This window comes from Amphritea balenae, from assembly GCF_003858655.1.
Classification (GTDB): Bacteria; Pseudomonadota; Gammaproteobacteria; order Pseudomonadales; family Balneatricaceae; genus Amphritea; species Amphritea balenae.
In genome coordinates this window covers 114,010-171,680 of record NZ_RQXV01000001.1, presented here as the reverse complement: position 1 = coordinate 171,680, position 57,671 = coordinate 114,010, and the positions used below count along the sequence as shown (strand labels likewise).

General features: G+C 47.3%; 47 protein-coding genes (1 of these 47 running past the window's edge). 27 read left to right on the top strand and 20 right to left on the bottom strand.

What is annotated here, in order from left to right:
* Positions 1-51: 51 nt before the first annotated feature.
* The 12 genes from EHS89_RS00830 to EHS89_RS00775 form a co-directional block, all read right to left on the bottom strand.
* On the bottom strand, positions 52-396 hold the full coding sequence (locus EHS89_RS00830; protein ID WP_124924212.1) for a HopJ type III effector protein: 345 nt from the start codon (positions 394-396) through the stop codon (positions 52-54).
* A 56-nt stretch (positions 397-452) separates the two neighbouring features.
* Positions 453-1,397 carry a ketopantoate reductase family protein gene (locus EHS89_RS00825; protein WP_124924211.1) on the bottom strand — a complete coding sequence of 315 codons (945 nt, stop codon included), beginning with the start codon at positions 1,395-1,397 and terminating at the stop codon, positions 453-455.
* Between the two features lie 116 nt (positions 1,398-1,513).
* The gene (locus EHS89_RS00820) at positions 1,514-3,028 is read right to left on the bottom strand and encodes a DEAD/DEAH box helicase (protein ID WP_124924210.1); all 1,515 of its coding nucleotides are present in this window, start codon (positions 3,026-3,028) and stop codon (positions 1,514-1,516) included.
* Positions 3,029-3,110: 82 nt separating this feature from the next.
* Positions 3,111-3,929, bottom strand: coding sequence for a class I SAM-dependent methyltransferase (locus tag EHS89_RS00815; RefSeq protein ID WP_124924209.1), 819 nt, complete (start codon positions 3,927-3,929; stop codon positions 3,111-3,113).
* 134 nt (positions 3,930-4,063) lie between these two features.
* On the bottom strand, positions 4,064-5,755 hold the full coding sequence (locus tag EHS89_RS00810) for an AMP-binding protein (protein ID WP_124924208.1): 1,692 nt from the start codon (positions 5,753-5,755) through the stop codon (positions 4,064-4,066).
* Between the two features lie 117 nt (positions 5,756-5,872).
* Entirely contained in the window at positions 5,873-6,451 is a 579-nt protein-coding gene (locus EHS89_RS00805) for a peroxidase-related enzyme (RefSeq protein WP_124924207.1), read from the bottom strand.
* 117 nt (positions 6,452-6,568) lie between these two features.
* Positions 6,569-7,471 carry a hydroxymethylglutaryl-CoA lyase gene (locus EHS89_RS00800; protein ID WP_124924206.1) on the bottom strand — a complete coding sequence of 301 codons (903 nt, stop codon included), beginning with the start codon at positions 7,469-7,471 and terminating at the stop codon, positions 6,569-6,571.
* 2 nt (positions 7,472-7,473) lie between these two features.
* Positions 7,474-9,459: an acetyl/propionyl/methylcrotonyl-CoA carboxylase subunit alpha gene (locus EHS89_RS00795; protein WP_124924205.1), complete on the bottom strand. Its 1,986-nt coding sequence runs from the start codon at positions 9,457-9,459 to the stop codon at positions 7,474-7,476.
* Positions 9,460-9,464: 5 nt separating this feature from the next.
* On the bottom strand, positions 9,465-10,283 hold the full coding sequence (locus EHS89_RS00790; protein WP_124924204.1) for an enoyl-CoA hydratase/isomerase family protein: 819 nt from the start codon (positions 10,281-10,283) through the stop codon (positions 9,465-9,467).
* 15 nt (positions 10,284-10,298) lie between these two features.
* On the bottom strand, positions 10,299-11,906 hold the full coding sequence (locus tag EHS89_RS00785) for a carboxyl transferase domain-containing protein (protein ID WP_124924203.1): 1,608 nt from the start codon (positions 11,904-11,906) through the stop codon (positions 10,299-10,301).
* 170 nt (positions 11,907-12,076) lie between these two features.
* Positions 12,077-13,243: an isovaleryl-CoA dehydrogenase gene (locus tag EHS89_RS00780; RefSeq protein WP_124924202.1), complete on the bottom strand. Its 1,167-nt coding sequence runs from the start codon at positions 13,241-13,243 to the stop codon at positions 12,077-12,079.
* Between the two features lie 112 nt (positions 13,244-13,355).
* Positions 13,356-13,751, bottom strand: a complete 396-nt coding sequence (locus tag EHS89_RS00775; protein ID WP_124924201.1) for a MerR family transcriptional regulator — start codon at positions 13,749-13,751, stop codon at positions 13,356-13,358.
* Positions 13,752-14,039: 288 nt separating this feature from the next.
* Between EHS89_RS00775 and EHS89_RS00770 the strand changes: the two genes are divergently transcribed.
* From EHS89_RS00770 to EHS89_RS00745, 6 genes are all read left to right on the top strand, one after another.
* Positions 14,040-14,864, top strand: a complete 825-nt coding sequence (locus tag EHS89_RS00770) for an ABC transporter ATP-binding protein (RefSeq protein ID WP_124924200.1) — start codon at positions 14,040-14,042, stop codon at positions 14,862-14,864.
* Positions 14,861-15,571, top strand: coding sequence for an ABC transporter ATP-binding protein (locus tag EHS89_RS00765; RefSeq protein ID WP_124924199.1), 711 nt, complete (start codon positions 14,861-14,863; stop codon positions 15,569-15,571). The genes EHS89_RS00770 and EHS89_RS00765 overlap by 4 nt, the downstream gene beginning before the upstream one ends.
* 82 nt (positions 15,572-15,653) lie before the next feature.
* Complete coding sequence (locus EHS89_RS00760; RefSeq protein WP_124924198.1) at positions 15,654-16,856, top strand: ABC transporter substrate-binding protein; 1,203 nt, start codon at positions 15,654-15,656, stop codon at positions 16,854-16,856.
* Between the two features lie 113 nt (positions 16,857-16,969).
* Entirely contained in the window at positions 16,970-17,857 is an 888-nt protein-coding gene (locus EHS89_RS00755; protein WP_124924197.1) for a branched-chain amino acid ABC transporter permease, read from the top strand.
* 10 nt (positions 17,858-17,867) lie between these two features.
* A complete protein-coding gene (locus tag EHS89_RS00750; protein ID WP_124924196.1) occupies positions 17,868-18,794 on the top strand; it encodes a branched-chain amino acid ABC transporter permease in 927 nt (308 codons plus the stop codon).
* Between the two features lie 119 nt (positions 18,795-18,913).
* Positions 18,914-20,095, top strand: a complete 1,182-nt coding sequence (locus tag EHS89_RS00745; protein WP_124924195.1) for a thiolase family protein — start codon at positions 18,914-18,916, stop codon at positions 20,093-20,095.
* A 121-nt stretch (positions 20,096-20,216) separates the two neighbouring features.
* Here the strand turns inward: EHS89_RS00745 and EHS89_RS00740 are convergent, their stop codons facing one another.
* Positions 20,217-22,715 carry an Ig-like domain-containing protein gene (locus tag EHS89_RS00740; RefSeq protein ID WP_170167373.1) on the bottom strand — a complete coding sequence of 833 codons (2,499 nt, stop codon included), beginning with the start codon at positions 22,713-22,715 and terminating at the stop codon, positions 20,217-20,219.
* A gap of 619 nt (positions 22,716-23,334) precedes the next feature.
* On the opposite strand from EHS89_RS00740, the gene EHS89_RS00735 reads away from it, so the two are divergent.
* The gene (locus EHS89_RS00735; protein WP_124924193.1) at positions 23,335-24,963 is read left to right on the top strand and encodes an EAL domain-containing protein; all 1,629 of its coding nucleotides are present in this window, start codon (positions 23,335-23,337) and stop codon (positions 24,961-24,963) included.
* A 59-nt stretch (positions 24,964-25,022) separates the two neighbouring features.
* On the opposite strand, the gene EHS89_RS00730 is transcribed toward EHS89_RS00735, so the two are convergent.
* On the bottom strand, positions 25,023-26,657 hold the full coding sequence (locus tag EHS89_RS00730; protein ID WP_124924192.1) for a diguanylate cyclase domain-containing protein: 1,635 nt from the start codon (positions 26,655-26,657) through the stop codon (positions 25,023-25,025).
* Positions 26,658-26,976: 319 nt separating this feature from the next.
* Between EHS89_RS00730 and EHS89_RS00725 the strand changes: the two genes are divergently transcribed.
* Positions 26,977-28,083, top strand: coding sequence for an adenosylhomocysteinase (locus EHS89_RS00725; RefSeq protein ID WP_124924191.1), 1,107 nt, complete (start codon positions 26,977-26,979; stop codon positions 28,081-28,083).
* Positions 28,084-28,141: 58 nt separating this feature from the next.
* Here EHS89_RS00725 and EHS89_RS00720 read toward each other — a convergent pair whose 3' ends face one another.
* On the bottom strand, positions 28,142-29,059 hold the full coding sequence (locus EHS89_RS00720) for an AraC family transcriptional regulator (RefSeq protein WP_170167372.1): 918 nt from the start codon (positions 29,057-29,059) through the stop codon (positions 28,142-28,144).
* A gap of 247 nt (positions 29,060-29,306) precedes the next feature.
* Here EHS89_RS00720 and EHS89_RS00715 point away from each other — a divergent pair, with 247 nt between their 5' ends.
* From EHS89_RS00715 to EHS89_RS00665, 11 genes are all read left to right on the top strand, one after another.
* Positions 29,307-31,049, top strand: coding sequence for a PHA/PHB synthase family protein (locus EHS89_RS00715; RefSeq protein ID WP_124924190.1), 1,743 nt, complete (start codon positions 29,307-29,309; stop codon positions 31,047-31,049).
* A 72-nt stretch (positions 31,050-31,121) separates the two neighbouring features.
* Complete coding sequence (locus tag EHS89_RS00710) at positions 31,122-32,030, top strand: alpha/beta fold hydrolase (protein WP_211340266.1); 909 nt, start codon at positions 31,122-31,124, stop codon at positions 32,028-32,030.
* 245 nt (positions 32,031-32,275) lie between these two features.
* Entirely contained in the window at positions 32,276-33,769 is a 1,494-nt protein-coding gene (locus tag EHS89_RS00705) for a CoA-acylating methylmalonate-semialdehyde dehydrogenase (RefSeq protein ID WP_124924189.1), read from the top strand.
* Between the two features lie 235 nt (positions 33,770-34,004).
* Positions 34,005-35,162 (top strand): acyl-CoA dehydrogenase family protein, encoded by a 1,158-nt coding sequence (locus tag EHS89_RS00700; protein ID WP_124924188.1) that lies wholly within the window; start codon positions 34,005-34,007, stop codon positions 35,160-35,162.
* An 80-nt stretch (positions 35,163-35,242) separates the two neighbouring features.
* Positions 35,243-36,019 carry an enoyl-CoA hydratase gene (locus tag EHS89_RS00695; protein WP_124924187.1) on the top strand — a complete coding sequence of 259 codons (777 nt, stop codon included), beginning with the start codon at positions 35,243-35,245 and terminating at the stop codon, positions 36,017-36,019.
* A 27-nt stretch (positions 36,020-36,046) separates the two neighbouring features.
* On the top strand, positions 36,047-37,144 hold the full coding sequence (locus EHS89_RS00690; protein ID WP_124924186.1) for an enoyl-CoA hydratase/isomerase family protein: 1,098 nt from the start codon (positions 36,047-36,049) through the stop codon (positions 37,142-37,144).
* Between the two features lie 33 nt (positions 37,145-37,177).
* Complete coding sequence (gene mmsB / locus EHS89_RS00685) at positions 37,178-38,083, top strand: 3-hydroxyisobutyrate dehydrogenase (protein ID WP_268239388.1); 906 nt, start codon at positions 37,178-37,180, stop codon at positions 38,081-38,083.
* Between the two features lie 81 nt (positions 38,084-38,164).
* Positions 38,165-40,060, top strand: coding sequence for a propionyl-CoA synthetase (locus tag EHS89_RS00680; RefSeq protein ID WP_124924184.1), 1,896 nt, complete (start codon positions 38,165-38,167; stop codon positions 40,058-40,060).
* 52 nt (positions 40,061-40,112) lie between these two features.
* Entirely contained in the window at positions 40,113-40,874 is a 762-nt protein-coding gene (locus tag EHS89_RS00675) for an SDR family oxidoreductase (protein WP_124924183.1), read from the top strand.
* Positions 40,875-41,171: 297 nt separating this feature from the next.
* The gene (locus EHS89_RS00670) at positions 41,172-41,612 is read left to right on the top strand and encodes a MaoC family dehydratase (RefSeq protein WP_124924182.1); all 441 of its coding nucleotides are present in this window, start codon (positions 41,172-41,174) and stop codon (positions 41,610-41,612) included.
* A 131-nt stretch (positions 41,613-41,743) separates the two neighbouring features.
* On the top strand, positions 41,744-43,717 hold the full coding sequence (locus EHS89_RS00665; protein WP_170167371.1) for a TonB-dependent receptor plug domain-containing protein: 1,974 nt from the start codon (positions 41,744-41,746) through the stop codon (positions 43,715-43,717).
* A 69-nt stretch (positions 43,718-43,786) separates the two neighbouring features.
* Here the strand turns inward: EHS89_RS00665 and mnmL are convergent, their stop codons facing one another.
* The 3 genes from mnmL to EHS89_RS00650 form a co-directional block, all read right to left on the bottom strand.
* A complete protein-coding gene (gene mnmL / locus EHS89_RS00660; RefSeq protein WP_229753523.1) occupies positions 43,787-44,797 on the bottom strand; it encodes a tRNA modification radical SAM protein MnmL/YtqA in 1,011 nt (336 codons plus the stop codon).
* Positions 44,787-45,428: a TatD family nuclease-associated radical SAM protein gene (locus EHS89_RS00655; RefSeq protein ID WP_124924180.1), complete on the bottom strand. Its 642-nt coding sequence runs from the start codon at positions 45,426-45,428 to the stop codon at positions 44,787-44,789. Before EHS89_RS00655 ends, mnmL begins: the two co-directional genes overlap by 11 nt.
* A 191-nt stretch (positions 45,429-45,619) precedes the next feature.
* The gene (locus EHS89_RS00650; protein WP_124924879.1) at positions 45,620-47,254 is read right to left on the bottom strand and encodes an electron transfer flavoprotein-ubiquinone oxidoreductase; all 1,635 of its coding nucleotides are present in this window, start codon (positions 47,252-47,254) and stop codon (positions 45,620-45,622) included.
* A gap of 284 nt (positions 47,255-47,538) precedes the next feature.
* Here EHS89_RS00650 and EHS89_RS00645 point away from each other — a divergent pair, with 284 nt between their 5' ends.
* The 8 genes from EHS89_RS00645 (at position 47,539) to EHS89_RS00610 (ending at position 57,003) form a co-directional block, all read left to right on the top strand.
* Positions 47,539-48,288, top strand: coding sequence for an electron transfer flavoprotein subunit beta/FixA family protein (locus EHS89_RS00645; RefSeq protein WP_124924878.1), 750 nt, complete (start codon positions 47,539-47,541; stop codon positions 48,286-48,288).
* A gap of 12 nt (positions 48,289-48,300) precedes the next feature.
* Positions 48,301-49,230, top strand: coding sequence for an electron transfer flavoprotein subunit alpha/FixB family protein (locus EHS89_RS00640; protein WP_124924179.1), 930 nt, complete (start codon positions 48,301-48,303; stop codon positions 49,228-49,230).
* A gap of 254 nt (positions 49,231-49,484) precedes the next feature.
* Positions 49,485-50,678: an enoyl-ACP reductase FabV gene (gene fabV / locus EHS89_RS00635; protein WP_124924178.1), complete on the top strand. Its 1,194-nt coding sequence runs from the start codon at positions 49,485-49,487 to the stop codon at positions 50,676-50,678.
* 153 nt (positions 50,679-50,831) lie between these two features.
* Positions 50,832-52,499: a methyl-accepting chemotaxis protein gene (locus tag EHS89_RS00630; protein ID WP_124924177.1), complete on the top strand. Its 1,668-nt coding sequence runs from the start codon at positions 50,832-50,834 to the stop codon at positions 52,497-52,499.
* Positions 52,500-52,942: 443 nt separating this feature from the next.
* The gene (mqo, locus tag EHS89_RS00625; RefSeq protein ID WP_124924176.1) at positions 52,943-54,439 is read left to right on the top strand and encodes a malate dehydrogenase (quinone); all 1,497 of its coding nucleotides are present in this window, start codon (positions 52,943-52,945) and stop codon (positions 54,437-54,439) included.
* A 159-nt stretch (positions 54,440-54,598) separates the two neighbouring features.
* Positions 54,599-55,183 (top strand): rhodanese-like domain-containing protein, encoded by a 585-nt coding sequence (locus EHS89_RS00620; protein ID WP_124924175.1) that lies wholly within the window; start codon positions 54,599-54,601, stop codon positions 55,181-55,183.
* A 13-nt stretch (positions 55,184-55,196) separates the two neighbouring features.
* A complete protein-coding gene (locus EHS89_RS00615; RefSeq protein ID WP_124924174.1) occupies positions 55,197-55,628 on the top strand; it encodes a DsrE family protein in 432 nt (143 codons plus the stop codon).
* Between the two features lie 376 nt (positions 55,629-56,004).
* Complete coding sequence (locus EHS89_RS00610) at positions 56,005-57,003, top strand: class I SAM-dependent rRNA methyltransferase (RefSeq protein ID WP_124924173.1); 999 nt, start codon at positions 56,005-56,007, stop codon at positions 57,001-57,003.
* A gap of 108 nt (positions 57,004-57,111) precedes the next feature.
* Here the strand turns inward: EHS89_RS00610 and EHS89_RS00605 are convergent, their stop codons facing one another.
* Both EHS89_RS00605 and EHS89_RS00600 read right to left on the bottom strand, forming a co-directional pair.
* Entirely contained in the window at positions 57,112-57,429 is a 318-nt protein-coding gene (locus EHS89_RS00605) for a DUF3301 domain-containing protein (RefSeq protein WP_124924172.1), read from the bottom strand.
* Between the two features lie 2 nt (positions 57,430-57,431).
* Positions 57,432-57,671, bottom strand: partial view of a DMT family transporter gene (locus EHS89_RS00600; protein ID WP_229753525.1) — the end only. Its footprint extends 624 nt past the window's final position; 240 of the gene's 864 nt are visible here — the last part of the coding sequence; its start codon lies beyond the right edge, outside the window; it ends in the stop codon at positions 57,432-57,434.

Below are 57,671 nucleotides of genomic sequence, written 5' to 3'. Positions count from 1 at the left end.
CTAATCATGCCGTTTTTTAGATATAGGAAAAAGTCCTATATTATCTTTAACTTACGACTTTTTTGTTAGGGGGGCTTGGTCAAAGCTAACGCTTCCCCAGCCATGTACCATGAAGTTACGGATATTGCCGTGATCAGTTGCTTCAGGATGCTCCAAAACGTCCTGACGGTAGAAGCGGCCAAAGCAGTTTAATGTTTGTTCTTCTGACAGGCTGTTCATTCGGGCAAAGGCGAAAATTTTACATGAGCCTTCATTGGTGCCGGCAGCGTTGATCAGATCACCATTACTAAAGCGGGCGGGAGAGTAATCATAGTTAGCTTCGATAACCGCCATTGTATCTTCAAAATCCGGCTTGTTATCTTGTTTGAGGTTCTGGATAAATTGTTGCAGATCCATTCATGACTCCTGTTGTAAAAGTGTTTATAGCTATGAGTAAAATTATGAGAACTCAGTTAGTCTGATTCTTGTTGTAATAACAGCGCCTGTACCAGTTCGGTATTAGGTACTTCTGTTTTTAATTGTGCTGCGCGTTTTATCACAGCACCACTGATGCCGTCCAGTTCCAGGGGGCGGCCTTTCTCTTTATCAACCAGCATTGACGTTTTTATCGCATCAAAGTTACTGATCAGGTTAAACATCTCATCTATATCCTGGGTTGATAAAATGACATTGTCTGCGATAGACACCGCTGCGACTTCTTGCATCATCCGGTAAACGGTTTTGCCGAAAACCGGGTGAGAGGTAAGGCTTCTGGTATCTAGGCGGGTCAGGGCTGATAGTGGGTTTACGCCATTATTAATCAATAATTTTCGCCATAACTCATAGCGAATATCTGCGGAGATGGTAGTTGGGATACCTGCTTCGTTAAAGGTTTCTGCATATACCTTTAGTGCATCGGGACTGAAAACTCTTGGTTCAGAATGATTGGGCCAACTACCCATAATGACCTGGGCAGGGCCTTTGGCTTCAACTTCGCCGGGGCTGAGAATATGGCCTCCAATACGGACAGCGAGGCCTCCAATGGTGCGGTATTGCCCCAGAATATCTGCTATCAGAGGTTCGTTATCAACACCGTTTTGCAGTGATAGAACCGGGGTGTCTGAATGCTTTAGCCAGGCTTGTAACTGACTAAGAATCGATTCCGTAGCACCGGTTTTGAGACAGAGAAGAATCATATCGAATTCTTTGCAACTTCGATGCTGCAAGAGTTCGTTCAGGTCGGTTGCATCGACCTTTTCATGAAAGTTTAGATTTTCGTGCTGAACTTTAAGACCAGATATTCGCATCGCGTTAAGATGCTCACCTCTGGCAAGAAAACAAACCTGGTGCCCTTTTTGTTGTAACCGTGCACCGTAGTAACAGCCGATACCACCGGCGCCAATAATCAAAAAACGCATAATTATCTCTCTGAGAAGTTATCGTGATTTTTCTCAGAGCATAGCACTAATTTCCAGTGAGTCAGGTTTAGCGCAATTGGGATCAATGATTGCGCTAAACCAGTCTCTGGTTTTCTTTAACGTCCAGCTGTGCCGGGCTTGCTACGATTCGCCTGGTTACGTCCCGTTGATGAACTGTTGCCACCGGCTCTGTTGCCTGATGCTTTTGCTGCAGGCTTGCTACGTCGGTTTCCCTGTGGGCTACTGCTATTACCAGTGGGCTTTTGTCCACCTGAAGGTTTTTTAGCGTTATTCTGGGAGCGACCGCTGTTGTTGCCTTTGGCTGAATCCTGGGTATTCCCGTTAGCTCGATGGCGCTTGTTTTTGCCAGCGGGTTTATGGCCTCGTGCGATATCTCCTGAGCGCTGTCCATCTTTATGCTCCGAATGATGCTGTTTAGGCTTTTTCGGTTTTTTAGGTTTACGGGAGCGTGTATTAAGTCGGGACTCCGGTAGGTTGTGCTGAGGTAGAAAGCCCGGTACTTCATCGCGTTCTAGCAGGCTACCGATCAGATTTTCGATTGCTGAAAGTTGATCGAATTCATCGGCAGCCACCAGAGAAATTGCCTGGCCAGTGGCGCCAGCGCGGCCGGTACGGCCAATACGGTGAACATAATCTTCAGCCACATTCGGTAGATCAAAGTTAACTACCTGAGGTAGCTGATCAATATCCAAACCCCGAGCGGCAATATCAGTCGCAACCAGAACCTGTACTTTGCCAGCTTTAAAGTCTGTCAGGGCTTTGGTACGGGCCGATTGGCTCTTATTTCCATGGATGGCTGAGGCTCTTACATTTTCCCCCTCCAGATGACGAGCCAGCTGATTGGCGCCACGTTTAGTGCGGGTGAAAACTAATACCTGATGCCATTGATGTTCTTTAAGCAGGGACGTAAACAGTGCCGCTTTACGTTTTTTATCAACCGGACAGATCCATTGCTTAACCGTTGTTGCAGTTGTATTGCGAGGGGTAACTGAGATTTCGACTGGGTTATTAACCAGCCCTTTGGCCAGGGTGCGAATAGAGTCTGAAAAAGTGGCAGAGAACATCAGGTTCTGGCGTTTGGTCGGCAGTAGCTTAATGATTCGCTTGATATCATGGATAAAACCCATGTCCAGCATACGGTCAGCTTCATCCAGTACCAGTACTTCCAGACGATCAAATCTAACCGCATTCTGGCTGTATAGATCTAACAGTCGACCGGGTGTCGCTATCAGGATATCCACGCCTTTGCGTAGCTTCATCATCTGGGGATTGATGCCCACGCCGCCGAAAACAACAGCTGAGCGCATAGGCAGGTTCTGCCCGTAAGTCTCTACGCTGTCTGCAACCTGCGCTGCCAGCTCCCGGGTAGGGGTCAGAATCAAGGCGCGTATCTGGGTGCCTTTGGCTCTTTCACCTTTGCTTAACAATTCGAGCAGCGGCAAAGTGAAGCCCGCCGTTTTTCCGGTTCCGGTCTGAGCTGCAGCCATCAGGTCCTTACCCTCCAGTACGGCAGGAATTGCCTGCGCCTGAATGGGGGAAGGAGTCTCGTAACCTTTATCGGCAATTGCTTTAAGTACAGGTGCCGATAGGCCCAGATCGGTAAATTTCATGCAGTTTCTCTATGGCTGAGGTGTCGATATGACAGAAGCGCGAAGGATACAGCAAAGGGGCGTGGAATGGCAGTTTTTAGCCTTAATCCCTGCGACAGACAAGCTCCCGGACTTCAACGGCGCCGGCGTTAAGGTTCGCCATGACGTTAGGGCCCATCTTTTTGAATTCCTGCCCCAGAACTAAGGCCGGAGAGATAGTATCAACAGGCTGGGTCGTTTTCTCTTTACCTGCCTGCCGTTGGCGCCACTGCAGGGCTTCTTCGGACCAGTTTTTATTGCTGTAAAGCAAGAAACCTGATGCTGACAGTCGTTGTTCAAGCGTGGTTAAAGGAATCAGGTGTGAATGTTTTTGTTCTCTGGCCCAGGGAACCGGGTAGCGCATCTGTTCTGGGTTGCTTCCTTCAAGTACTTCGTGGAGTAGCAAAGTGCCTTCGCTGCTGAGTACGCGATGACACTCGGCTAAGCAGGCCTTGGTATCCGGGATATTCAGTAAACTATGTTGAAAGATGATGCAATCAAAGTGGTTATCGGCAAATGGCATCTGCTGAGCATCGCAGGTGATGGTCTGGACAGGTTTATTGGTTGGGTTTAGCGAAGTCAGAGCGTTATTGAACAGATTGAAACGGTGGGTAATATCGATACCGATAAGTTCTGTATGCTTGAAATTGTCTGAGATCAGGCGCATTAATCCACCTAGTCCGGAACCGATTTCTAAAATGCGTGTTGGGTTGATCTGTTCTAACCGTTTAAGTAGCTTTTCAGATGATTTAATACCACCTATATGCAGCTGATCAACAGGCGCTAATTGGTAGACGTTCGGGCCATCCGGATAGCGGGTTTTAATCTGTTTTAGCAGGCTGTCAGTATCCAGGTGATCGCTGTAATGCTGTTCTAAATCCATACCGGGATTCCTTTCAGGCTAACTCAGTTAAATCAGGCTTCTGAATAGAAACAGATACGGGGTCCGAAGACCCCGTATTAACCTGCTACTGATAGTTTAAGTAAAGAGTTTATCAGTGCTTAAGTATCAATGGCTTAGATATCATCCAGTCCTAGCTCTTTGATAGATACTTCACGCATCTTGAACTTCTGAATCTTACCGGTCACAGTCATTGGGAACTCGTCAACGAACTTAAAGTAGCGCGGTACTTTAAAGTGCGTGATCTTGCCCTTACAGAAGGCCCGTAACTGATCTTCAGTCACGCTGTCAGCGTCAGCATTGAGTTTAACCCAGGCAATCAGTTCTTCACCGTACTTTTTGTCTGGTACACCGGTAACCTGAACATCGCTGATACCGGGGTGGGTGTACAGAAATTCCTCGATCTCTTTCGGGTAGACGTTCTCACCGCCACGGATAACCATATCTTTAATACGACCGACAATCTGGATATAACCCTCTTCATCCATAGTGGCCAGATCTTCGGTGTGCATCCAGCCGTTCTCATCGATAGAACCCTTGGTGGCCTCTTCGTTGTTCCAGTATTTGAGCATGACACTGTAACCACGGGTACAAAGCTCACCAATCTCACCACGGGCAACAATACGTCCGGTGGCTGCGTTAACAATCTTGGTTTCCAGATGTGGCTGAGTACGGCCTACTGTTGTTACCCGCTTCTCGAATGGATCGTCAGCTGCAGTCTGGGTGGATACAGGGCTGGTTTCAGTCATACCATAGGCGATCTGAACCTCTTCCATATTCATCTTGGAGTTAACCGCTTTCATTACCTCAGCCGGACAGATAGAACCGGCCATGATACCTGTGCGCAAGGATGACAGGTCGTATTTTTCAAAGTCCGAATCTTCCAGTTCGGCGATGAACATAGTAGGCACGCCGTAAAGGGCTGTAGCCTTTTCTTTTTCAACCGCTTCCAGCACCGCTTTAGGTTCGAAACCGTCGGTAGGGTAGATCATAGTTGCGCCGTGGGTCATGCAACCCAGGTTGCCCATTACCATACCGAAGCAGTGGTAGAGGGGCACCGGAATGATCAGACGATCTTTGTCTGTAAAGTTCTGACTCTCACCAACGAAGTAACCGTTATTGAGGATATTGTGATGACTCAGGGTTGCACCCTTAGGGAAACCGGTGGTGCCAGAGGTGTACTGAATGTTGATGGCATCATCAAATTGCAGGGTAGCCTGAATGGCTTCAACTTCCGACAGTTCGGTTTTACTGGCCTCTTCAATGAAATCGTTCCAGCGCCACATTCCCGAATGCTGCTCTTCAGACAAGTTAATAATGCACTCTAGTGTCTTCAGTTTTTCTGATTTCAGCTGACCTTTTTCACAGTTGTTCAACTCTGGAGCAAGATCAAATAGCATCTGGGTGTAGTTAGATGACTTGAAACTATCAGCGGTAACAAGATACTTGGCACCGGACTGATTCAGGGCATATTCCAGCTCGTGCAGACGGTACGCAGGGTTAATGTTAACCAGAATGGCACCAATTTTGGCGGTTGCGAACTGTGTAACTGTCCACTGGGCATTGTTGGGGGACCACATAGCAACCCGATCACCTGCTTTGGCTCCTACAGCCAGAAGGGCTCGTGCACAGTGTTCAACTTGTTCTTTAAGGTCTGCGTAGCTCCAGCGGATGTCCTGATAATGTACAATCAGGGCATCGTTGTCAGGGTAGGTCGCACAGATCTCATCGAACTTGTCGCCGATGGTCATGCCGAGTAGTGGTTGACTGCTGGTCCCGCTGGTATAACTGGGTTTTGCATTGCTCATTGCTATGTCCCTTCTTTTATTCTAATTCGCAGAGAACTTCGTTGTCCGGTCTGTCAGCCACACTCTTTATAGGAGTCGCAGATCGAACTCTCGCTTTAATTTTTAGTGTTAATTCGGTTAACGGGCCTGTGCGTGATATTCAGGGTTTGGCTGCATATCTACTGCACTGGCAATTCGGTTAGTCATATTGTAAAAACCGGCTACGTTGGCGATATCCCAGATGTCCTGATCTGAGAAGCCTGCATCGCGCAGGGCCTGGCGATCTGTTTCTTCGATTGAATCTGATGCAACAGTCATCTTTACAGCAAAATCAAGCATCGAACGATGTCGCAGTGACAGGTTCGCAGCACGATAGTTGATGGCAATCAACTCGCCCAGAGCCGGGTCTTCAGAATAAGCGCGTACCGCAGCACCGTGGGCGACGATGCAGTAAAAGCAGTGATTCTGTGAAGAGACTGCAACGGCGATCATCTCGCGTTCCAGTTCACTCAGATTACTTTCACCAAACATAAGCTCATTATAAAACTTGGAGAATACCTCTAACTGCGCAGGGTTCTGGCTATAGGCGGTCAGTACATTAGGTACCATGCCCAGCTTTTCATCACAGACATCAAAGTATTTTTTGAAATCCGGCGACAGTTCGTCCCGTGCCGGGTATTTCAGATCTAAGGCGGTAACATGATCCGGTTGAGACATGCTGGTACTCCGTTTTATTGTTATGTCAGAGCGGTTTTTATATCGTCTTATATTAGGGTAAACCCTTATCTGGTTTCAAGGGTTTCAGATCAGGGTTTGCCCTTTTTGCTACAACACTTAATTACAGCCTAAAGCCAAAGCTACTTTAGAGCCGCTGGTGCGGCCTAATTGCGCTGTAATCCAGTGGCCGATTTGGGCCAGTTTTTGAAGATCGACACCGGTCTCAATGCCCAGTCCGTTCAACATATAAAGCACATCTTCGGTCGCAACATTGCCTGAGGCGCCCTTAGCATATGGGCAGCCACCCAGGCCTGCGACTGAAGCGTCGATAACCGCAACGCCTTCTTCAACAACGGCATACAGGTTGGCCAGCGCCTGACCATATGTGTCGTGGAAGTGGGCCGCAAGTAGTTCAATGGGTACCTGTTTTGCTACAGCCTCAAGCATGCGCTTGGCTTTTAGCGGGGTACCTACGCCGATCGTGTCACCCAGCGATATCTCGTAGCAGCCCATGTCCATCAGGTCACGACTGACAGCGGCAACCTGGGCTGGATCGATATCACCATCATAAGGACAGCCCATCACGGTGGAGACATAGCCCCGCACCCGGATGTTGTGCTCTTTGGCCATTTCGATCACTGGCGCGAAGCGCTCCAGGCTTTCCTTGATAGAGCAGTTGATGTTTTTACGGGTAAAGGCTTCAGATGCCGCACCAAACACAGCAACTTCATCAACACCTGCAGCAATAGCGCCTTCAAGGCCTTTCAGGTTAGGCGTCAGGGCCGAATAGGTAACGCCGGCTTTGCGGGTGATGTTGCTCATCACTTCGCTGGCATCGCCCATCTGTGGCACCCATTTTGGCGAAACAAAGCTGGCTGCTTCGATATGGGTCAGGCCGGTATCGCTGAGCTGATTAATCAGCTCAACTTTAACGGCAGTATCGATTATCGGGCCGGATTCATTTTGTAATCCATCCCGGGCACCCATCTCAAATAACCGAACATGCGTAGGGAAAGCCATGTTTAGTCCTCCGAAGTGTTAAGCGAAATCAGCTCAGCACCATCTTCAACCAGATCACCTTCAGCAAAATAGATCTCGGACACAGTGCCATCATGCGGTGCCTTCAGGCTGTGTTCCATCTTCATTGCTTCCATGATTACCAGTGTTTGGCCCTCTTTAACTTCCTGGCCTGCTTCAACAAGAACCGCTACGACAGCTCCGTTCATTGGTGCGGTCAGGCTGTTGTCGCCGGCATGGTCGTCACCACCAAAGTTTTCGCGATGTTGTTCGCAAGTGAATTGCTCACCTTCGTGGAACAGGGTCAGGGCATCGCCATCGTTATACAGATGCATGCTGAGGCGATGGCCGTTAACGATGACATTAAGTTTGTCATCATTTAACTGGGCCGCTACCTGATAGCTGGCATCGCCAACCTGAACCTGGTACTGACCGTTCTGCTCAAGAATGCTCAGATCATATTCAGTTTCGTTATGAATCAGCTTGAGGGGACGGGCGTACTCAGAGTTAACCCGCCAGCTGTTCTGAATGCCAAACGGTGAGTATGGATCATCCGGGTTGGTGGTTTGTTGTTTAGTCTTTTCACTAAAGAAGCAGGCAGCCATTACCAGACAGTACTGGGTATCCAGATTGCTGGCCGGGAATAGCAGTTGCTCATGCTTTTCAATGAAACCTGTATCAAGATCAAGCGCTTTGAACGGCGCACTACCCGCCAGATTGCGCAGGAACCGCAGGTTGGTTTTCAGGCCGCTGATGCGATATTCCTCAAGTGCCTGTTCCATACGGGCAATGGCACGATCACGGTCATCATCCCAGACAATCAGTTTAGCGATCATCGGATCATAGAATACGCTGACCTCGTCACCTTCAATTACACCGGTATCAACCCGAACATGCTGACTTTCCTCCGGAGTACGCAGGTAATGCAGCGTACCGGTAGCCGGCAGGAACTCATTATCCGGATCTTCGGCATAAACACGGGCTTCCAGTGCGTGGCCGTGGATACGAATCTCATCCTGCTGTTGCGGCAGTGGTTCACCGCTGGCGATACGTAGCTGCCATTCAACCAGATCCTGACCGGTGATTAACTCTGTAACCGGGTGCTCTACCTGCAGGCGGGTATTCATCTCCATGAAGTAGAAAGAACCATCGACGTCATATAGAAATTCGACAGTACCGGCACCGACATAGTCGATCGCCTGGGCTGCACGTACAGCAGCTTCACCCATCGCTTTGCGGGTTTCATCGGCAAGATTTGGTGCCGGTGCTTCTTCAATAACTTTCTGGTGACGACGCTGTACTGAACAATCACGTTCAGCCAGATAGACGCCGTTACCCTGCTTATCACAGAACACCTGAATCTCAACGTGACGTGGTTGTGTCAGGTAACGTTCGATCAACATGTCAGGGTTACCAAAAGCATTTTTAGCTTCACGGCAGGCTGACTCCAGTGCTTCATCGAATTCATCGATAGAGTTAACCACGCGCATCCCTTTACCACCACCACCGGCAACGGCTTTAAGTAGTTGTGGGAAACCACACTTTAGCGACTCTTCCTTGAGCAGAGCAGGGGTCTGGTCATCACCGTGATAGCCCGGTACCAGTGGTACCGATGCGTGAGACATGATCTCTTTAGCAGCAGACTTAGAGCCCATCGCTTCGATGGCGCCAGTAGGAGGTCCGATAAACTCAATACCGTTATCAGCACATGCCTGAGCGAATTGCGCATTTTCAGACAGGAAACCATAACCCGGGTGAACTGCCTGGGCGCCGGATTGCTTAGCGATTTCCAGTATTTTATCTGCTCTAAGGTAACTTTCACTGCTGGGCGCTGGTCCTAACAGAAAGGCTTCGTCGGCCATCGCAACATGACGGGCGTTACGGTCAGCTTCAGAATAGACTGCAACACAACGGATACCCATGCGGTGGGCAGTCTGAATAACACGGCAGGCAATCTCACCGCGGTTAGCTATAAGAATTTTGTTAAACATGCCGCTTACTCCTGAATCCAGTTCGGTTTACGCTTTTGCAGAAAAGAACCTAGTCCTTCCTGGCCTTCGTCGCTGACACGAATGTCCGCAATGCGACGGGCGGTATCGTCGATCACATCTGCTGTGATCTCCTTCTGGCTGACTGCGTAGATAAGATCTTTGGCAGCTTTCATTGCCTGAGGGCTGTTTTTACGCAGGGTAGCGATAAAACGGTCACAGGCTTCGTCAAGTTGTTCTACGCTATCGACAACTTCATGCACCAGACCAAACTCTTGTGCCGTACGGGCATTAAAGAGCTCAGCGGTAACAAAGTAGCGACGTGACTGACGTTCGCCGATAGCTCGTACAACATAAGGGCTGATAACAGCAGGAATCAGACCGATCTTTACTTCAGACAGGCAGAAACCACTGCTTTCAGCGGCAATAACAATATCGCAACAGGCGGCAAGGCCCACGGCTCCGCCGTAAGCGGCACCTTGTACCAGAGCGATAGTTGGCTTGGAGTGGCTGTTTAACACTTCCATCAGGCGAGCCAGACGGCCCGCATCGACCATGTTTTCTTCATGGCTGTTCTGAGCCATGCGTTTCATCCAGGCCAGATCGGCCCCCGCGGAGAAGTTCTTACCCCGTGAGCGCAATACCAGCACCCGGACTTCGGGGTCTTCGTTGGTCGCTTCAAGATTGGCAATTAGCTGTTCAATTACATCGTCATCAAAAGCGTTGTGTACTTCAGGACGATTGATGATCAGTTGGGCTACACCGTTGCTGCTCTTTTCCAGTAACACCAACTGTTTAAGCTCTTGTGATTGGTTCTCAGTAGTCATAGTCAGAGTCCCCAATTACATGCGGAATACGCCGAAGCGGGTTTCACCCACCGGCTTATTCAGTGCTGCTGACAGGCTCATGCCGATTACGTCGCGGGTCTGAGTCGGGTCGATAACGCCATCATCCCACAGACGGGCTGATGCATAATAAGGGTGACCCTGGTGCTCATAGGTATCGATGATTGGCTGCTTGAATTCAGCTTCCTCATCGGCAGTCCATTCCTGGCCGACGCGATCCATGTTGTCACGCTTAACGGTAGCCAGTACACCGGCCGCCTGCTCGCCACCCATGACCGAGATACGGGCATTTGGCCACATGAACATCATGTTAGGGCTGTAAGCACGACCACACATACCGTAGTTACCGGCACCAAAGCTACCGCCGATCAGTACTGTGAATTTAGGTACGTCGGCACAGGCAACCGCCGTTACCATCTTGGCACCGTGCTTCGCGATACCTTCGGATTCGTATTTCTGGCCGACCATGAAGCCGGTGATGTTTTGCAGGAACAACAGTGGGATCTTGCGCTGACAACAAAGCTCGATGAAGTGTGCGCCTTTTTGCGCAGACTCACCGAACAGAATACCGTTGTTGGCAACGATACCTACCGGGTAACCATGGATATGGGCAAAGCCCGTAACTAATGTTGTTCCGTAAAGCTTTTTGAATTCATCGAATTCAGAGCCGTCGACGATGCGCGCGATAACTTCACGTACATCGAAAGGCTTTCTCAGGTCGGTACCGACAATGCCATACAGGTCATCAGCCGGGTAGAGTGGTGCTTTAGTTGGCTGAGTCTTGATGTTGATATCTTTACGGCGATTCAGATTTGCCACACAGGTACGGGCAATTTCCAGTGCGTGGTGGTCGTTTTCGGCATAGTGGTCGGCAACACCGGATACTTTACAGTGGACATCAGCACCACCCAGGTCTTCAGCACTAACAACTTCACCGGTTGCAGCTTTTACCAGAGGAGGACCGGCCAGAAAGATTGTTCCCTGTTCGCGAACAATAATTGATTCGTCTGCCATGGCAGGAACATAGGCACCACCGGCAGTACAAAGGCCCATTACCACGGCGATCTGCGGAATACCTTTTGATGACATGCGTGCCTGGTTGTAGAAGATCCGGCCGAAATGATCCCGATCCGGGAAAACATCATCCTGTTGAGGCAGGTTAGCACCGCCAGAATCAACCAGGTAGATACAAGGCAGGTGGTTCTGTTCAGCAATCTCTTGTGCGCGCAGATGCTTTTTTACTGTCAGAGGGAAATAAGTACCGCCTTTAACCGTTGCATCGTTTGCAATGATCATACATTCCTGACCGCTAACACGGCCAATACCGGTAATGATGCCAGCAGCTGGAATGTCGTCGTCATAGACACCGTAAGCCGCTAATTGAGAGAGTTCTAGCAGTGGTGAACCTTCGTCAAGAAGAGTGTTAATACGTTCACGTGGTAGTAATTTGCCGCGGGACAGGTGACGTTCCTGATACTTGGCACCGCCACCCTGATGAATTTGTGTAGTCTTTTCGCGCAGGTCGGTTACCGCTTCTGCCATTGAATCATAGTTGGCGCGGAAATCTTCAGCCCGGGAATTGATTTTAGTATTTATAATGCTCATCAATTTTCCTCTCGGAAGTTTTGTAATAGCAACGCTCACAACGCTATTACTCAATTCCTGTCTTATTGTTCTTTTGTCAGTGTTAAAAAATAAGGGGGGACTTCACTTATGAAGAGAAGGTTGCCCCCTTTAAACCTTCTAACGAAGGTGTCCACTTACTTAAAACAGTCTTACTTGTTCAGGAACAGCTCACGGCCGATCAGCATACGACGGATTTCAGATGTACCCGCGCCGATCTCATACAGCTTGGCATCACGCAACAGGCGACCTGTTGGGAATTCGTTGATATAGCCGTTACCACCTAATAGCTGAATCGCATCCAGGGCAATCTTGGTTGCCATCTCAGCGGTGTACAGGATTACCGCAGCACAGTCTTTACGTGAAGTTTCACCACGCATTGCTGCTTGAGCTACAGTGTAAGCGTAAGATTTAGATGCATTCATCAGGGTATACATGTCGGCAACTTTACCCTGTACCAGTTCGAACTCGCCGATCGCTTTACCAAACTGAACACGGTCACGGGTGTATGGTACGGAGATATCCATTGCTGCCTGCATGATACCCAGAGGGCCGCCAGCCAGCACCAGGCGTTCATAGTCCAAACCGGACATCAGTACTTTTACACCACCGTTCAGTTCACCCAGGATATTCTCTTTAGGTACAACGCAATCTTCAAAAACCAGTTCACAAGTGTTAGATCCGCGCATGCCCATCTTGTCCAGCTTCTGGTGACGGGAAAATCCAGGTGCATCACGTTCAACGATGAATGCGGTGATACCTTTAGGGCCTGCATTTACATCGGTCTTGGCATAGATAACGTAAGTGTTGGCGTCAGGACCGTTAGTGATCCACATCTTGTTGCCGTTCAGCAGGTAATGGTCACCGTTATCACGGGCAGACAGTTTCATCGATACAACATCAGAGCCAGCATTTGGCTCGGACATTGCCAATGCACCGATATGCTCACCGCTGATCAGTTTTGGCAGGTACTTAAGTTTCTGCTCGTGGGTACCGTTACGGTTGATCTGGTTAACACAGAGGTTTGAATGAGCACCGTAAGACAGGCCTACAGAGGCTGATGCGCGGCTGATCTCTTCCATGGCAATCATATGTGCCAGGTAACCCATGCCTACACCGCCGTATTCTTCACTTACGGTAATACCCAGTAGACCCATATCGCCGAACTTCTGCCACAGATCATTTGGAAACTCGTTGTCGTGGTCAATCTGTTCTGCGCGGGGAGCTATTTCAGCTGCTGCGAAACTGTTTACATGTTCGCGAAGCATATCCAGAGTTTCACCCAGGCCAAAGTTTAGTGAGCTGTACTGTGCAATCATTTCCTGTCCACCTGTTTTCATAATTAGTATTTTATTGTTGTGCTTTTTCTTACGTTCAGAGTTTTACGTTTCGAATTTTTAAGTTCCGAATCAGAGCAAAAGCATTGTTGCTCTATACGGGGTTGTTTTTTAGTTCATTCATTGCGTCCTGGCAGCGGCTTTCGGCACTATCCAGTTCGAGTTGAAGCATGGCTATATCTTTAAGCTGTTGCTCAAGAGCTGCCTTCTTCTCCTGAATCTTGGTCATTAACAGTTCAAGCTGTTTCATACTGCCTGTTGTACTTTCATCCCACAGCTCGAAAAGCTCGCGGGTCTCTGCCAGAGAAAATCCTAGCCGCTTGCCTCTGAGGATCAGTTTAAGTCGCACCCGGTCAGGACCACTATAAATACGTGTCTGACCTTTACGTGTTGGAAACAGCAACTTCTGATCTTCATAAAAGCGAATGCTGCGGGTAGTGACATCAAACTCACTGGCCAGATCGCTGATTGAATATGTTGATGGGCTCATAACGTGCTTCTTGTTTTTAGTGATGTTCTAAATTTAGCGGAAGTTTACGTAAACGTAAAGCCAAAATACAATTCGTAATAATTTGATTATATTAACTATATTTATTCTAACTATTTGTTTTATAGGATAAATATAGTGGATTTGAAAATGTAAGGGTATTCCCTTAGACTAAAGTAGTACTTGTTAACCAGTAAGGGAAATTGCTAACTTCAGTTCAAGGTTGACAGGGGCATGTGTAGTTTTTGCCCATTTGATAATAAAAACAAATAAGAGACAGGATGGTTCTGCATGAGTGCCGACTACGTTCTCGAGACCAGAAACCTGGTTAAGGAATTCAAGGGTTTTACCGCCGTTGATGATGTGAATTTAAAGGTTAAGCGAGGAACAATACACGCGCTGATCGGTCCTAATGGTGCCGGTAAGACAACTGTATTTAACTTGCTGACTAAATTTTTAACCCCAACCACCGGAACGATTCTGTTTAACGGTGAAGACATTACGTCTATGAAATCAGCAGCGATTGCCCGCAAGGGTATTGTTCGCTCATTTCAGATCTCTGCTGTATTCCCGCACCTGACTCTGCTTGAAAATGTCCGGATTGCGCTACAGCGTAAAGAAGGCAATAGCTTTCATTTCTGGAAATCTGAGAAAGTGTTGGACAAGCTCAATGACCGTGCTATCGAGTTGCTCGATGAAGTTGGTCTTAAAAGTTATGCCAATACAGTCACTGTAGACCTTCCTTACGGCCGTAAACGGGCGTTAGAGATTGCGACTACTCTGGCGCTTGATCCTGAAATGCTTCTGCTGGACGAGCCAACCCAGGGTATGGGTCATGAGGATGTTGGTGTGGTTGCAGACCTTATTAAGAAGGTCTCGAAAAATCGTACCATTCTGATGGTCGAGCACAACCTCCACGTAGTTGCTCAGCTGGCAGATACTATTACCGTACTGCAGCGTGGTGCCATTCTTACCGAAGGCAATTACGAAACGGTATCGAAAGACCCTCAGGTGCGTGAAGCCTATATGGGTGTTGAAGCTGATGATGAAGTTGCTAATGCGATTGCTGCTGAAAATGCCGCGGCCAGCGCTGCACAGAAGGAGTCAGTAGAATGAGCAGTACCGGTGAAAAAATACGCATTGTAGACCTGCATTCATATTACGGCGAGTCGCATATTCTGCATGGTATCGATATGACCATCATGCAGGGCGAACTGGTGACTCTGCTGGGCCGTAACGGTTCCGGTCGATCCACTACGCTGAAATCCATTATGAATATGGTAGGGCGCCGTACCGGTGTTATCAATATCAATGGTAATGAAACCATCGAGATGCCGGCGCATAAAATTGCTCATCTGGGGGTAGGTTACTGCCCGGAAGAGCGGGGCATTTTCTCAAGTCTTAATGTAGAAGAGAATCTGATGCTGCCGCCAAATGTTCGTTCCGACGGCATGAGCATTGAAGAGATTTATGACATTTTCCCTAACCTGGCTGAGCGTCGTTACAGTCAGGGCACCCGCCTGTCAGGCGGAGAGCAGCAGATGCTGGCGATGGCCCGTATCCTGCGAACTGGTGCAAACATTCTATTACTCGATGAGATAACAGAAGGTCTGGCACCGGTAATAGTGCAAAAACTGGCTGAAGTTCTGGTCATGCTTAAAGAGCGTGGACTGACAATTTTGCTGGTTGAGCAGAACTTTCGTTTTGCAGCTCCAATTGCTGACCGCCATTACGTTATGGAACATGGCCATATCGTAGAGCAGGTTCGTAAGGATGAGTTGGAAGCTAAAACGGAACTGTTGAATACCTATTTGGGTGTATAAGCCTGGATGATAATCATCTGAGTGGACACCCGATACCCTTGAAGTTCGATAACAATAAAAATTCTCAAGCAGGAGTGACAACATGAAACTAATGAAAAAAACCGTACTGGCTGCAGCAATGAGTCTGGCAGCGGCAACTGGTGTACAGGCTGCCGGTGTATCTGATGATGTAGTTAAGATCGGTGTACTGGCTGATATGGGCGGTGTATACGCTGATATCTGTGGTACAGGCTGTGTAACTGCCGTTGAGATGGCAGTTGAAGATTTCGGTGGTACCGTACTAGGTAAGCCAATTGAGATCGTTAGCGCAGACGACCAGAACAAGCCAGATGTAGGTTCTGCTAAAGTACGTCAGTGGATTGAAGATGAGAACGTAGATGCGGTAAACGGTCTGGTTGCTTCCTCTGTAACTGGTGCTGTAACTAAAGTACTGACCGATGCTAAGAAAATCGCTCTGATCTCTACCTCTGCAAGCCACGCTTTCACAACTAAGGCATGTTCACCTTATAACGTTCATTGGACGTATAACGTAGCAGCACTGGCAAACGGTACTGTTAAGCCGATGGTTGATGCGGGTAAGAAGAAGTGGTTCTTCATTACAGCGGATTACGCATTCGGTCACGCACTGGAAGGTATTGCTTCTAAAGTAATCGAGACCAGCGGTGGTGAAGTTGTAGGTGCAGTTCGTGCACCACTAGGAACAACTGACTTCTCTTCTTACGTACTGCAGGCTCAGGCATCTGGCGCTGACGTAGTAGGTCTGGCTAACGCTGGTGCTGACTTTGTAAACGCCCTGAAAACCTCTGCTGAATTCGGTCTGACTGAGACTGCTGATGTAGCAGGTCTGCTGGTATTCACCCATAACGCTAAGGCGCTGGACCCTGCAATCGCAGCAGGCATGAAGGCGACTACCGGTTTCTATTGGGATATGGATGATCAGACTCGCGAATGGTCTGCTCGCTTTAAAGAGCGTCATGGTTCTATCCCTGCAATGGGTCAGGCCGGAGCTTACTCTATGACTATGCACTACCTGAATGCGATTAAAGCGGCCGGTACTGATGAGTCTGATGCAGTAATGAAACAGATGAAGAAGACCAAGCCTAATGACTTCTTCGCACGTAATGCATACCTGCGTAACGATGGTCGTATGGTTCACGATATGCTGCTGGTAAGCATCAAAGATGCTGCAAGCCGTAAGTCTGAAGATGATATCTACAACATCGAAGCAACTATTCCGGGTGATGTAGCATTCAACCCAATGATGCCAGCGTGTGACTTCAAGTAATCCTGCTTGACCTTCGGGGGGTGCCTTAATCGGGTACACACCCCCCAGCTTTATCTGAAAGGAGCTGTGTGATCACAGCTTCACACAACTCCTTTGTTTCTCTAGGTGATGTTATGGCGACGATATTTGGTATTAATCTGTTTGCGCTGTCGGGACAGTTGCTGGTGGGCCTGATTAATGGTTCATTTTATGCGCTTCTGAGTCTCGGTCTGGCGATTATTTTTGGTCTGTTAAAAATTATTAACTTCGCGCAGGGCGCGATGTATATGCTCGGCGCTTTCTTTGCCTGGATGGCCCTGAATTACATGGGTATCAACTACTGGGCAGCATTAATACTAGTGCCGATCGCGATAGGTATTATTGCCATTCTGATTGAGCGCTTTTTGGTGCGTCCGATCGCTAATGAAGATCACCTTTACAGTCTGCTGCTGACCTTTGGTATAGCGCTGATTCTACAAGGTATGTTTACTCATATTTATGGTTCTTCTGGTCTGCCTTATTCGATTCCGGATGAGCTGAAAGGCGGCACTAAGCTACCGTTTATGTACCTGCCAAACTACCGTGCCTGGATTATCGTGATCTCGCTGATCGTCTGTGGCAGTACCTGGTGGGTTATTGAAAAAACTAAGCTGGGTGCATATCTGCGGGCCGGTACTGAAAATCCACAGCTAATGCAGGGATTTGGTATCAACGTTCCGCTGATCACAACCCTGACCTTTGGTTTTGGTGTTGGACTGGCAGGTTTTGCCGGAGTATTGGCTGCCCCTGTTTACTCTGTTAGCCCTGAGATGGGATCTAACATACTGATTGTGGTGTTTGCTATCGTTGTTATCGGTGGTATGGGTTCCATTGGTGGTGCCATTCTTACCGGCTTGCTGATGGGGGTTGTTGAGGGACTAACTAAGTTCTTTTATCCTGAGGCCTCAACCACTGTAATCTTCCTGTTCATGGTGATCGTGCTGCTGATTAAGCCTGCCGGTCTGTTTGGTAAAGAAGCTTAGGAGTACAGCCATGAAAATTAATAAACTTTATCTGTTTCTGATTGCCCTGGCGTTGGTGGCTCCAACCTTTATCTATCCAGTATTCCTGATGAAGGTTTTATGTTTTGCGCTGTTTGCCTGCGCATTTAACCTGCTACTGGGTTTTGTTGGCTTGCTGTCTTTTGGACATGCCGTGTTCCTGGGTACCGGTGGTTATGTTACCGGCTACCTGATGATTGAAACCGGTATTAGTCCAGAGCTGGGAGTTCTGGCAGGTACTGCAGCAGCAGCGGTTATCGGCGCTGTTTACGGTAAACTGGCTGTTAAGCGTGAAGGTATCTATTTTGCGATGGTTACCCTGGCGCTGGCTCAGCTGGCCTTCTTCTTTTACCTGCAGGCGCCGTTTACTGGTGGTGAGGATGGATTACAGGGCGTACCTCGTGGATCACTGTTCGGTATTATCGATCTGTCTGATAACTCGGCTATGTACTACTTCGTACTGGCGATCTTCCTGTTTGGATTCTGGTTGGTGCACCGTACTATCCATTCTCCATTCGGTCAGATTCTTAAAGCGATTCGTGAAAATGAACCGCGTGCAATCTCACTGGGTTACAACGTAAACGACTATAAGTGGGCTGCATTTGTTATCTCATCTGCTCTGGCGGGTATGGCTGGCTCAACTAAGACGCTGGTTTTCCAGCTGGCATCCCTGACCGATGTGCACTGGCACATGTCCGGTGAGGTGGTTCTGATGACCTTGCTAGGTGGTATGGGTACTATCTTTGGTCCTGTTGTTGGTGCTGGTGTAGTGGTAACTATTCAGAACTATATGTCCGGTGGTGAGCTGGGTAACTATATCCATATCATCATGGGTGTGATCTTTATTGTCTGTGTACTGGCATTCCGCAGTGGTATTGTGGGTGAGTTCCAGAAACTGATGAAGAAAAACTTTGGCTGAAGCTGAACAGCTTCACCCTTGAAAGCGATAAAAGGGACGTAAAAGTCCCTTTTTTATTGTCCAGATGTTATCGGTGTGCTGCTTCAGCAGGCCGTTATGATTTTGTTGGAGAGAGTAAAATGAGCCAGGATTCTGTTGTTATTGTAAGTGCCGCCCGTACCCCTATGGGTGGCATGATGGGCTGCTTTAGTGATGTTCGGGCACCTGATTTGTGCGCTACGGCGATTAAGTCAGCTGTTGAGCGAGCCGGTATCCAGGGTAGTGATGTCGATGAAGTGGTAATGGGTTGTGTGCTGCCTGCGGGTTTGGGGCAGGCGCCAGCACGCCAGGCATCTCGTGGCGCAGGTATACCTGATGCAGCGGGCGCCACAACAATCAACAAAATGTGTGGTTCAGGTATGAAGGCTGTCATGCTGGCGCATGATCAGATTGCTGCAGGACAGGTTGATGTTATGGTTGCCGGTGGTATGGAAAATATGAGTCAGGCACCATATTTGTTACCAAAAGCCCGCGCGGGTATGCGTATGGGGCATCAGCAGGTTATTGATCATATGTTCTTTGATGGCCTTGAAGATGCCTATGAAGGTGGCTTGATGGGCACCTTTGCGCAGAAGAGCGCTGATGATTACAACATTACCCGCGAAGCAATGGATGATTTTGCTATCGGCTCCCTCGAAAAGGCGCTTAAGGCAATTGAAACAGGTGCGTTTAAAGACGAAATTGCTCCGGTAACGGTTAAATCACGCCGTGGTGATACGGTTGTCGATACTGATGAGCAGCCTGGCAATGCGCGTATAGATAAGATTCGTCAGCTGAAACCTGCATTTAAGAAAGATGGTACAGTGACGGCAGCTAACTCCAGTTCTATTTCCGATGGTGGTTCGGCGCTGGTGTTGATGAAAGAGTCTGAAGCTAAGAAACGTGGTCTGACGCCTTTGGCGCGTATTGCTGCGCATTCTACCCATGCTCAGCTGCCTGCTGAATTTACAATTGCACCTATCGGTGCGATTGATAAAGTGCTAGCGCGTGCAGGCTGGAGTAAAGAGGACGTGGATCTGTTTGAGATCAACGAAGCATTTGCGGTGGTTAGTTTGCTGGCTATCAATGAGATGGGGCTGGATGCAGATAAGGTCAACATTAATGGCGGTGCCTGTGCGCTTGGGCATCCGATCGGCTCGTCTGGTTCTCGTATTCTGGTTACTTTGTTATACGCGTTGAAGAATCAGGGCAAGAGCAAAGGTGTTGCATCATTATGTATCGGTGGTGGTGAAGCGACAGCGGTTGCGGTTGAAATGCTGTAGCTACAGCGACAGTGTTTAACTGATATTAAACCGGCCAACTAGGTCGGTTTTTTTATGACCGCTCATGGCATAGGAAAACCAGTATTTTGAATTGGCCGAATTGAGAGTGGATCCTTTCGTATTAGAAAGGGATGGTGAGTGAGAGCGTTCTGATTGCTGCGTCAAAACGATTAAGGGTGTCATCTCCTGTCAGTGAATAACTGCCCTGAAGTGTCGCGCCAGGGGGTAAATAATCGCTATTGAGGTTCATATTAAAAATAACTTCGATAGCCTGGGCTTTGTAGTTATCAACACCAATACCGTCGTAGGAGTACCCCCCTTGGAATGTAAAGCCGTTGGATAAAATGATTTGAGTGCCAAGTTTAATCTGAGCACTTAATTCATTGGTCTGAGCTGCGATACCACTAAGGTCTTCGAAGGCGGGTTCATCAAAGTGCCAGATCCCCTTAATACCTAACATTGGTTTGATTGTTGTGCCATCAGAGCTATGCCAAGAATAGCTCAGCAGCGGACCAAAATTCAGGCTTCCTGAGTTTATAGTCTGGGTTCCAATCGTAAAGTTATTCGAGTCGATATAGCTATGCTGCTTTTCCTGAAAATAATTGATACCCAGTGATGGGGTTAGGTGCCAGTTCTGGTAGTCGTAATTTCCGGTCAAATGGCTTTCTACCTGCCAGCGTTCGGTGCGATAGTCATCCCATGTTGTGGTTTGTGTCTTAATTCTGTTGTCGGATCGTCCCCAGGCCAATCGTAGGTCAAAAATAAGATCCTCGTTTAATCGGCTAACCATATATGGACCAAGCATCCAGCCTTGTCCTTCCGCATCAATGGCGAGGCTATCAGATTCCTGATCCATCCAGTCTAACTGTCCAATAAATCCTAGCAGCACATCGTTTGAATAGCGGTAATCAGCGCCAATATAAAGAATACTGAAGCGGCTCGTTTCCTTCATTTCCGGGTGCGAGCTTTTGGATTCGGTCCAGTTACCTTTTAACCAGAGATTGGTTTTTGCTGATGCAACGGGTTTAGTCTTACCAAGTGTATCCGTGTTGAACGGATCATAGTTATGGGGGCTTTGAGGAACTGCTGTACGAGTAAACTGGCGCAGGCTGGTTGAAATGGATGCTTGTTGAAAATGATCCTGACTTGTCAGGTTTAAATTGACAGGGCCCTCGCCGAAGCCATTGAGTCCACCGCGTGCTATTTCATTGTTGAGTAGTCCGGCGAGCCCGATATCCTGCGATGATATATTCAATATTCGCTTTAAAGAGAAGTTACGAATAGCCCGTTGGGTTGTTGCAATGGTTTGTTCTGAATTACAGCCATGGCCGCAGTTAATTATGATAGTGGTCGCGGCTGAATTTGGGTTTCCCGCTGCATCTAGTGCAATGTTGGCGTTAATGCTGAGAGTTGTATCGCCTTTGCCGTCTGGGTGTATGTCGGTTGTGTAGGTATCATCATCCACTGCAATAAAATTATCAGCATAGCCATTGCCGACATTTAAATCAGATAGATTAAAACCGCTGACGGGTTCGCTGAACTGAACGGTTATCTCAAAGGGCTCCATAGTACTCAGGCTATTCGGCGCATTGTTTATCTGCACGGTGGGGCTAGAGGTATCATTAGCGATGATAAAGCTGTTGTTATTGGTACCGGTTGCGGCGGTGTTAGTCAGGGCGTTGCCGCTAGAGTCCTGAATATTTTGTGATCCGGTGATGCTCAGGGTAATAGTATCGTTAAGGTTAGCTAAATCGCCCCCGCTCAGGCTTATTGTGTAAATCGATGTATTGGTACTGCTAAGAGATGAGGTAGCTGAAGTGCCGGTTACAGCAAAATCGGTTATATCGACATTATTAACGGCTTCAGAAAAAGTAATACGCCAGCTAACGGAATCGGCATCGGTCGGCGATGTGGCTGGGGTTCGTCTTTCAATGGATGTAATAGTGGGGGCTGAGGTGTCATTTTCGATGATAAAGCTGTTGTTATTAGTGCCGGTTGCTGCGGTATTAGTCAGAGGGTTGCCGCTAGAGTCCTGAATATTTTGTGATCCGGAGATGCTCAGGGTAACAGTATCGTTAAGGTTGGTTAAATCGCCCCCGCTCAGGCTAATCGTGTAAACCGACGTATTGCTACTACTAAGAGATGGGGTAGCTGAAGTACCAGCTACAGCAAAATCGGTCACATCTACGTTGCTAACGGCCTCAGAAAATGTAATACGCCAGCTTACCGTGTCAGCATCCGTTGGGGATGTGGCAGGAGCCTGTCTTTCAATCGTTGTAATTGTAGGGGCAAGGGTATCTGCAGGAACAATGCCGGCGCTGTTGAAAGGTTGATTAATGCCGTTCCAGTCAACCCAGTAGTAGCTGTTAACCGCACCTGGGGAAGTGTTTTTGAAGTAAAGCCTGCCGATGCTTAATGGTTCTGAAAAAGGTACAGCGCAGACTGTGTCATTGATACCAGAGCATCTAAGTACATTCAGGCTGTCAGTTCTTAGCTTGTCTTGAGTGGGACTGAGTTTAGCAATTGAGACGTTAGTGGTTCCTGATTTGCAATTTACCGGTGCGTAATATGCAGCATAATTCCCAGTTACAGCACTATCACAGTTGTCTGCAAGTACCATTGAGCTTTGCTGAACTAAACAAAAAGTAAGCAGGCATCTGTAGATAAAATTAAATGGGAGGGGTGATGAAAATCGCTGTAATAGTTGTAGTCGAATTGAGTTAAGCAGCACCATATCAAATCTCATATCCAGGCATGATCAGTGAACAACAAAGGAGCATCTAAACAGATATCAGACTATTCTCCGCCTGCAAGTTTAAGTACAGGCTTAAAGGCGAATTGTCGGATCTCTATGATGTAATTTAAACCTAATTAGTCGGCGGCTTTTTTGTAGCACATTACCACTAACCAAGCATAATACGCTTTTTTATAACACGAAACTCAATTAGAGCCTATTAGACATTGATAATGAATATCTTTCTGTTTTGTCGACTACGGCCTATCAGGTGGCCGCTGGGTGGTGTGGTTAAGCGAGGATACAGGTGGTCGAGGTGCTCTGATATTGGACGTAATGAGCTTATTAAAGTCGGTTGTTTCACTGGTTTTTTGTTATAATTTCCTAAAGTATTTTGTATAAGTTCTCTTGGAAGAGACGGAGTTTATATGGAGGTAATCAATAGGGCTGGCTAGGCTTTTAGTGTCTAATTGTCCTAACTATTTTTTCATAATAAGGTCTATATATGTCCTTTCTGCTAGGCAGACTCAGGTTTGTTCAGTCGGGCGTTCTTTTAGCGGTAGTTATCCTGTTTGTGATATTCACTTTCTGGACTGTCGCATCTGCCTGGCAGGGTCGTGCAAATAGTATTCTGGATAATTTCAGGACTTCTGATAGAGAGATTACGACGGAGTTCTTCACTAATCTGGAACAGCTGAATGCCATTCCTGATCTTCAGCCTTGTAGTGATGAGATGCTGAAGATGATGCGGATAACGGAGTATAGCTCCAAGTATTGGCATGAGTATGCATATGTTGCAGATGGCCTGTTGTTATGCAGTACCAGTCTAGGGGTTCTGGATCAGCCTATAGCTGAACCCGCAGCAGATATTATAAACAGAGAGTTTTCTTTTACCCGTAATGCTCCGGTTCCTTTACTGGATGGCTCAGTCACTGCGATGCAGATGTGGAAGGGGCATTTTCGGGCGTTATTGAGGCCTTTTATCAACCCAACTGATACAACTTCCTGGCTAAGTTTTGGCACTTTTTCACTTGCTGGTGGTAGCGTGCAGCATATTTATGGGGATGCATCTTTTCCACCTGCTATCATCCTGGTAAACGAAGAGTCGTCATTTCAGCAGGTTGATAATTATTCAAAGCTTTCGCAAGATGAGCTCTTGATACAGTGGTATGAGCATGGGAGTTGGGTTGTTCAGCTATGTATCAGGCAAGAGTCATGCGCAGTTGTCAGTATTGATGTTCTTGGTTTCTTTGCAGAAGAAACTGAGATATCAATTGCGATTCTGGTCTGCTTTGTCGCACTTCTTTTACTTTCCTCAGTGCTAACGCCGTTACTTTATCAACGTTATTTTTCTCTTAATAGACAATTAAACAGAGGGCTAAAGCGAGGCAGGGTTATCTGTCACTATCAGCCGATCATTCCGATTAGTCCCATTGATCCTGTGGGCTGTGAAGTGCTTTGCCGTTGGCTGGATGAGTCGGGTAATTTGATATATCCGGATCAATTTATTCCTGAGATAGAACGTAATGGTCAGTCCGGTTTGCTAACCGAAGTAGTATTCGTGACTGCTATTCAGGAGCTTGATGATGCAGAAATGCTAGGGCGGATTAACTTCTCTATAAATGCATTTCCTGAAGATATTGAAAGCGGTTTGTTATTAAGACTGATTGATCAGTTTTTGCCAGGTCAATATTGCAATACTTTGACAATTGAATTGACTGAAAAAGAGATAAATAACATGAATCTTCTCAGGTCGGGTGTTCAGGCACTTAGGGCTCTCGGGGTTAAAATTTCCATTGATGACTTTGGTACAGGGTATTCAAACCTCAATCATTTGAAACAGCTGCAGGTTGATTCTATCAAGATTGATAAGAGTTTTATCTGGGGGCTGGGAGAGGGGATGGTACATGCGGGGCTGGTACAGAATATTGTCTATATAGGAGAGTGTCTTAACCTGTATTGCGTTGCTGAAGGTGTAGAAACTAAAGCTCAGTTGAATATGCTACGCGAGCTTGATGTGCAGTATATACAAGGTTATTACTTCTCTAGGCCGAAGCCGATAACCGGGTTTGTGGAATACCTGAGTCGCGATGCTGAGTGTGGCAATTACAAGATCAAATATATTACAGCTTAACAGCTAGATGAATTCATCTGTTTGATGCCAATTTTTTGTCTTTGTTAACGTTGTTCGAATTAGGTTTTTTTATAATAAACGTATTCTTTATCGGGTGATTCTTTGGCCTGATACATCGCTTCATCTGCTTTCTGAAGTAGTTCTTCGGCGGTGCTGGTATCATCGGGGAAAATGCTGATACCGATGCTGGCGCCAATATGGATCTGAGTGCCGTTGACAATAAAAGGTTGCTGTAGACTGTTGCTTACTTTTTCGGCGACTTTTCCCGCGCCCTCACGCTTGCTGATATCTATCAGTGCCACAAACTCATCCCCACCGATACGGGCAAGCGTATCTGTTTGACGGAAATTGCTAGTCAGTCGTTCAGCGATTAATGTGAGTAGTTGGTCGCCAAAAATATGGCCGAACTGATCGTTGACCGGTTTGAATTTATTCAGATCAATAAAGAGCACAGCGACTTTCCGAAACTGACGTTCACTTCGGGTAATAGCGCTTTCCAGTCGGGATTGAAATAACAATCGATTGGGAAGGTTGGTTAGCGGGTCACGATAGGCTTTAGCCATTAGTTCCCGGGTGACAGCTCGCTGATCATTTTCATCTCTGATAATCACCACATACTTAGTCATACTGTCTGTTGGTTCAGTAATGCAGTTGATTGTGGCGATATAGGCTTTATGATCGGTGGAGCATATCTCTCCCTGCCAGCTTTTCATCTGTTTGAGAATCTGTTCAATGGCGGTGGCTTGTTGGCCGGGCCAGTAAAAAAGATCAGAGAAGATTGGGTCATTTTTATCTTTCAGTAGTGTAGAAAACTTATTAGTCGCTGCACTGTTTAGCGAAATCAGCGAGCCATCTTCTGAGAGTATCAGGCAGGCATCGGGAGTGGTTTCGAATAGCAGGGCAGACATCAGTAGCTTCTGTTCTGCCTCTCTTTCAAATGTGACGTTTCGACCTATGCCTAGCAGACCGGATAGATTGTTTTTACTATCGGTCAGCGGTAGCTTATACATATCGAGTAAGCGTTTTCTGCCATCGTTATAAGCGACCCACTCATCACAGCGCTTGGCTGTTTGTGATGCTGTTACTTCATTGTCCCGATCAGAAATATAGCGCGCAGAGGCTTCTGACATTAGCTCCTGGTCGGTTTTGCCAAGGATTTCAGAGTAGGGCTTACCAAGAAATTCTTCGAAGCTGGTATTGCAAAGCTGATAGGCACCATTGTTATCTTTGATAAAAATGATATCGGGTACAGCGTTGATAATGGTATGTAACAGGGATTTTTCGGTTTCCAGTGCCTGTTGGCTAAGAATCAGTTCAGTTACATCCCGGGCAACTATTGCGACACCGCTGCCTTGAGTCAGAGGGCCCTGGTAGGGGGTATGTTTGCTGTCCAGAAAACGACTTTCGCCAAGATGATTGTCACGCCAGAACTGCAGATGGCAGTCTTCGCCGGCCAGGGTCTGGTCCAGACCTGACTTCAGATGTTGTTCGAATTGCTCCTGGCCATGTAGTTCGGCTACGTGTTTGCCTACGATCTGATCGGTACTCAGGCCAAAGAACCGACTATAGCCTGCGCTGACTGCGCGGTAGCGATAATTGGAATCAACAATAGAGATCAGATCATCAAGATGTTCGAGAATTGATGATTCGGTATCTGTTACTGCTTTGTTGTCTGGCTCGGTTGTAGAACGCATATAATTCCATCGACTACATCTACTTGTAAGTAGCGTTATCTTTCTATCCGACAGATAGTCCAGAATTTGTTTTATTCTGGGTTACTTTTCTGACAGCTGATCCATTCAGTTTACGTTTTTTTAACCGCTTCTCAAATGAAATTGGTAAGTATAGAGAGTTTATTAAACTATTAGCTTAGAAAAACTTATCTATTTATCAATAAGATCGGGTGTTGGATGATAGTGTTTCATACAATTAATTAAAACAAATGTTTGTGCTTGTCTCTCTGATCTTATAAACCATCAGCGGAACCATAATTTCTAGTACCGGGAGTACCCTATGACGCCGCTATCTATTAAGGGCAAGCACTTTTTTTCAGATATAAAACCTAAGCCTATAGCAGACCTCCATCTGGTGGTGGTTACTCACTTGTTGGATAACGAGCCTGTTTTTCTTGAATGTTTACCTGAGTTTTCTGACCTGGCAATGATACTGCCTAAGCCCAAGAGTATTAATGCACAGGTGCTGGGTAAAATGGAAAAGATCACTCAAGTAGTGATTAAAAAACGCGAACAGCTGTCATCTCCGGAAATTGTTGCAGCACTGTTAAATGATTCTGTGCCCGCGGGTGATCTTGTTTTGGTTGATATAGGGGGGTATTTTTCAGCATCGCTGTCGGTGTTAAAAGAACGATTGAACGCCCGTTTACTGGGTGTGGTGGAAGTAACCGAAAATGGTCATCAACGGTATGCTCAGTTAAGTGATCTTGATGTTCCTGTGGTGTCACTTGCACGTAGCCCCCTTAAAGGGCCAGAAGACTACCTGACAGGTCAGTCTATCGTTTTTTCAGCCGAAGCACTGATGCGTGAATGCCATCACATTATCAATGGAGGTAATGCGGTCGTGTTCGGTTATGGCAAAATCGGCCGATCGATAGCCAAAGCTCTGCACCATAAGAACATTAATACAAAAATAGTTGAGATTGACCCGGTCCGGGCTATTGAGGCTCGATCAAGGGGGTTTGAATTAATCGAGAAAGAAGCTGCGTTACAAGGCAGCGACGTAATTTTTTGCGCTACCGGTAATCAATCATTGAATCATCATGATTTTGGTCGGGTCAAGAATGGGGCCTTTATATTTTCAGTGACCTCCTCTGATGACGAACTGGACCTGTCCCGGGTTGAAGGTAACTTTAACGTGGCACAAGTAACGCGCCATATATCCCGGTATGAGCGGTTGGGGCAGTATTTCCATCTGGCTAATAGCGGCAATGCCATAAACTTTATACATAATGCTGAAGTTGGTCCGTATATATATCTGGTGCAGGGGGAGATCATTGCGGCAATTGAATTTCTTTGTCAGCAACCACGTAAAGCAGAGCTGACAGAGATATCAGTGGCTTCCCGTCGTCGACTTGCTCAGCAGTGGCTAATGCATTTTGGTTGATGGGCTTTGGTTGATGGACTTTAGCTGCGAGTACTGGTCTATGGGTATGGGTGGCGGGCTAGCTGTTCTCTGAGGTAAAGCTTTTGTAGGACCAGGCGCCTACCTGTAACTTACGATACTGGGTTGGAGAGATGCCCATGACTTTCTTAAAAATCCGTGAAAAATAGTAGGCGTCTTCGTAGCCAACCATAAAGGCAACTTCGGCGATGGTTTTACTGCTGATATCTAATAAGTGACAGGCACGCTCGATCTTGAGCTGGATAAAGTGATTGATTGGGGTTGTGCCGGTGACATCTTTATATCTTTTTATAAAGTGAAATTTTGACAGGTTGACGCTGGTAGCCAGTGTGTCTATGTCCAGTTGTTCATGGATGCGAGCCTGCATCAGGCTATGAACTTTCTCCAGATCAAAACTATCAGAGTCCTGGCTGCGGACTAATGGCTGTAGTAAAGCTATATGAGTAAGAATTTGGCGCAACTGGTTGGCCGCATTGATAAACGCATTCAGGTGATAGCTACTATGGCGGGCTTCTAATAGCGCGTCGAACTCACTCACCAGGCTGCTGTGCAGGCCCAGATGTATAACTGGCTTCTGTTTAGGGAGCTGTAAATGGGTGACGAACTGGTCCGATAGTTCACCTTCAAAGTGGCACCAGTATATGGTCCAGGGAAAATTTGGGCTGGATGCATACTGATGCGCAATTCCCCGGGGTAATACCACCAGATCACCGCTATTTATCGCAAAATTTTTCTGATTAATACGGATTTTGCCTTTGCCTTCAAGGCAGTAGATCAGCAGATGATCGTCGTGCTCAAGCCGCTCCATTCGATGGCCTTCGGCTTCTTTGTAGTAACCCGCGCCAAGTGGGTAAAGATCCTTTGAAAGGCTGTTCTGCGTGAGCTTTCGTATGATCTTGTGTGGTATGACAAAGCGTATGCTTTGTGGCGGCAGGGGCCAGTTTGATGGAGTGCTCATTCGGCGAGCTCGACTAAGGTATTAGGCATTTATTAGGGTATTCCTGTATTCAATGGCAACATAGTCCATTAATATAGCAATATTATCAATCATAGACAGCTATAAGCTGTGCTTTAATCGATTGTCCAACATCTTACCGAGCTGTTGGCAGCTGTTTGTTTCGAGCCACCGAGTATCAGGTGTTGTGAAAAGTTAACGTTGTTGGCCCTAAGGCCGGTAATCATTGCGTTGAATTGGAGAAGTAACTATGGCGAATCAAGACAATAAATCACCCGAGAGTCAGTTGCTGAGTTTCTTATCCGGTAACCGGTTGCTGGGTTCTAGTCTTGGGCAGAAAGAGATGGATGATCTGCTGAAGGTGCTTCCTTCGCTGGCAACACCTACGGCTAATACGGTTCAGGCCTGGACTGAGGCCATGATGAACTATCAGCGTGATACGTTGAAATTGTGGATGAACCCCTGGTCAAGTATGGCTGGGCAGGAAAACGCTGCTGTTATTGAGCCTCAGGCCGGTGATCGTCGCTTTAGTGATGAAGAATGGAAGAATAACCCGGTTTGTAACTTCTTAATGCAGTCGTATTTGCTGGCATCACGTGCGATGTGTGAATCAGCCGATGGCGCTGAGCTGGATGCGCACGATAAACGCGTGTTGAGCTTTTACTCTCGTTACGCTGCGGATGCACTGGCACCAACTAACTTCCTGCACACCAATCCAAAAGTTATTCGCGAGGCGGTAGAGACTCAGGGGCAAAGCCTGGTCGATGGTTTTAAAAATCTAACCGAAGATCTGCAGTCCGGTGCCATTACAACCTCTGATCCTGAAGGTTTCACCTTAGGTGAGAACATCGCGGGTACCGAGGGCAATGTGGTGTTCCGCAATGAACTGATTGAGGTTATTCAGTACAAACCCCTGGTTGAAAAAGTTTATCAGCGCCCGCTTGTGATCGTGCCTCCCTGCGTTAATAAATTCTATATCTTTGACCTGAACGAGCGTAAGTCATTTGTTAAGCATGCGCTGGAACAGGGCCAGAACGTCTTCATTATTTCATGGCGTAATGCATCACCTGATATGCGTGATGTGTCCTGGGATGATTATATTCAAAAAGGTATTTGGACGGCATTCGATGTCGCGAGGGATATTAGCGGCATTAAGAAGATCAACGTATTGTCCTGGTGTATCGGCGGAACTATGTTGGTCACGGCGTTGGCAGCGATGTCAGCAGCTGAACGTCGTAATATTGCGTCAGCTACCTTCCTGACCACCATGATTGATTTTTCTGATCCGGGCGAGGTTGAGGTTTTCATTGAGAAGAAGGAGTCCAAAGGCTTCCAGAACCCAATGGAAAACAGCAACATCTTACCTGGTAATGATCTGGGTCGCGCAATGGCTATGCTGCATGCGAATGAGTCTATCTGGCACTTCGTTATCAATAACTACCTGCTAGGTAAAACCCCGCCACCTTTCGATGTTCTGCACTGGAACGCTGATACCTCCAATCTGCCTAAGGAGATGTATAACTTCTTCGTCAGCAATATGTATGACGAAAACCGTCTTAAAGATGTGGGTGGTGTGACTGTATGCGGTAAAGCTTTAAACGTTGCAGATATCGATGTGCCTTGTTACTTCGTTTCGGCCACCGAAGATCACATAGTGCCTTGGCGTACCACGTTCCTGGCCAAGGATCTTATTGGCGACAATGTTGAGTTCATCCTGACAGAAGGTGGTCATGTTTCGGGTACTGCGATCAACCATCCAGTCAAATGTCGCCGCTCATTCTGGCATAACGGTATGGCCGGTTTGAACGGAGATGATTGGCAAGTGTCAGCTGAGAAACAAGCGGGTAGCTGGTGGAATCACTGGCATGCATGGGTGGCAGAGAAGGGTGGTAAGCAAATTGCAGCACCTAAGCAGCTAGGTAGTGAAGCTTACAAACCGATGGAAGCCGCGCCTGGTGTTTATGTTCAGGAAATGGTTAACCAGAATCGCTGATAGTGCTGGATGGCTGTATTCATAAGGTATAGCCATTTTGCAGCAAAGGCTTTTATTTAAGGTGTTGTATATATGAAGTCGGGTGCAGCTATCAAAGAATCTGTAATGGAAGATATTCAGTCAGAGCCTGCCCTGCATAAAGTATTGGGATATGGTCCGGACGGTTACCATGAGATTGCTTATGCTGAATGGGGTAATCCTGATCCGCAACAGACCGTTATCTGTGTCCATGGACTGACCCGTAACGCCCGTGACTTTGATAAATTGGCTCGGCGGTTAGCTGAAAATAATCACGTTCTTTGTCCAGATGTAGTGGGGCGTGGCAATAGTGATTGGTTAGCTGATCACAGTCACTACACACTGGATCAGTTTGCTGCGGATCAGCGGCAAGTTATCGCCCGGTCGGGTGCCAATACGGTTGATTGGGTCGGTACTTCGATGGGTGGCTTGATCGGCATTGTTTTAGCTTCCGAGAAACGATCTCCCTTACGGCGCTTGGTTATCAACGATATTGGCCCATTTATTCCGGTCGCTGCTGTGCGGCGTATTAAGGATTACCTGGGTGTTGATCCAGAGTTTAGTTCACTTGACGAAGCGGAAGCTTATTTACGTCAAATTTATGCTCAGACAATTCCGATGACAGATGAGGACTGGACGCATTATACCCAGCACGGTCTGCGTATGGATGAGCAGGGTAAATATCGGTTACATAGTGATCCTAAAATCGGTGAGACAATTAAGCGCTATTGGGCCTTTATGCACGTCAATTTATGGTCCCGTTGGGATCGTATTGAATGTCCGGTGCTCGTGATACGCGGTGAGAAGTCTGACTTCCTCACCGAATCCATCGCCCAGCGGATGGCTACAACAGGTCCAAAGGCTGAGGTGATCACTATCCCGGATATCGGGCATCACCCTTCACTGCAGTCTCAGGAACAGATTTCAATGATTACAGATTGGTTTGATAAAAGCGCAATATGAGCCTGTTATCTTCTATTAAAGTATAAGGTTTGTTTAAGAAATATGACGGTGAGGGTTGTAAATACAAGTATAAGGCAGGATTTAACCCTGATTTTGTAGCTTGAAAGCTAAGTGCAGCAATATAGTCCAGTAATATAGCAATTTAATCAATCGGACAGGTCCGGTTACTGTGCTTAAATAATGTCTAAGAATTAACTTAAACGCTGTGTGGCCAGACGCATACACAGCCAAGCAAGGTGAAGAATATGACTCAGCAAGTCCCTCTACTGATTAACGGCGAAATGATTCAGAGCCAGAGTGAGCAATGGCTTCCGGTAACGAATCCTGCAACTCAGGAAGTTATTGCGCAGGTGCCTTGTGCAACTGATGCTGAAGTTGAGCAGGCGGTTGAAGCAGCGAAAGCTGCATTTGAAACCTGGAAAGAGACGCCTGTCGGTGAGCGCGCTCGTCTGATGTTGCGCTACCAGCACCTGCTTAAAGAAAACCACGATGAGATTGCTACTCTGCTGGCTCAGGAAACCGGTAAGACCTTTGAAGATGCCAAAGGTGACGTGTGGCGTGGTATTGAAGTGGTTGAGCACGCTTGTAACATCGCTTCCCTGAGCATGGGTGAAACCGTTGAAAACGTAGCACGTAAGATCGATTGTTACAGCATCACGCAGCCATTAGGCGTGTGTGTAGGTATTACACCATTTAACTTCCCGGCAATGATCCCTCTGTGGATGTTCCCTATGGCGATTGCCTGCGGTAACACTTTCGTACTGAAGCCTTCTGAGCAGGATCCTCTGACACCGATGCGTCTGGCTGAACTGTTCCAGGAAGCGGGTGCGCCAGCGGGTCTGCTGCAGGTCGTTCACGGTACTAAAGATGCGGTAAATCAGTTGCTGACGCACAAAGATACTCCCGCTATCTCTTTCGTTGGTTCTGTGGCTGTAGGTGAGCACATCTACCGTACCGGTACTGACAAGATGAAACGCGTACAGGCATTTGCCGGTGCTAAGAACCACATGGTTATCATGCCGGATGCGGCGAAGAATCAGGTTGTTAACAGTATTGCCGGTGCTTCTGTAGGCGCGGCAGGTCAGCGTTGTATGGCTATATCTGTTGCGGTATTTGTTGGTAAGTCCCGCGAGTGGATCCCTGAAGTGCGTGATGCACTGGCGAAGGTTCGTCCGGGCGCATGGAATGATCCAGAAGCGGGTTACGGTCCGCAGATCAATCCGCAGGCTAAAGAGAAGGTTCTGGGCTTCATTCAGCAAGGTAAAGATGCCGGCGCTGACTGTATTCTGGATGGTTCCGAGGTGGTTGTTGAAGGTTATCCAGATGGTAACTGGGTTGGCCCAACCATGTTCCGTGGTGTAACGACGGATATGTCAATCTACCAGCAAGAGATCTTTGGTCCAGTACTGATTGCACTTGAAGTGGATACGCTGGAAGAAGCGATCGAACTGATTAACAACAACCCGTACGGTAACGGTACTTCAATGTTTACCTCTTCGGGTGCCGCTGCTCGTAAGTATCAGCATGAGATCAAAGTGGGTCAGGTAGGTATCAACGTACCAGTACCAGTGCCTCTGCCAATGTTCTCTTTCACTGGCTGGAGAAAGTCTTTCTACGGTGATCAGCACGCATACGGAAAGCAGGCAGTACGTTTCTACACAGAGACTAAGACGGTAACGGCGCGCTGGTTTGAGGATGATATTGATACAGGGGTTAATACTTCAATCAACCTCAAGTAAAGCTACTGCGCTTGGAATAACCTCGTTATCTGCCGGTTTGCGCTGCTCATTGACACCAGTCAACTGCGCTGCTCATCCGGCAGATGCCTTGTTCTTCCGGCGCTCATAACGCTTTACTGCTTAGCCAAAAAAAATACAGCAAAATAGTCAGATCAGTATTTCGAAAATAACAAATAAGAATCTACAGGGCCTGTTGTGATGCGCTACGAACAAGGTCTTTAGTACGAGGTGAATAATGGATTTTGAACTGAACGAAGACCAGGTTGCGTTTGCCGATATGGCGCGAACGTTCGCCCAGAACGAGCTAGCTCCGAACGCTGGTGAATGGGATCTGCATCAGACCTTCCCCGTAGAAGTGCTAAAAGCAGCGGGTGAGCTGGGTTTCTGCGGCCTCTATTCTCATGAGGATGTGGGTGGTCTGGGAATGAGTCGTTTGGATTCCAGTATTATCTTCGAACAGTTAGCGATGGGTTGTACCTCAACCACCGCCTTTATCACGATTCATAACATGGCGACCTGGATGATCTCCGAGTTTGGCGCAGAAGATGTGCGTCAGCAGTGGTGTCCGGAGCTTACCGCCGGTGAAAAGCTGGCATCTTACTGTCTTACCGAGCCCAATGCAGGCTCCGACGCAGCGTCTCTCAAGACCTCAGCCCGTCGTGATGGTGATGACTACATATTAAATGGCAGCAAGATCTTTATTTCAGGTGCGGGTTCTACCGACTGTCTGGTCGTGATGGCCCGTACCGGTGTTGATGGTCCTAAGGGGATCTCCGCCTTTGCGATTGATGCCAATCTGCCGGGCATTACCTATGGCCGCAAAGAAGAAAAGATGGGCTGGAACAGTCAGCCTACCCGAATGATTACTTTTGAAGATGTGCGTATTCCGGCATCGGCGATTCTTGGTCAGGAAGGCGACGGCTTTAAGATCGCAATGCGTGGCCTGGATGGTGGACGTATTAACATCGCTACTTGCTCTATTGGTACTGCCCAGCAAGCGCTGGATAAAGCAACTGAATATATGCATGAGCGGAAGCAGTTCGGAAAAACATTGTCTAATTTCCAGGCCTTGCAATTCAAACTGGCTAACTCAGCAACTGAGTTGGTAGCTGCGCGACAGATGGTGCGTATGGCGGCTTCCCGTCTGGATAACAACCACCCGGATAAAACCACTTATTGTGCAATGGCAAAGCGCTTTGCTACGGATGTTGGTTTTAATGTGGCCGATGAGGCGTTACAGATTTTTGGTGGCAACGGTTATATCAAAGAGTATCCGATGGAGCGTTTCCTGCGGGATAACCGGGTGCACCGCATTCTGGAAGGCACCAATGAAATTATGAATGTCATTATTGCTCGTCGATTGCTGCTGGAAAATGCTGCGGCAGTTCTTTAACGGGCTGATTTATTAAGCGCTATTAAAAAATACAGATGATGCGATATGCATCAGATAAGAAGATAAAAAGGAAAATCGCAATGACTGATAAGTTGATTGTTGAGAAGCAGGGTCACACGGCGATTGTGACCATGAATAACCCTCCAGCGAACACCTGGACGAAAGAAAGCCTTAATGGTTTGGCCGCTACAGTTGAAGAGCTGAATGCGGACAAGGATGTGTATGCGTTGGTTATTCGTTCTGGTAGCGAGAAGTTTTTCTCTGCAGGTGCCGACTTGAATCTTTTTGCTGATGGTGATCGTGCAGTTGCCCGTGACATGGCGCGTTATTTCGGCGAAGCCTTTGAAACTCTGACGCGTTTCCGTGGTGTATCTATCGCTGCGATTAATGGTTTTGCCATGGGTGGTGGTCTGGAAGTAGCGCTGGCATGTGATATTCGTGTTGCTGAAGAGCAGGCTCAGATGGCATTACCCGAAGCGAAAGTAGGTCTGCTGCCTTGTGCTGGTGGTACCCAAAACCTGACCATGCTGGTTGGTGAAGGCTGGACTAAGCGACTTATTTTATGTGGTGAACGAATCAAGGCACCGCTGGCCAAAGAGATCGGTATGGTTGAAGAGCTTGTACCGCAGGGGCAGTCGTTTGAGCGGGCGATGGAAATTGCTAAATCTGCAGAACAACAGAGTCCAACTGCCGTTGCTGCATGCAAAGAGCTGATCCAGAATAACCGTACGCATCATTGGGATGCAGGTTACATTCTTGAGCGCGAACTGTTTGTTGATCTGTTCCACACAGAAGATCAGAAAGAGGGGGTTAACGCCTTTCTTGAAAAACGTGCTCCTGAGTGGAAAAACAAATAGCTCCGTAATTGAAGTAAGAGGTTGCTAATGAGTTGTGTTCTGTTTAACGAGTATCCGACACGGGATGGTAATAAGATTGTAGAGATCTGCCTGAACGCTGAGCCTTCGCTCAATGCGTTGACCTTGGAAATGGTCGATCTGATCCAGCCAAAAATGGATGCATGGAAGCACGATGACAGCGTCGTTGCAGTATTGTTGAACAGTAGTGGGCAGAAAGCATTCTGCGTCGGTGGGGATGTAGTCAACCTGTATAAAGCGATGTCGGGTGAGACCTACAAAGATTTTCCGTTGGATTTCTTTACTCGCGAGTACACCCTGGATTACACCATTCATACTTACCCTAAACCGGTGATCTGCTGGGGTAGCGGTTTCGTAATGGGTGGAGGCATGGGATTGATGAACGGTTGTAGTCATCGGGTTGTTACTGAGACTACACATATGGCGATGCCCGAAGTCACTATCGGTCTGTATCCCGACGTTGGGGGTAGCTGGTTTCTGAATCATATGCCGGGACGCACCGGGCTCTTTATGGGGCTGACAGGTCACCGCATGAACGCCGCAGATGCGCTTTATCTGGGGTTGGCTGATCGTTTTGTCGGTGCTAAAAAACTGCATGAATTAATTGAGCGGTTACAGGGTGAAAGTTGGACAGTAGATGCATATGCCTCGGTAAACCGGGTCTTGCGAGTAATGGAAAAAGAGTCCGATGAGCAGCGGGTGCACCATTCTCCGATTGAGAGTCATTTCGAATTGATCCAGAAAGTTACCGATCATGACACTCTTGAGGAAATTGTTACGGCAATTCTCAGTGAACAGGTTGAAGATCGTTGGTTTAATGGTGCTCAGAAAGTATTGGGGCACGGAAGTCCGATGGCCCTCAATATCATTCATCAGCAGTGGTTGCGTTCGCGCCATCTGTCCTTGCGAGAAGTCTTTCAGCATGAGCTAGTGCTTTCGGTACGTTGTTGTCAGGAACGAGAATTCCCAGAAGGTGTACGTGCCTTGTTGGTCGATAAAGACAACTGCCCTGCATGGACCTACCCGTCATTAGGTGAGGTAGATAAAGCCTTCGTAAATAGTTTGTTTGAGTCGCCCTGGGATCAAAACCCTTTGGCACATCTATAGAATTTCCGGGGAGTTATCTCCGGCAGAATAACAATTAAGGTAATCAAAATGGCTACTATCGGTTTTATAGGTTTAGGTAACATGGGTGGTCCAATGGCCATCAATCTGGTTAAGGCCGGTCACAACGTTAAAGCGTTTGACCTTTCTCAGGCCGCAATGGATACCGTTGTTGCAGAAGGCGGTAATGCGGCTGCTTCTGCAGCCGATGCAGTAACCGGAGCAGATTTCGTTGTTTCAATGTTACCTGCGGGTAAGCATGTACAAGGTTTGTTCCAGACCGGTGATGCACCGCTGTTTGATCTGATCTCTAAAGACGCACTTATTATCGATTCTTCGACTATCGATGCAGCCACTGCTCAGAGTGTTTCAGCTGCCGCTGCTGAGCGCGGTTTGAGCTTTATCGATGCGCCTGTGTCCGGTGGTGTGGGCGGTGCCGTAGCCGGTACTCTGGCATTCATGGTGGGCGCGACTGATGAGCAGTTTGCTAAAGCAAAGCCGATTCTGGATGTGATGGGTAAAAATATCTTCCACGCCGGTCAGAGTGGCGCAGGCCAGATAGCAAAAGCTTGTAATAACATGTTGCTGTCTATTCTGATGACAGGTACCTGTGAAGCACTGAATATGGGTATGAAGAACGGTCTGGATCCTGCCGTGCTATCTGAAATTATGAAGCAGAGCTCCGGTGGCAACTGGGCGCTAAACGTGTACAACCCGGTGCCGGGTGTTATGGAAGGTGTGCCATCTTCTAACGATTATCAGGGCGGTTTCCAGGTTGATCTGATGTATAAGGATCTGGGTCTGGCGATGGACCTGAGTCAGCAGAGCGCATCTTCTGTACCTATGGGTTCTGCAGCCCGTTCACTGTTTAGTTTGCACAAAGCTAAAGGTAACGGTGGTCTGGATTTCTCAAGTGTGATCAAGCTGTATCAAGACCAATAATTAAGAACGTTTTAAGTACAACCACTGTCGACCCGGATGGCCGGCAGCCTCCCTATATAATAAGAAACTGGAGTGACGCTAATGGGATATAACGAGAACTACAAGGCTTCAATTGATAACCCGGAAGCTTTCTGGGCTGAACAGGCCGACAGTATTGCGTGGTATAAAAAACCTCAGAATATTCTCGAGAAGACTGAGCACGGTAGCTACAAGTGGTATGCCGATGGAGAACTGAATACATGTTATTTGGCTCTGGATTACCATGTTGAAAACGGTCGTGGCGATCAGGTTGCACTGTATTACGATTCACCGGCTGCGGGCGGTGTCAAAGAAGCGATTACCTATAGCGATCTGCTGGATCGTGTTAGCCGCTTTGCCGGTGCTTTGAAAGCTCAGGGCATTGAAAAGGGTGATCGTGTTGTTATCTATATGCCGATGATCCCTGAAGCGGCGGTGGCTATGCTCGCATGTGCGCGTTTGGGTGCCCCGCACTCGGTTGTTTTCGGTGGATTTGCACCGAATGAATTAGCGATCCGCATCGATGATGCAACACCAAAGCTGATTATTACCGCTTCCTGTGGTATCGAATTTGATAAGAAAATCGCCTATAAGCCACTGGTTGATAAGGCAATTGATCTTTCTGCTCATAAACCGGACCATACTATCGTGGTACAGCGTCCGATGGTTAAGGCAGATATGACGGCTCCGCGTGATCTGGACTGGAATGCATGTCAGGAAGGCGTTGAGCCTGCCGGTTGTACGCCGGTTAAAGGTGAAGATCCACTGTATGTTCTTTATACCTCTGGCACTACGGGCCAACCAAAAGGTATCCAGCGTGATAACGGTGGTAACGCGGTTGCACTGAAATATGCACTGCAAAATATCTACGGTATGCAGCCGGGTGATGTTTGGTGGGCTGCTTCAGACGTCGGCTGGGTTGTAGGTCATTCCCTGATTGTTTATGGACCCCTGATGGGTGGTTGCAGTGCAATCTTCTTTGAAGGTAAACCTATCCGTAATCCGGATGCCGGTACCTTCTGGCGAATTATTGAAGAGTATGGTGTGAACTCCATGTTCTGTGCGCCGACAGCGTATCGAGCGGTTCGTAAAGAAGACCCTAGCGGCGAACTGTCGAAGAAGTACGATCTCTCAAGTCTGCGCTGGATCTTTGTTGCCGGTGAAAAGTTGGATTCATCCACATACAGCTGGCTGAGTGAGCTGCTTGAAGTGCCTATTCTTGACCACTGGTGGCAGACCGAAACCGGTTGGCCGATGACTGCGCCATTGCAGGGGCTGCCAGACCCATCCGAAGTGCGTCTGGGCTCTACCAATAAGTCAGTACCAGGCTACGATATCCGTGTTGTTGATGGCGATGGTAATGAAGTTGGCGCCAACCAAACGGGTAATATTGTGGTTAAGCTGCCGATGCCTCCGGGTGTCGCCTGGACTATCTGGAATAATCCGGAGCGCTTCAATAGTTCGTATCTGACTACCTTTGAAGGTTATTACCATACCGGTGATGGCGGGTTTATCGATGATGAGGGTTACGTCTTTATTACTGGTCGTACCGATGACGTAATCAATGTATCCGGACATCGTCTTTCTACCGGTGAGATGGAAGAGGTTGTTTCTGCGCATTCAGCCGTTGCGGAGTGTGCTGTTATCGGTGTGCCTGACTCGTTGAAAGGTGAAGTTCCACTGGGTCTTATCCTGCTTAAGGCAGGTGAAGATATTGCTGAAGAGCAGTTGGAAAAAGAGCTGGTACAGATGGTGCGTGATCAGGTAGGTCCATTGGCTTGTTTCCGTCGCGCAGTCGTGGTTCAGCGCCTGCCGAAGACGCGCTCCGGTAAGATTCTGCGTGCGATTCTGCGCAAGATTACCGCCGGTGAAGAGTACAAAATGCCTTCAACCATCGATGATGAAGCTATTTTGCCTGAAATTACGGCGCGTATGCAGCAGGCGGGCGTGGCTGAGTAACCTGTAACCTAATCGGCCGGGCTTTGTGCCCGGCTCAGTATAGGATGAAAGTATGCAGATTAAAGATAGTGTATTTGTCATTACCGGTGGTGGTCAGGGATTGGGTCGCGCAATGGCAGAAAACCTGGCATCACAGGGGGCAGTGCTGGCACTGTTAGACCTGAATCAGGAAAAACTGATTGAAGCCTGTGCCGCCTGCGAAGCCGCTGGCGGTAAGGCCCATGGTTATGTGTGTAATATTACCGATGAGTCTTCAGTTGAAGCGACCTTTGCGAAAATCAAGAATGATTGTGGCCAGATTAACGGTCTGATCAATAATGCCGGACTGATGCGCGATGGCATGCTGATCAAAGTTAAAGATGGTGAGCTGAAAGGTAAGATGGGACTGGATCAGTTTCAGTCCGTTGTTGATGTGAACGTTACTGGTACTTTCCTTTGTGGTCGTGAAGCGGCAGCTATTATGGCGGTACAGGGGCAGGGTGGCGTGATTATTAATATCTCCTCTGTGTCCCGTGCGGGCAATATGGGCCAGACAAACTACTCAGCTACAAAATCAGCAGTGGCGACGATGGTGGTGAGCTGGGCGGGGGAGCTGGCCCGTCACGGTATTCGTACTGGTGGTATAGCTCCGGGTGTTATTGCCACTGAGATGACCGCCCAGATGAAGCCTGAAGCAATAGATCGCATGGTGCAGGCGGTACCGTTGAAGCGTCTGGGTGAGGTTGAAGAGATGGCCCATACCCTCAAGTATATTATCGAAAATGAGTTCTTCACCGGCCGTATCGTTGAGATGGATGGTGGTCTTCGAATCTGATTTAGCGACGAATGCTAAGTACTGTTATGTCTTAAATAGCGCTGGTGCTTGTAAAAGTACCGTTTAGGGGAAGCTTGCTTCCCCTTTTTTTGTTTTATCTGCTCAGGCAAAGGTTAAGGTTCATTGTTCTACCCACTCAGGGTAAGGCCTGAGCAAATATCGGTATCACACAGCAGGCGCAATGGAACCCTCTTGAAAGAAAAGGGCTGGTTGCGCTTACCTCGCATTGGCTGTTGCCAATGTTGAATAAGGTATACCTCTTGCTCACAATAAATAATGAATATTAAGGGGAGATAGATGGACAGATACTTTGATGATTTTGAAGTAGGTGAGTTGATTAAAGGCCGAAGCGCGACATTGACTGAAGCGCAAATTATTGATTTTGCATTGACCTATGATCCCCAGAGTTTCCATATTGATGTTAATGCGGCCGCAGAGAGCCATTTTGGCGGTCTGATTGCCAGTGGCTTCCAGACGATGGGGCTGTGTTTCAGATTACTGGTGCAGCAGGGCATATTTGAGGCCTGTTCTTTAGGTGGTCCTGCGATTGATGAAACCCGTTTTATGGCGCCGGTCAGGCCCGGTGATACCCTGCGATCAGAGCTTGAGATAATAGAGCATAAAGCCTCTGCTTCTAAGTCTGATTTGGGGGTGATTCGTTATTACGTGCGGGGCTATAACCAGCATAATGATCAGGTGATCAGCTTCATAGTGACGCATATGCTTAAACGCCAATAGGTTTGAATTGATCTGCTGATTTTGATTACCCATTCTGGTGTATATTGGATAGGGCGAGTACTATTTCCTTACAATGAATAATGATCTACTTCATAATTGGAAGGTTTACTACTCGGACGTTGAGGTATCTCTTGAGTAAAATCAGAACTGTCTTGGTTATTGGTGGATTACTGGTATTTTCATTTCCAGTCTTCGCTAATCAAACTGAGATTGATGAGTTAGGGTTAGAGGCGCTGATGTCTCTTGATGTGCAGGCTTCATCCGTTATGAAACGGGCGGAATCTGTCATTGATACCCCGGCATCTATCTATGTCCTGACCTCCGAACAGATTCACCGATCTGGCGCAACAACCTTGGCGCAAGCTATAGGTTTGATCCCTGGTTTATTTTATCGCGAATCAAATAATGGCAAGCTGTATCTGGGTATCCGAAAGCCGGCAGATGTTCTGGGGACGAACATTCTGGTGATGGTCGATGGCCGCTATTTCTACAATCCGGCTTTTCCAGGTGTGACCTGGGAGCATCTGGATATTCCGTTACGGGATATTGAAAGTATTGAATTGATCCGGGGTTCTGGCGGTACCCTATGGAGCAGTAAAGCTGCCAATGGCGTGATCAATATAATAACCAGGCATACTCTTGATACTGTAGGTTCAGAGCTTACGTTAGCCGCGGATAATGAGGCGCAGAAGCTGATTAATTTCAGATATGGTGGTCAATTCAGAGAGCAGGGGAGTTATCGGATAAATCTAAAAGCCCGTCAGGTTGATCAGACAGATAACAATAATGTCTCTGATCTCGCAGGTTTAAGTAGTCGGCTTGATTATAATTTTGATGATGACCTGTCACTGATGGCTAAGTTTGATTATCTCGATCTTGATCAAACCCGTGTCGTCGCCGTACCTGAGCTAACCTCTCCTTTTACTAATCAGATTGTTGATGCTGAGACCGAAGCCAGTCGATCAAATGTGATGTTGCGTATGGACCACCGTGTTTCAGAGAGTATGAGTCAGCTGGTCCAGCTTAGTTACTCTGAAAGTGAAATAGCGCTGGATGTGGATGCAACGGGGACATTAAAAATACTGAACCTGAACTATGGGGTAAACACTGAGATCGGCTCGCATAAGCTGGATCTGGGAGTGGAGTATCAATATAACGACATTAACACTGTTGAAAGCGATTATTTTAGTCTGCCAGACACTATAGATACCACGTACAGTAATTATGCCGTTTTTCTTCAGGATGAATATCAGTTAGTGCCGGATTCGGTGGTCTTGTATACCGCATTAAGAGCAGATAAAGATCCGCTGGATAGCTGGCAGTATCAACCCTCTATCAGGCTTATGCATCACTTGTCTCCATCGAGCCGTGTCTGGGGCGGGGTTTCCCGTTCAGTCATGACGCCGACGCTATTGCATGCTTATGCCGACGCTATTTTACCGACCATCACTCCTCTGGTTCGAACCAGAGTACGGGGCAGTGGGCTTGACACAGTCAGGCATGACAATATTGAGCTGGGATATCGTGCCAGCTTTGATAAGTTGGAAATTGACCTGTCGCTCTACCAGATCAAGTCGGATAATGATATCGGACTAAAAGGAGAGGGTATCAATATTGTCCCAGGTTTCCCCCTGGGGTTTGAACTGGTAACGGGTATTGCCAATGGAATTCAAACCCGCTCAGTCGGTGGGGAGATGGTAGCTAACCTGAAACCATCCACTAAGTTGAATCTACAGCTGGCCTTTAACTATTTGAATTATAAATCAGTCAGCAATAATGCATTGTTATTACCACTGTTTTCTACCGGAATTCAGAAACTGTATTCATTGCGTGCCGACTATCAGATTAGCAATGCCTTAAGTACCTATCTACGATTGGAACATCAGAGTGAGTTCAGTAAAACCAAGTCCGTGAAAATTGATCCTTTTACCACATTGGATGCAGGGGTAACCTGGCAGCTATCGCCCGCTGTTGAGCTTGGGGTGTATGGCCAAAATCTACTCGATGCCCGTCATGAAGAGATATCGGTGTCTTCTGCTTTGAAAGGCTTTACTACATCAGAAATAGAGCGAAATATTCTGTTCAGAGGTATTCTGCGTTTTTGATGGGGATCTGTAGTTAGTTAAAAGCAGTTAGCTAAAAGTAGTTAGTTAAAAGCAGTTAGTTAAAAGCAGTTAGCTCAAAACAGGCAGGGTTGTGATTATTTGATTGTTACTCGCATGAGCCTGGAAAGCGAAACTGCTGCCCTGTGGTTTACCCCGACGTTGCAGCTCCAGATAGATGCCGTTAAGCACTTTCCACTTATACTCCGTCCAGTCTGGTGCCAGTAACAGGTCTTTGTTGGCGGTGCCTGTCAGGCGATGAAAGATCAGCTCTGAAGGCGCTTCAGTTACAATATCGGCAACCAGCTGCACATATTCATCCAGAGTCATTGGTGTAACACCGCCTTGCTTCCACTGTCGTGCCATCTGGGTGCCACGCACGATGTGTAATGGGTGAAGCTTCAGGCCTGTGGTACCCATGCTGGTCACTCGTCGGGCTGAGTCTGCCGTGGCTTGTACTGGCTCCCCAGGTAACCCTGCAATCAGGTGAGTACAGTATTGCAATTCACGTTGTTGAACTCTTGCGACGGCATCTACATATTCACCAAAGCCGTGACCGCGGTTGACGCCTTGAAGCACTTTATCTGATGTTGATTGCAGACCAAGTTCAAGCCAGATTTCATGGCCCTGGTCCCGATAATCAGCCAGTAGATCTAAGACTTTATCCGGCACACAATCAGGTCGGGTGCCGATGGAGAGGCCGATGACTTTATCTATTGCTAGCGCTTCATCGTAAAGTGCTTTAAGCGTACTTATTTCTGCGTAAGTGTTGGTGTAAGCCTGAAAGTAGGCCAGATATTTTTGTGCGCCAGTACGTTTACGTATGACTTTTTTACCCGCAGCAACCTGTTCACATACGCCGGGGGTTTGTTGTGCATTGGGGTTAAATGAGGAATTATTGCAAAAGGTACAGCCACCAATGCCCTTAGTGCCGTCTCTGTTGGGGCAGGTAAACTCGGCATTAATAGAAACTTTATGTACCTTTTCACCATAGCGTTGCTGCATGGCGTATCCGAATGTGTTGACGTATCGGGTCAGGTCCATATCGGCGTTATCAGGCATCAGCTTCAGGTTATCCGACAACGTCCAGCTCCCGTTGACGGAATTTAGCTCCGCGAGATTCTGTCAGCTGCCGGCATGCTTCAATGTCGACATCTTCAAGGCCATTGATAGCACTGGCACTCACATCATCGATATACCTGGGGGCCAGTTCAACGAAATCCAGCATTGCCTGAAATGATCCGGCTAGTGCCGGCACGCAGTGACGCTGATATACCGTTTCGTTCTGAGCATTGAGCGAGATAGAGAGCGCATCAATACACTCACTCAGTTCAGGCAATATATTGCGTTTATTGACCAGATTGCCCAGCCCATCGGTATTGATACGGGTGTTACCGCCGTTCTGTTTCACCCAGTGGGCTATTTCAAGTAGCACCTTTAAACGTAGGGTAGGTTCACCATAACCACAAAAAACGATGGCATTGTAATCTTGCGGGTTACCAATCAGATCAATGATCTGTTGTGACTCAGGCCGAATCTCCATCTCTAAGTCATAACCTTTAACTTCAGTGCAACCGTTGTGTTTCGGGCAGAACTGGCAGGCGAGGGTGCACTTGTCGGTTAGGTTGATATAAAGATTATCTTCAATCTGATAAACCAGTGTGGAATCTTCAGCGTCTGAGCTGTATTTTCTTGCTGAGTTAGAGCGTGCCATCAATTATAACTACCGGTAACCGTCAATAGGGCAGCTAAAGTAACACTTATTAATGGGTAGGTTACTGATGATAATCAATCTATTTAGTGATGGTCATCCTAATAGTTGGTACCTAAGTCGATAAAAAAAAACGGGGCCTATAGCCCCGTTGTCAGATTGTCGCATGTTTACATTGCCAGACTATCTGACAATTACATGTTTGGATAGTTAGGACCACCACCGCCTTCAGGTGTTACCCAGGTGATATTCTGGGCCGGGTCTTTAATATCGCAGGTTTTACAGTGCACGCAGTTCTGAGAGTTGATCTGGAACTGTTTCTCGCCGTTTTCATCTTCCAGTACTTCATAAACCCCTGCCGGACAGTAGCGCTGGGCCGGTTCATTGAATTTCTGGAGATTCTGACCTAGTGGAATAGAGTTGTCCGTCAGTTTCAGGTGGCAAGGCTGGCTCTCTTCATGGTTAGTGTTAGAGAGGAATACGGATGAAGGCTTGTCGAAGCTTAATACGCCATCAGGCTTCGGATAACTGATCATGTTGCATTCACTGGCCGGCTTCATCTGCGCGTAATCAGCATGGTTGTCACGAATAGTGAAAGGCAGGCTGAAAATATTCTGATCGATAAAGTTCAACGCACCGCCGATTATAGTGCCGTATTTATGCAGGGCAGGTCCAAAGTTCCGGCTTCTGTGCAGTTCTTCGCAAAGCCAGGAGTTCTTGAAGTTGTCGCCATAGCTGGTCAGATCGTTGCCGCCTTCATCACCGTTGCTTAAGGCCTGGAACAGAGTTTCAGCGGCAACCATACCGGACTTCATCGCTGTGTGCGTGCCTTTGATTTTGGCAAAATTCAGGGTGCCCGCATCACAGCCTAGTAATAGTGCGCCCGGCATGCTCATTTTCGGCAGAGCGTTGTAGCCACCCTTAGTGATGGCCCGTGCACCATAGGATACCCGTTTGCCGTCTTCCAGATATTCAGCAACCAGTGGGTGGTGCTTCATACGTTGGAATTCATCAAATGGGCTAAGATGTGGATTGTCATAGTTAAGGTCGGTAATCAGACCAACAGTCACTTGGTTGTCTTCCGCGTGATAAAGGAAGAAACCACCGCTGGCACCCCCTTCGGTCAGTGGCCAGCCAGCACCATGAAGCACCAGGCCGGGCTGATGTTTAGCCGGATCAATATCCCACAGCTCTTTAATACCTACGCCGTAATGCTGAGCGTCTGCGTCTGCATCCAGTTCAAACTTAGCGATAAGCTCTTTACCCAGATGGCCGCGGCAACCTTCAGTAAAGATAGTGTATTTTGCCAACAGGTCCATACCTGGCATGTAGGTATCTTTCTGATTGCCTTCCTCGTCTAGCCCCATGTCACCGGTACCGATACCAGCAACCTGGCCGGCATCACCGTAAATTATATGAGAGGCTGGGAAGCCTGGGAAAATCTCAACGCCAAGTTGTTCAGCCTGCTCAGCTAACCAGCGACTCAGATTTCCGACACTGGCAATATAGTTACCATCGTTATGCATGGTTTTTGGGACAAGACCATTAGGGATCTTAGTCGCCTTCTGATCATCTTTCAGCAAATAGATCTGATCTTCGGTAACCTCTGTTTTTAACGGAGCCCCCAGATCTTTCCAGTTTGGAAATAGCTCATTAAGAGCGCGTGGCTCCACAACTGCGCCTGAGAGGATATGGGCACCGACTTCAGAACCTTTTTCAACTACGCAGACCATCAGTTCCTGGCCAGCCTCATTGGCTTGTTGCATCAGGCGGCATGCCGTTGATAAGCCAGCAGGGCCGGCACCAACGATTACCACATCAAATTCCATCGATTCTCTTGTCACGTTTTTCTCCCAGCGAACATAGATCCTGCATTATAGTTCATGTAGAATCAGAGCGTCTATCCTTGTGCAGGAAAGATGCATTTTAATTTTTATAGGTGTTTACCCTAATAAAGAACAGGGGTAAAAATCAACCCTTTTAACCTATTAGGGTCATTGCTTATTCTCACTTGCTGTGTAAAATAAGGGAATGCCCTAATTTTTGCCTGGCAGGTTCGTTATATTAAACGAATTTAATCATTGATAATAAAGAAGAAATAGGCGGTATGCAGATGAAAGTGCTGGTGACTGTCAAGCGCGTTATCGATTACAACGTAAAAGTACGTGTTAAATCTGATAACAGTGACGTTGATCTGAGTAATGTAAAAATGGCGATGAATCCGTTCTGCGAGATCGCCGTAGAAGAAGCTGTACGTCTTAAAGAAGCCGGTGTTGCTTCTGAGATAGTAGTTGTGTCTCTGGGGCCGCAGGCGGCACAGGAACAGATTCGTACCGCACTGGCGCTGGGCGCTGATCGCGGTATTCTGGTTCAGTCCGATGAAAATCTTGAGTCCCTGACGGTTGCTAAACTGCTGGCTAAAGTTGTTGAAGACGAGCAGCCAGGCCTGGTTATCATGGGCAAACAGGCGATCGATAGTGATAACAATCAGACCGGTCAGATGTTGGCTGCGCTGACGAATATGCCGCAAGGCACGTTCGCATCTGAAGTTAAGGTTGAAGGTGAAAAGGTTCAGGTTACCCGCGAAGTAGACGGTGGTTTGCAGACAGTTGAACTGAATATGCCTGCTATTGTTACTACGGATCTGCGTTTGAATGAACCGCGTTATGCTTCTCTGCCAAATATTATGAAAGCTAAGCGTAAGCCTCTGGATACTAAGACCCCGGAAGATCTGGGTGTTGCTGTAAAGGCGCATACTCAGTTGCTAAGTGTTGAGCCTCCGGCAGAGCGTCAGGCTGGTATCAAGGTTGCCTCTGTCGAGGAACTGGTCGACAAACTGAAAAATGAAGCCAAAGTAATTTAAGGGGACGATCAGATGGCTATATTGATTATTGCAGAACACGATAACCAGTCCCTGAAGGCAGCAACGCTGAATGCAGTGACTGCTGCTACTCAAATCGGCGGCGAGATTCATGTGCTGGTTGCAGGTTCTGGCTGTCAGGCTGCTGCCGATGCTGCCGCATCCGTTGCTGGTGTAGACAAAGTCTTACTGGCTGATAATGCCGCATACGAACATCAGCTGGCGGAAAACTTAAGTCAGCTGGTAGCTGAACTGGGTCGTGATTACAGTCATGTTGTTGCTCCGGCCACAACAACCGGTAAAAACGTGATGCCTCGGGTAGCTGCGCTACTGGACGTTGCTCAGGTATCTGACATTATCCGTGTTGATAGTGAAGATACATTTGCCCGTCCTATCTATGCAGGTAACGCTATTGCGACAGTTAAGTCTCTGGATGCGATTAAAGTTATTACTGTGCGTGGTACAGCTTTCGAAGCAGCTGCAACTGAAGGTGGTAGTGCTGCTGTTGAAGCGGTGGCTGCTGCACACGATGCAGGTATTTCCAGCTTTGTCGGGGAAGAAGTCGCGAAGAGCGATCGTCCTGAGTTGACCGCTGCAAGTGTGATCATCTCCGGTGGTCGTGGTATGGGTAATGGTGAAAACTTTGCTCTGTTGGAATCTGTTGCTGATAAGCTGGGTGCTGCCGTAGGCGCTTCCCGTGCTGCGGTTGATGCGGGTTTTGTTCCTAACGATATGCAAGTAGGCCAGACAGGTAAGATTGTTGCACCTGATCTGTACATTGCCGTTGGTATCTCCGGTGCGATTCAGCATCTGGCCGGTATGAAAGACTCTAAGGTGATTGTAGCGATCAACAAAGATGAAGAAGCGCCTATCTTCTCTGTTGCTGACTATGGTCTGGTTGCAGACCTGTTTGAAGCAGTACCTGAACTGGACGGTAAGCTTTAATTCGATTTTACAGGATTGATAATGATCCTGACTTTATGTGCTATTAAGAGGTGAGAGCCTGCCTTTTATGTTTGTATTAGCCCGGTTTTTCTTTGAAAACCGGGCTTTTTTTATGCCTGAATGAAAAGCTTAGACTGTATTAGAATGCTAAAATCAGGTATCTTATCCGGCTGTTTTAACACACTAATTCCAATATCCCTGCGCTTTCTGTTTTTGGGTTTTGCAGGCAATATGACAAATAAAGTGGAACAAGAATGATTATCAAACCGAAGATTCGTGGCTTTATCTGTACTACAACTCATCCCGTTGGTTGTGAAAATAATATCCAGGAGCAGATTGATTACACCAAAGCTCAGGGTGCTATTGAGAATGGACCTAAGCGTGTATTGGTAATAGGTTCTTCCAGCGGCTACGGTATGTCTTCCCGTATCTCTTCTGCATTTGGTTGTGGTGCTGCCACAATCGGTGTGTTTTTCGAAAAGCCAGCCACCGAGCGCAAGACCGGTACTGCGGGCTGGTATAACGCAGCAGCATTCGATAAGAAAGCGCACGAAGCGGGCCTTTATGCTAAAAGCCTCAATGGCGATGCTTTCTCTAATGAAGCTAAACAAAAAACTATTGATCTGATTAAAGAAGATCTGGGTCAGATTGATCTGGTTGTTTACTCGCTGGCTTCTCCGGTTCGTAAAATGCCTGAGACCGGTGAAGTGATCCGTTCTTGTCTGAAACCGATAGGTGAAACTTACCGTTCAACAGCCATCGATACGAATAAAGATCTGATGATTGAAGCCGAGATTGAGCCGGCGACAGAAGCTGAAATAGCAGATACTGTGACTGTTATGGGCGGCGAAGACTGGGAGCTTTGGGTTAACGCACTGGATGATGCAGGGGTGCTGGCTGAAGGCTGCAAGTCGGTGGCTTATAGCTATATCGGAACCGATATTACCTGGCCTATCTACTGGGATGGTGCGCTGGGCAAGGCGAAGAAAGACGTTGACCGTGCCGCATCTGCTTTGAATGCTAAATTGTCAGCTAAGGGTGGTAGCGCAAACGTTGCTGTTCTGAAGTCAGTTGTTACTCAGGCGAGCTCTGCAATTCCGGTGATGCCTCTGTATCTGTCGATGGTCTTTAAGATCATGCGCGAAGAGGGCGTTCACGAAGGTTGTATGGAGCAGGTTTACCGTCTGTTTAATACGGCTATTGCCGGTGATACTGGCGCTATGGATGCGGATAATCGTATGCGTATGGATGATTGGGAACTGCGTGAGGATATTCAGCAGAAATGCCGTGAATTATGGCCTCAAATTACCACAGAAAACCTGTTTGAGCAGACTGATTACCAGCTATACAAGGATGAATTCCTGAAGTTGTTTGGCTTTGGTCTTGATTCTGTTGACTACGATGCGGATGTCAGCCCAATGGTTGAGTTTGATGTGATCGATATTTGAGATGCATCATGTCATTAAAAAAAGCGGCTGAATGCCGCTTTTTTTGTGCTTGTCGGACGTAAAGCTAACCTACCGAAATGGGCAATAGGTTGTTTGAAATACTGGCGGTTTGGATGTTGAATTAAAGCTGATTTATTAAACGGCTGGCTGCAGATGACAATATCTATAAATAAACGTCTGACCATTATGGTGGTCGCTCCTGTTTCTCTTCTTGCGATTATTCTGATCGCATTTACTTACTTTGAAAATCGAATGCTGTCAGATCAGCAGCTGGATAATACAGGCAAGAACCTGATGCTGATTAAGCGGGATGAAGTTAAGGCTTATACCGTGCTGGCTTACAATTCGGTCAAACATATATATGAAGCAGGTGGCACGTTAGAGCAAGCTCTGCCAATCCTACGTAATCTTAAATACGGTGAAAGCGGCTATTTCTTTGGTTATACCGGGTCGGGTGTGCGTACTTTCATGGGGGCAACAGAGAAAGGCATAGGTAAAAATTATTGGGACCTGCAGGATTCTGACGGTGTTTACATTATTCGCGATCTGGTCAATGAAGGTAAGCAGGGAGGTGGTTTTGTCAGTTACCGTTTTCCTAAGCCGGGTCAGGAGCAGCCAGAGCAAAAGCTATCTTATGCGATTTTTTTTGAGCGTTGGGATCTGATGGTGGGAACCGGATTTTATCTTGATGACGTGAATAGTATTTTAGGTTCATTAGAAACAACCGCCGAAGACAGTCTCACATCGTTGATGAGTTATTTTATCGTCATCAGTCTGTTAGTGATGTTGGTGTCCATCGTCTTTGGTTCACTGCTTAAGCGTTCAGTGATGCGACCGCTGTCAAAGATTTCAGAATCTATGAAAAAGCTTTCAACTGGTGAGGGGGATCTAACCTCTCGTATGGATGTGGATGGTGAGCATGAGCTAGGCGTCTTAGCTAAAAACTTCAATAGCTTTATTGCATCACAGCAAAGCATGATCAAAGAGGTTGTCGGTCTGGCGGATGAAGTAAATCAAAACTCGACTGATATTCGTGAACAGATGGCTCAGGTGACTGAGCTTCTTAATCAGCAGCAGGTTGAAATAGAGCACTCAGCATCGGCAATGAATGAGATGTCTGCGACTGCCTATGATATTGCCAGTAACACTGCTGAGACGGCAAATTCCACTAATGATTCAAAGGATAACCTGCAGCAGGCAGAGGGCAGTGTTATCGAATTAACTGAGGCGGTAAAGGTACTGGCTCAGGATGTAGGTAGCTCTAATGAGGCAATCTCTACTCTTGAAACTAATGTTCAGGATATTATCTCAATTGTGGGTGTGATTCAGGAGATAGCTGAGCAAACTAATCTGCTGGCACTCAACGCAGCGATTGAGGCTGCCCGGGCAGGTGAACAGGGCAGAGGCTTTGCTGTGGTTGCGGATGAGGTGCGTACTCTGGCGACCCGTACACAGTCCAGTACCTTAGAGGTGCATGAAAGTATAGAGAAGCTTAAGAAGGCATCAGTTGTTGCTGTAAAAACTATGCAGAATAGCTTTAAGCAAAGTGATCTGGCAGTCTCTCAGTCAGAGACCGGTGTTTTGGAACTTCAGAAAGTGACAGGTCACATGAATAATATCCAGGAGATGGCGACTGTCATAGCTACTGCTGCAGAGGAGCAGAGTCAGGTATGTGAGAACCTGAATAAGACAGTTACAGAGATCGCGGGTCACTCTGAAATGTCTACCCAAATCGCTAAGGAGAATAGCCATTCTGTGCAACAGCTATCGGATGATGCTGAACGATTACTGCAGTTGGTTGGCCGGTTTAGGGTCGAATAAGCGATTACCTGAAAGGAAAAGGGGCTTTTGCCCCTTTTTTGTTTTTTAAAATATATTGAAAATTATCGTCGGATTTAGCCGAAATCAACGGAATTCTTAGATAACCAGAAAATTACTCTGTTCGGCACAAATAAACAGGAAATGACTCATATATGTACGACTTTAGGCTAGCAATAAGCCTAAGGGATGATGATATTTTACCGCATTGCACAAGATTTTTTTTCAGGAATAAGTATAATCTTCGCCACGGTTTTGGCCTGCGGACAGTCTGTCATTTGGTTAGCATTGTGGCAGACTCTTGAGCAGGTCAATTGTGAGAGATTTCAGGAATATCAAAAAGTTATATCTATATGATAGGTAGGCATATCTTTTTGTACAGGCCACAAGTCATGTTCTGGAGTCGTCTCAGCCACCATTATTTATAGTTGAATGGCGAAGTTTGTATGACCTCAAAATCTGTTGATGTACTACTGGTTGGTGCAGGTGCAATGAGCACCACTCTGGGGGTTTTGCTTAAGCAGCTGGACCCTTCCCTTAAAGTAGCTATGGTTGAGCGTCTTGACCATGTTGCCCATGAAAGTACCGACGCGATGAACAATGCGGGTACCGGTCATGCGGCCTATTGTGAGCTGAATTATACTTCGCAAAGCGAAGGTGGCAGCATCAATACCGACAAGGCGTTTTCTATTAACGCCGCGTTCGAAACCAGCCTTCAGTTCTGGTCTTATCTGGTAGAGCAGGGCTCTTTGCCAGAACCTCATAACTTTATCAATAATGTGCCTCATCAGAGTGTTGTGATGGGTGCTGAAAATGTTGAATTCCTGCGTAAACGCCATGCCGCTTTGAGTGCGCAGCCTCAGTTTGCAGAGATGGAATTCTCAGAAGACCCTGAAGTATTAGCGCAGTGGATGCCGCTGATCATGAAGAATCGTGATATCAGTGAGCCTGTTGCCGGTACCCGTGTTCGCTATGGTGCCGACGTTAACTTTGGCGCGCTGGCTCGCAATATGGTCGATTATCTGGAGCAGCAGGATGATTTTGAGTTACTGCTAAGCCGCTCGGTAGAAGATCTGGCTCAGTACAGCGATGGTGACTGGAAGGTTGAGCTAAAGAATGGCCACAATGGTCAGACTGAATCTATTCGTACCCGTTTCCTGTTTCTAGGTGCTGGCGGCGGTGCTTTGCCTTTACTGCAAAAGTCAGGTATTCCTGAAGCCGATGGTTATGGTGGATTCCCGGTGAGTGGTCAGTGGCTGGTGTGTCGAAAGCCCGAAATCGTAGAGCAGCATATGGCGAAGGTTTATGGCCAGGCTCCTATAGGTGCGCCACCAATGTCAGTTCCACATCTGGATACCCGTCTTATTGATGGTGAACGTGCTTTGTTGTTTGGACCTTTTGCGGGTTTTACAACTAAATTCCTGAAAGAAGGCTCTGTGATGGATATGCCTTTGAGTGTTCGCCTGAGTAACCTGAAACCGATGATGCAGGTAGGGGCCAAAAATATGGACCTGACCCGCTATCTGATCAGTGAGGTGATGCAATCACACTCTGATCGTGTCGAGTCGCTACGTCGATTCTTCCCAGACGCAAAAGATGAAGACTGGGAGCTTTCATATGCAGGCCAGCGGGTGCAGATCATTAAGAAAAATGCCGAAGGTGAGGGTAAGCTCGAATTTGGTACTGAAGTGATTTCATCGTCCGATGGTCGTCTGGCGGCTCTGTTGGGTGCCTCTCCGGGCGCTTCCACGGCAACGCCGACAATGATCGATGTGATAGAGCGTTGTTTCCCTGAGCAGTTGGCGACGCCAGAGTGGCAGGAAAAACTTAAGCAGATGGCGCCTACTTATGGTCAGGATCTGACTCAGGATGGCGCACTACTGCGAGCCAGTCGTGCAAGAACACTGTCTACTTTGCAGTTAGACAAGGACTATCAGGCCTGATAAGTTTTATGCTAATACCCTTACACTAGTGCAATGCCAAGATACAAAGACCACTCTTCGGAGTGGTTTTTTTTGCCTGAAGATTGATTAAGACTTTACCTTATTAGTAAAAGTTAATATAGTTAATTCTAATATTAGTGATATCTAATGGAAGGTTGTATGAATAAAAACGTGCTTCTGGTGGGGTTGCTCTATTGCGTTGTAGCAACAGGTGTTTTAGCCGCAGATAAGCCAGAAAAAATTAAAGCTCAGACCTCTCTCGGTCTTTATGTTACTGCTCAGGAAGCCTGGACTAAGTTGCAAGCTGATGACTCAGCAATTCTTGTGGATGTCCGTGATCCGGTTGAGATCAAGTTCACAGGCTTTGCGTCATCAACTCATATTCATGTGCCTTGGATGCTTGCAGACATTAATGGTTGGAGCGATAAGCAAAGTAGTTGGTCAATGGTGAAAAACCCAGCCTTTAGCTCACAAGTGTTAGATAAATTAGATAAGGCCGGTGCAACGTTGGATACCACCATTATTGTAATGTGTCGTTCCGGCTCATCGCGTAGCGCACCTGCAGTGAATCTTTTAGCAGCAAAAGGTTATAAGCAGGTTTGGACGGTTGTTGATGGTTTCGAAGGCAGTACTTTAAAGGAAGGTGACTCAAAAGGTGTGCGGGCAGCAAATGGTTGGCGCAATGCGGGTTTACCTTGGAGTTATAAAATTGACCCTGCTGTTGCCTGGCAGGCAGCTAAATAAGGATAGTTAAAATATGAAAAAGTTTGTAACAGTATTCATTCTGGCTGCTGCTTTAGTTTCCCCGCTTAAGGTTATGGCGGAAGAAACAGTCGATAAAGTTCTGATAACTTTGACGAGTTCAGAGCAACAGGCTCGAGGTATGGCCATGGTTTTAGGTAATATGATGCAGAATAAAGGTGCTGAGGTCAGCGTTCTTCTTTGTGATAGTGCTGGTGATATGGCGCTTAAGAATCAGGTATCTGAGCCATTAAAACCAAAAAATGTGACACCTGAACAATTGATGGTAAAGCTTATGTCAGGCGGTGCGAAAGTGGATGTTTGTGCACTGTACCTGCCTAATAAAGGAATTCAGCTGGATGCTTTGCTGGAGGGCGTTGGCGCTGCGAAACCACCGGTTATGGCTGCCGCGTTGCTTGAAGCAGATACCCGAGTCTTTAATTTCTAACTAGCGATTAAGCAATCTTTTTGACGCACCTGACAGACTCTCTGAACGGTGCGTTTTTGTTTGCGTCTAAATTAACGGTGAGATTTTTATATATCAAAATTCACCTGAAGGCTTGTTCTTTCTTATGCTGACCAGCTTAGGTCGAAATCTAAGCTCTAACTGAAGCGTAATCGTATTCGTTACGGATATTTAAGCTCTGTTTAAATCGGTTCCTCTGTTATTATTCTGTTCGATTCAGATATCACCTCTGGAAATATCTCAATTCTTGTTACAAGGGACTATATCTATCAGACTTTCTGCCGTGGAACAGATATTGAGAGAACTGGGTTGTCTTACAATCGCTGCAAATGTTATTCACTCTGCTTAAGGATTTTCAATGATTTCTCAGTTGCAACAAGCGTTGGCTAACCGGACCGGATTACTGGAACAGTTGCACGACGAAAATACCGATTGCTACCGTTTATTTCATGGCACAAATGAGGGCTGTGCTGGCCTTACGGTTGATCGCTATGGTCCTCAGTTGTTGGTTCAGACATTTCACGAGCCGATTGACCAGACCGAAGCAGAGAGTATCCAGCAAGTGACAGAGCAGGCATTGGCTGAGTCACTGCAGTTGGTTTATAACGATCGAAGCCAAAAGAACTCACGTCGTGTTGATGAACGGCAGTTAGATAACCTGGAATATACAGGTCATGAGCTGGGTGTAAAATATCTGGTTAAGGGTAAACATCAGGGACAGGATCCTCTGCTGTTTCTTGATATACGTGCGGGGCGGCGTTGGATGCAGCAGAATGCTGCGAATAAGTCGGTGCTTAATCTGTTCTCTTATACATGCGGTGTTGGCGTTGTAGCTGCTAGTGCCGGAGCTAACCGGGTGCTGAACGTTGACTTCTCAACCCGCTCTCTGAATGTTGGTCGGCACAATGCCCGGTTGAACGGTCTGAGTGAAGATCAGATCAGTTTCTTTCAAAGTGACTTTTTTACGGCGGCTAAACAACTTGCTGGTATTCCGATTAAACAGCGGGTCGGTCGGGGCCGCAAGCCTAAAAGTTTTCCCCATATTGATGAGGAACAGTTCGATCTGGTGTTTCTCGATCCGCCGCGTTGGGCGAAAAGTTCTTTCGGTACCGTTGACCTGATTCGTGATTATCCCAGTGTTCTGAAGCCTTCTTTACTGGCGACTAAGCCGGGTGGTCAGTTGGTATGTGCCAATAATGTTGCCAGTGTCGCATTTGAAGATTGGCTCGATGTTGTAAAACGTTGTGCTGCTAAAGCGGGGCGCCCAGTGCTCGATATTCAACAAATTAAGCCCGAAGCTGACTTCCCATCGCCGGATGGTCAGTTTCCTTTGAAAATGCTGGTGCTGCAATTCTGAGTTGGATGAAAACAGTGCTGTATCAGACCATAAGCTCATGAATAGCTTTGTCGGTAATATTCATCTCCCTTGTTGTGAGGTTCAGAATTAACGGTTGCTATTACCAATTCAGATGCGATGCGTCTCAAGAGTGACGCCGGTCACTTTAAAGCCGAGCATTGCCACCCGTCCTTTGGCTCGATCATCACCGGTAGCGGTGAAGTCAAACAGGTAAGAACGCCAGATTCTGAGTTTGCCGTTATGATCGCGCTTGAACCAGAAACCGCGCAGATAGATGCTGTGATCCAGTAATTGCAAATCCATCTCTTTGCACTCTTTAACCGCAGCTCTTAGTGCCACTTCTTTGGCTTTCTGACCGTGCCACCAGTGCAGGCAGGCCAGACAGAGCAAGGTTAGCCAAAACAGATCAGATAATTCAAAATACACAGTTAACCCTTTTCCTTTCCAAGATAAACAGAACCAATCCCCCCACTGATAATCAGTATTGCACCGGCTATAGCGAAGGTGTCAGGCACCTGTTGCCAGAAATACCATCCTAACAGGCCGGTAAACAGCACGCCGAAGTAACTAAGTGGCGCGATCACTGTTGCTTTGGCGTATTTATAAGCCTGAGTATAGAGCCACATAATGACCCAGATAGAAAGCCCTATAATCAGCATTAGTGGTAG

Bases quoted from the DNA above. Each gene is read 5' to 3' on its own strand.
- EHS89_RS00820 (WP_124924210.1), bottom strand. From the start codon at position 3,028: ATGAAATTTACCGATCTGGGCCTATCGGCACCTGTACTTAAAGCAATT.
- EHS89_RS00815 (WP_124924209.1), bottom strand. From the start codon at position 3,929: ATGGATTTAGAACAGCATTACAGCGATCACCTGGATACTGACAGCCTG.
- EHS89_RS00700 (WP_124924188.1), top strand. From the start codon at position 34,005: ATGGATTTTGAACTGAACGAAGACCAGGTTGCGTTTGCCGATATGGCG.
- EHS89_RS00710 (WP_211340266.1), top strand. From the start codon at position 31,122: ATGAAGTCGGGTGCAGCTATCAAAGAATCTGTAATGGAAGATATTCAG.
- EHS89_RS00610 (WP_124924173.1), top strand. From the start codon at position 56,005: ATGATTTCTCAGTTGCAACAAGCGTTGGCTAACCGGACCGGATTACTG.
- EHS89_RS00795 (WP_124924205.1), bottom strand. From the start codon at position 9,459: ATGTTTAACAAAATTCTTATAGCTAACCGCGGTGAGATTGCCTGCCGT.
- EHS89_RS00650 (WP_124924879.1), bottom strand. From the start codon at position 47,254: ATGGAATTTGATGTGGTAATCGTTGGTGCCGGCCCTGCTGGCTTATCA.
- EHS89_RS00800 (WP_124924206.1), bottom strand. From the start codon at position 7,471: ATGGCTTTCCCTACGCATGTTCGGTTATTTGAGATGGGTGCCCGGGAT.
- EHS89_RS00715 (WP_124924190.1), top strand. From the start codon at position 29,307: ATGGCGAATCAAGACAATAAATCACCCGAGAGTCAGTTGCTGAGTTTC.
- fabV (WP_124924178.1), top strand. From the start codon at position 49,485: ATGATTATCAAACCGAAGATTCGTGGCTTTATCTGTACTACAACTCAT.
- EHS89_RS00630 (WP_124924177.1), top strand. From the start codon at position 50,832: ATGACAATATCTATAAATAAACGTCTGACCATTATGGTGGTCGCTCCT.
- EHS89_RS00730 (WP_124924192.1), bottom strand. From the start codon at position 26,657: ATGCGTTCTACAACCGAGCCAGACAACAAAGCAGTAACAGATACCGAA.
- EHS89_RS00670 (WP_124924182.1), top strand. From the start codon at position 41,172: ATGGACAGATACTTTGATGATTTTGAAGTAGGTGAGTTGATTAAAGGC.
- EHS89_RS00825 (WP_124924211.1), bottom strand. From the start codon at position 1,397: ATGCGTTTTTTGATTATTGGCGCCGGTGGTATCGGCTGTTACTACGGT.
- EHS89_RS00675 (WP_124924183.1), top strand. From the start codon at position 40,113: ATGCAGATTAAAGATAGTGTATTTGTCATTACCGGTGGTGGTCAGGGA.
- EHS89_RS00785 (WP_124924203.1), bottom strand. From the start codon at position 11,906: ATGAGCATTATAAATACTAAAATCAATTCCCGGGCTGAAGATTTCCGC.
- EHS89_RS00720 (WP_170167372.1), bottom strand. From the start codon at position 29,059: ATGAGCACTCCATCAAACTGGCCCCTGCCGCCACAAAGCATACGCTTT.
- EHS89_RS00780 (WP_124924202.1), bottom strand. From the start codon at position 13,243: ATGATTGCACAGTACAGCTCACTAAACTTTGGCCTGGGTGAAACTCTG.
- EHS89_RS00705 (WP_124924189.1), top strand. From the start codon at position 32,276: ATGACTCAGCAAGTCCCTCTACTGATTAACGGCGAAATGATTCAGAGC.
- EHS89_RS00760 (WP_124924198.1), top strand. From the start codon at position 15,654: ATGAAACTAATGAAAAAAACCGTACTGGCTGCAGCAATGAGTCTGGCA.
- EHS89_RS00645 (WP_124924878.1), top strand. From the start codon at position 47,539: ATGAAAGTGCTGGTGACTGTCAAGCGCGTTATCGATTACAACGTAAAA.
- EHS89_RS00740 (WP_170167373.1), bottom strand. From the start codon at position 22,715: ATGGTACTTGCAGACAACTGTGATAGTGCTGTAACTGGGAATTATGCT.
- mqo (WP_124924176.1), top strand. From the start codon at position 52,943: ATGACCTCAAAATCTGTTGATGTACTACTGGTTGGTGCAGGTGCAATG.
- EHS89_RS00765 (WP_124924199.1), top strand. From the start codon at position 14,861: ATGAGCAGTACCGGTGAAAAAATACGCATTGTAGACCTGCATTCATAT.
- EHS89_RS00620 (WP_124924175.1), top strand. From the start codon at position 54,599: ATGAATAAAAACGTGCTTCTGGTGGGGTTGCTCTATTGCGTTGTAGCA.
- EHS89_RS00655 (WP_124924180.1), bottom strand. From the start codon at position 45,428: ATGGCACGCTCTAACTCAGCAAGAAAATACAGCTCAGACGCTGAAGAT.
- EHS89_RS00830 (WP_124924212.1), bottom strand. From the start codon at position 396: ATGGATCTGCAACAATTTATCCAGAACCTCAAACAAGATAACAAGCCG.
- EHS89_RS00745 (WP_124924195.1), top strand. From the start codon at position 18,914: ATGAGCCAGGATTCTGTTGTTATTGTAAGTGCCGCCCGTACCCCTATG.
- EHS89_RS00755 (WP_124924197.1), top strand. From the start codon at position 16,970: ATGGCGACGATATTTGGTATTAATCTGTTTGCGCTGTCGGGACAGTTG.
- EHS89_RS00775 (WP_124924201.1), bottom strand. From the start codon at position 13,751: ATGAGCCCATCAACATATTCAATCAGCGATCTGGCCAGTGAGTTTGAT.
- EHS89_RS00770 (WP_124924200.1), top strand. From the start codon at position 14,040: ATGAGTGCCGACTACGTTCTCGAGACCAGAAACCTGGTTAAGGAATTC.
- EHS89_RS00680 (WP_124924184.1), top strand. From the start codon at position 38,165: ATGGGATATAACGAGAACTACAAGGCTTCAATTGATAACCCGGAAGCT.
- EHS89_RS00790 (WP_124924204.1), bottom strand. From the start codon at position 10,283: ATGACTACTGAGAACCAATCACAAGAGCTTAAACAGTTGGTGTTACTG.
- EHS89_RS00735 (WP_124924193.1), top strand. From the start codon at position 23,335: ATGTCCTTTCTGCTAGGCAGACTCAGGTTTGTTCAGTCGGGCGTTCTT.
- EHS89_RS00805 (WP_124924207.1), bottom strand. From the start codon at position 6,451: ATGTCTCAACCGGATCATGTTACCGCCTTAGATCTGAAATACCCGGCA.
- EHS89_RS00750 (WP_124924196.1), top strand. From the start codon at position 17,868: ATGAAAATTAATAAACTTTATCTGTTTCTGATTGCCCTGGCGTTGGTG.
- EHS89_RS00690 (WP_124924186.1), top strand. From the start codon at position 36,047: ATGAGTTGTGTTCTGTTTAACGAGTATCCGACACGGGATGGTAATAAG.
- EHS89_RS00725 (WP_124924191.1), top strand. From the start codon at position 26,977: ATGACGCCGCTATCTATTAAGGGCAAGCACTTTTTTTCAGATATAAAA.
- EHS89_RS00640 (WP_124924179.1), top strand. From the start codon at position 48,301: ATGGCTATATTGATTATTGCAGAACACGATAACCAGTCCCTGAAGGCA.
- EHS89_RS00615 (WP_124924174.1), top strand. From the start codon at position 55,197: ATGAAAAAGTTTGTAACAGTATTCATTCTGGCTGCTGCTTTAGTTTCC.
- EHS89_RS00695 (WP_124924187.1), top strand. From the start codon at position 35,243: ATGACTGATAAGTTGATTGTTGAGAAGCAGGGTCACACGGCGATTGTG.
- EHS89_RS00810 (WP_124924208.1), bottom strand. From the start codon at position 5,755: ATGAGCAATGCAAAACCCAGTTATACCAGCGGGACCAGCAGTCAACCA.